Source organism: Bacteroides sp. ET489 (assembly GCF_030518095.1).
GTDB classification, from domain to species: Bacteria; Bacteroidota; Bacteroidia; order Bacteroidales; family Bacteroidaceae; genus Bacteroides; species Bacteroides ndongoniae.
Genome location: NZ_JAULLJ010000008.1, coordinates 115344 through 159393, shown reverse-complemented (window position 1 = coordinate 159393; position 44050 = coordinate 115344). Strand labels below are relative to the sequence as shown.

At 45.6% G+C, this 44050-nt stretch carries 41 protein-coding genes and 2 tRNA genes (1 of these 43 running past the window's edge); 20 read left to right on the top strand and 23 right to left on the bottom strand.

Annotation, left to right across the window (positions count from 1 at the left end; translation table 11 throughout):
• Window positions 1-191: hypothetical protein (locus Q3C19_RS06965; RefSeq protein WP_302728168.1), on the top strand; the 191-nt coding region annotated here is incomplete at its 5' end.
• A gap of 276 nt (window positions 192-467) precedes the next feature.
• Here the strand turns inward: Q3C19_RS06965 and Q3C19_RS06960 are convergent.
• Genes Q3C19_RS06960 through Q3C19_RS06935 form a run of 6 tightly spaced genes read right to left on the bottom strand, consistent with a single transcriptional unit; the run spans window position 468 to window position 6548 of the window.
• Window positions 468-1775, bottom strand: a complete 1308-nt coding sequence (locus tag Q3C19_RS06960; RefSeq protein ID WP_287641242.1) for a DUF58 domain-containing protein — start codon at window positions 1773-1775, stop codon at window positions 468-470.
• A 32-nt stretch (window positions 1776-1807) separates the two neighbouring features.
• Window positions 1808-2773 (bottom strand): MoxR family ATPase, encoded by a 966-nt coding sequence (locus Q3C19_RS06955; RefSeq protein WP_302728165.1) that lies wholly within the window; start codon window positions 2771-2773, stop codon window positions 1808-1810.
• Window positions 2770-4026, bottom strand: coding sequence for a DUF4350 domain-containing protein (locus Q3C19_RS06950; protein WP_302728163.1), 1257 nt, complete (start codon window positions 4024-4026; stop codon window positions 2770-2772). The genes Q3C19_RS06955 and Q3C19_RS06950 overlap by 4 nt, the downstream gene beginning before the upstream one ends.
• Window positions 4023-4640: a DUF4129 domain-containing protein gene (locus Q3C19_RS06945; protein ID WP_302728161.1), complete on the bottom strand. Its 618-nt coding sequence runs from the start codon at window positions 4638-4640 to the stop codon at window positions 4023-4025. The genes Q3C19_RS06950 and Q3C19_RS06945 overlap by 4 nt, the downstream gene beginning before the upstream one ends.
• A 17-nt stretch (window positions 4641-4657) precedes the next feature.
• Complete coding sequence (locus Q3C19_RS06940; RefSeq protein ID WP_302728159.1) at window positions 4658-5605, bottom strand: hypothetical protein; 948 nt, start codon at window positions 5603-5605, stop codon at window positions 4658-4660.
• Window positions 5586-6548, bottom strand: a complete 963-nt coding sequence (locus tag Q3C19_RS06935; protein WP_277122121.1) for a stage II sporulation protein M — start codon at window positions 6546-6548, stop codon at window positions 5586-5588. The genes Q3C19_RS06940 and Q3C19_RS06935 overlap by 20 nt, the downstream gene beginning before the upstream one ends.
• A 103-nt stretch (window positions 6549-6651) precedes the next feature.
• Between Q3C19_RS06935 and Q3C19_RS06930 the strand changes: the two genes are divergently transcribed.
• The gene (locus Q3C19_RS06930) at window positions 6652-7377 is read left to right on the top strand and encodes an RDD family protein (protein WP_302728156.1); all 726 of its coding nucleotides are present in this window, start codon (window positions 6652-6654) and stop codon (window positions 7375-7377) included.
• A 28-nt stretch (window positions 7378-7405) separates the two neighbouring features.
• Here the strand turns inward: Q3C19_RS06930 and queF are convergent, their stop codons facing one another.
• From queF to Q3C19_RS06910, 4 genes are all read right to left on the bottom strand, one after another.
• Window positions 7406-7861, bottom strand: a complete 456-nt coding sequence (gene queF, locus Q3C19_RS06925; RefSeq protein ID WP_022164277.1) for a preQ(1) synthase — start codon at window positions 7859-7861, stop codon at window positions 7406-7408.
• Window positions 7862-7919: 58 nt separating this feature from the next.
• Complete coding sequence (gene queC, locus Q3C19_RS06920) at window positions 7920-8576, bottom strand: 7-cyano-7-deazaguanine synthase QueC (protein WP_302728154.1); 657 nt, start codon at window positions 8574-8576, stop codon at window positions 7920-7922.
• Between the two features lie 116 nt (window positions 8577-8692).
• Window positions 8693-9373: a queuosine precursor transporter gene (locus Q3C19_RS06915; protein ID WP_071149139.1), complete on the bottom strand. Its 681-nt coding sequence runs from the start codon at window positions 9371-9373 to the stop codon at window positions 8693-8695.
• A 250-nt stretch (window positions 9374-9623) separates the two neighbouring features.
• Complete coding sequence (locus Q3C19_RS06910; protein ID WP_071149138.1) at window positions 9624-11087, bottom strand: OmpP1/FadL family transporter; 1464 nt, start codon at window positions 11085-11087, stop codon at window positions 9624-9626.
• Window positions 11088-11366: 279 nt separating this feature from the next.
• Between Q3C19_RS06910 and Q3C19_RS06905 the strand changes: the two genes are divergently transcribed.
• From Q3C19_RS06905 to Q3C19_RS06890, 4 genes are all read left to right on the top strand, one after another.
• Window positions 11367-12095, top strand: a complete 729-nt coding sequence (locus Q3C19_RS06905; protein ID WP_302728151.1) for an MBL fold metallo-hydrolase — start codon at window positions 11367-11369, stop codon at window positions 12093-12095.
• A gap of 28 nt (window positions 12096-12123) precedes the next feature.
• Window positions 12124-13197, top strand: coding sequence for a DUF4468 domain-containing protein (locus Q3C19_RS06900; protein ID WP_302728149.1), 1074 nt, complete (start codon window positions 12124-12126; stop codon window positions 13195-13197).
• Between the two features lie 216 nt (window positions 13198-13413).
• Entirely contained in the window at window positions 13414-13602 is a 189-nt protein-coding gene (locus Q3C19_RS06895) for a hypothetical protein (RefSeq protein WP_022164271.1), read from the top strand.
• Between the two features lie 7 nt (window positions 13603-13609).
• Window positions 13610-14341 (top strand): bifunctional 2-polyprenyl-6-hydroxyphenol methylase/3-demethylubiquinol 3-O-methyltransferase UbiG, encoded by a 732-nt coding sequence (locus Q3C19_RS06890; RefSeq protein ID WP_302728180.1) that lies wholly within the window; start codon window positions 13610-13612, stop codon window positions 14339-14341.
• 19 nt (window positions 14342-14360) lie between these two features.
• On the opposite strand, the gene Q3C19_RS06885 is transcribed toward Q3C19_RS06890, so the two are convergent.
• The 3 genes from Q3C19_RS06885 to feoB all read right to left on the bottom strand — a co-directional run bounded on the left by Q3C19_RS06885 (window position 14361) and on the right by feoB (window position 17827).
• Window positions 14361-14900 (bottom strand): TlpA disulfide reductase family protein, encoded by a 540-nt coding sequence (locus tag Q3C19_RS06885; RefSeq protein ID WP_302728147.1) that lies wholly within the window; start codon window positions 14898-14900, stop codon window positions 14361-14363.
• A 99-nt stretch (window positions 14901-14999) separates the two neighbouring features.
• Window positions 15000-15071, bottom strand: a tRNA-Cys gene (locus tag Q3C19_RS06880).
• Window positions 15072-15355: 284 nt separating this feature from the next.
• Window positions 15356-17827: a ferrous iron transport protein B gene (gene feoB, locus Q3C19_RS06870; RefSeq protein ID WP_071149133.1), complete on the bottom strand. Its 2472-nt coding sequence runs from the start codon at window positions 17825-17827 to the stop codon at window positions 15356-15358.
• Between the two features lie 421 nt (window positions 17828-18248).
• On the opposite strand from feoB, the gene tilS reads away from it, so the two are divergent.
• On the top strand, window positions 18249-19526 hold the full coding sequence (tilS, locus tag Q3C19_RS06865) for a tRNA lysidine(34) synthetase TilS (protein ID WP_302728144.1): 1278 nt from the start codon (window positions 18249-18251) through the stop codon (window positions 19524-19526).
• Here tilS and Q3C19_RS06860 read toward each other — a convergent pair.
• Window positions 19516-20352 (bottom strand): 4Fe-4S binding protein, encoded by an 837-nt coding sequence (locus tag Q3C19_RS06860; RefSeq protein ID WP_277122140.1) that lies wholly within the window; start codon window positions 20350-20352, stop codon window positions 19516-19518. The two genes, tilS and Q3C19_RS06860, sit on opposite strands and share 11 nt — an antisense overlap.
• Before the next feature lie 292 nt (window positions 20353-20644).
• On the opposite strand from Q3C19_RS06860, the gene rho reads away from it, so the two are divergent.
• The 6 genes from rho (at window position 20645) to Q3C19_RS06830 (ending at window position 28146) form a co-directional block, all read left to right on the top strand.
• The gene (gene rho / locus Q3C19_RS06855; protein WP_071149130.1) at window positions 20645-22672 is read left to right on the top strand and encodes a transcription termination factor Rho; all 2028 of its coding nucleotides are present in this window, start codon (window positions 20645-20647) and stop codon (window positions 22670-22672) included.
• Between the two features lie 63 nt (window positions 22673-22735).
• Window positions 22736-24061, top strand: a complete 1326-nt coding sequence (gene ffh / locus Q3C19_RS06850; protein WP_022164264.1) for a signal recognition particle protein — start codon at window positions 22736-22738, stop codon at window positions 24059-24061.
• Window positions 24062-24214: 153 nt separating this feature from the next.
• Window positions 24215-25096 carry a bifunctional methylenetetrahydrofolate dehydrogenase/methenyltetrahydrofolate cyclohydrolase FolD gene (folD, locus tag Q3C19_RS06845; protein WP_071149128.1) on the top strand — a complete coding sequence of 294 codons (882 nt, stop codon included), beginning with the start codon at window positions 24215-24217 and terminating at the stop codon, window positions 25094-25096.
• 10 nt (window positions 25097-25106) lie between these two features.
• Window positions 25107-26252: a CapA family protein gene (locus tag Q3C19_RS06840; protein ID WP_302728141.1), complete on the top strand. Its 1146-nt coding sequence runs from the start codon at window positions 25107-25109 to the stop codon at window positions 26250-26252.
• Window positions 26253-26342: 90 nt separating this feature from the next.
• Window positions 26343-26416, top strand: a tRNA-His gene (locus Q3C19_RS06835).
• A gap of 92 nt (window positions 26417-26508) precedes the next feature.
• Window positions 26509-28146, top strand: a complete 1638-nt coding sequence (locus Q3C19_RS06830; protein ID WP_302728139.1) for a B12-binding domain-containing radical SAM protein — start codon at window positions 26509-26511, stop codon at window positions 28144-28146.
• A gap of 4 nt (window positions 28147-28150) precedes the next feature.
• Here the strand turns inward: Q3C19_RS06830 and Q3C19_RS06825 are convergent, their stop codons facing one another.
• Window positions 28151-29035, bottom strand: coding sequence for a LysR substrate-binding domain-containing protein (locus Q3C19_RS06825; protein WP_277122151.1), 885 nt, complete (start codon window positions 29033-29035; stop codon window positions 28151-28153).
• 1 nt (window position 29036) lies between these two features.
• Complete coding sequence (locus Q3C19_RS06820) at window positions 29037-29642, bottom strand: DUF6621 family protein (RefSeq protein ID WP_277122152.1); 606 nt, start codon at window positions 29640-29642, stop codon at window positions 29037-29039.
• A gap of 306 nt (window positions 29643-29948) precedes the next feature.
• Between Q3C19_RS06820 and clpB the strand changes: the two genes are divergently transcribed.
• Both clpB and Q3C19_RS06810 read left to right on the top strand, forming a co-directional pair.
• Window positions 29949-32543 carry an ATP-dependent chaperone ClpB gene (gene clpB, locus Q3C19_RS06815; RefSeq protein WP_277122154.1) on the top strand — a complete coding sequence of 865 codons (2595 nt, stop codon included), beginning with the start codon at window positions 29949-29951 and terminating at the stop codon, window positions 32541-32543.
• A 232-nt stretch (window positions 32544-32775) separates the two neighbouring features.
• Window positions 32776-33243, top strand: coding sequence for a nucleoside deaminase (locus tag Q3C19_RS06810; protein ID WP_022164256.1), 468 nt, complete (start codon window positions 32776-32778; stop codon window positions 33241-33243).
• A 113-nt stretch (window positions 33244-33356) separates the two neighbouring features.
• Here the strand turns inward: Q3C19_RS06810 and Q3C19_RS06805 are convergent, their stop codons facing one another.
• The 5 genes from Q3C19_RS06805 to nusB all read right to left on the bottom strand — a co-directional run bounded on the left by Q3C19_RS06805 (window position 33357) and on the right by nusB (window position 36847).
• Window positions 33357-33785: a DUF5606 domain-containing protein gene (locus Q3C19_RS06805; RefSeq protein WP_022164255.1), complete on the bottom strand. Its 429-nt coding sequence runs from the start codon at window positions 33783-33785 to the stop codon at window positions 33357-33359.
• 148 nt (window positions 33786-33933) lie between these two features.
• Window positions 33934-34512: a dephospho-CoA kinase gene (gene coaE, locus Q3C19_RS06800; RefSeq protein ID WP_277122839.1), complete on the bottom strand. Its 579-nt coding sequence runs from the start codon at window positions 34510-34512 to the stop codon at window positions 33934-33936.
• On the bottom strand, window positions 34502-35524 hold the full coding sequence (locus Q3C19_RS06795; RefSeq protein ID WP_071149123.1) for a CdaR family protein: 1023 nt from the start codon (window positions 35522-35524) through the stop codon (window positions 34502-34504). The genes coaE and Q3C19_RS06795 overlap by 11 nt, the downstream gene beginning before the upstream one ends.
• A gap of 18 nt (window positions 35525-35542) precedes the next feature.
• The gene (gene yajC, locus Q3C19_RS06790) at window positions 35543-35878 is read right to left on the bottom strand and encodes a preprotein translocase subunit YajC (RefSeq protein WP_022164252.1); all 336 of its coding nucleotides are present in this window, start codon (window positions 35876-35878) and stop codon (window positions 35543-35545) included.
• A 42-nt stretch (window positions 35879-35920) separates the two neighbouring features.
• A complete protein-coding gene (gene nusB, locus Q3C19_RS06785; RefSeq protein ID WP_022164251.1) occupies window positions 35921-36847 on the bottom strand; it encodes a transcription antitermination factor NusB in 927 nt (308 codons plus the stop codon).
• Between the two features lie 172 nt (window positions 36848-37019).
• Between nusB and Q3C19_RS06780 the strand changes: the two genes are divergently transcribed.
• The 5 genes from Q3C19_RS06780 (at window position 37020) to Q3C19_RS06760 (ending at window position 40382) form a co-directional block, all read left to right on the top strand.
• Window positions 37020-37433, top strand: a complete 414-nt coding sequence (locus tag Q3C19_RS06780; RefSeq protein ID WP_071149411.1) for a PUR family DNA/RNA-binding protein — start codon at window positions 37020-37022, stop codon at window positions 37431-37433.
• 140 nt (window positions 37434-37573) lie between these two features.
• On the top strand, window positions 37574-38161 hold the full coding sequence (locus Q3C19_RS06775; protein ID WP_022164249.1) for a 50S ribosomal protein L25/general stress protein Ctc: 588 nt from the start codon (window positions 37574-37576) through the stop codon (window positions 38159-38161).
• 160 nt (window positions 38162-38321) lie between these two features.
• Window positions 38322-38885, top strand: coding sequence for an aminoacyl-tRNA hydrolase (gene pth, locus Q3C19_RS06770; RefSeq protein WP_022164248.1), 564 nt, complete (start codon window positions 38322-38324; stop codon window positions 38883-38885).
• Window positions 38886-39308, top strand: coding sequence for an RNA-binding S4 domain-containing protein (locus Q3C19_RS06765; RefSeq protein WP_022164247.1), 423 nt, complete (start codon window positions 38886-38888; stop codon window positions 39306-39308). It abuts the gene before it with no gap.
• An 87-nt stretch (window positions 39309-39395) separates the two neighbouring features.
• Complete coding sequence (locus Q3C19_RS06760; protein ID WP_022164246.1) at window positions 39396-40382, top strand: Gfo/Idh/MocA family protein; 987 nt, start codon at window positions 39396-39398, stop codon at window positions 40380-40382.
• Window positions 40383-40392: 10 nt separating this feature from the next.
• Here Q3C19_RS06760 and Q3C19_RS06755 read toward each other — a convergent pair whose 3' ends face one another.
• The gene (locus Q3C19_RS06755) at window positions 40393-42663 is read right to left on the bottom strand and encodes a cation:proton antiporter (RefSeq protein WP_022164245.1); all 2271 of its coding nucleotides are present in this window, start codon (window positions 42661-42663) and stop codon (window positions 40393-40395) included.
• A gap of 391 nt (window positions 42664-43054) precedes the next feature.
• Window positions 43055-44050, bottom strand: the 3' end of a protein-coding gene (locus tag Q3C19_RS06750) for a hypothetical protein (RefSeq protein ID WP_302728129.1). Its footprint extends 1506 nt past the window's final position; only the last 996 of its 2502 coding nucleotides appear in the window; the start codon falls outside the window, past its right edge — the gene reads right to left on this strand; its stop codon occupies window positions 43055-43057.

Sequence of the window (44050 nt, the reverse complement as noted above, 5' to 3'; positions counted from 1 at the left end):
TTCATTTTTCTTTTTCAGGGGTTCTTTGCGAAGCGTTGCTTGACAAAGATCACCTTTCCTGCTTACTTTTCTTACAGAATGTAAGCAGAAAAAGATCTAAAACTGCGAATCGTTTGTTCCGCATATCTCAGAATGTCATTTCGTCGCTGCTCTCGTTCTCGAAAGCGGGTGCAAAAGTAGTGGTTTTTTAATTATGCTCCAAATATATCCAGCACTTTTTTTCAACTTTTTGATGAAGTTTTTGCTAAATAGCTGATTTATAGATATATTGTAGAACATGTTTTTATAGAAGGTATCGTAGGGAAAGAGAAAGGGGACACATTATATATTCACATGTGCGCGCGAGAAGGAAAAAGAAGCAGAAAAGGGGATAAAAAGAGAAAGAGGGGGAAAGATAGGGACGAAAAAGCGCAAAGGAAAGGGCAAAGAAGGGAAAAGAGAAAAGTAAAAGGTATATGAGAATAGTCCTAAAACAAGTTTGTTTTTATCTCCAGATACTTATTAATCACATCCACTGAAAGGTTCTCTGGAGTAGTCAACAATGAAAATATACCATGCTGTTTTAATGAAGATACGATTAACCGCTTCTCAAAAGCAAATTTTTCTGCTATCACATGCCGGTAATAATCTTCTGTAGAATGTGAAGAACTTGCTATATATTCATTCAACTCTACATCTTCAAAAAACACGACCAACAAACGATGCCGATGACTAAGCTGCTGCAAATAAGGCAATTGACGTTGCAAACTATCTAACCCAGAGAAGTTTGTATACAGCACCAACAAACTACGTCTGTAAAGATGCTTATCAAGATGAACGCATAAAGAGGAAAAATCACTTTCACCAAAATCTGTCTGCTGATTATACAGGGCTTCTAACAAGACCTGCATTTGTCCCTGTCGTTTAGAAGCTGGGATAAAAGTATCGAAACGTTCATTGAATGTGGCAATGCCTGACATATCCTCCTTACGCATAGCAATATATGCAAGTACTAAAGCTGCATTGATGGCATAATCCAGAAGTGTCATTCCCCGAAAAGCCTGCTGCATCATTCGTCCTTTATCGATAATAGCATAGACAGACTGAGCACGTTCATCCTGATACACATTCACCATCAAGCGATTGCGCCTTGCAGTAGCTTTCCAATTAATCATACGAAATTCATCACCTCTTACATAATCCTTAATCTGATCAAATTCAGTATGATGCCCTACCCTACGTATACGCTTGATGCCTTGATCGGTCAGCCGATTATCAATTGCAAGCAACTCATAATGATGTAACATCAGAAAAGAGGGATACACCTTTACCTGACAAGAAGAGCCGCAAGTATAACGTCGCGCCAAAATACCAATCGGGCTTGAAGCAAAAACACGAATGAAACCGAAATCATAAACACCCCGACAGACAGGATGCAAACTATAATCAATATTCTTACCCTCATGAGGCTGAAGGTACAAATGAAAGTTTACATCACGTTTCTGAAAGGCAAAAGGTATTTCGTCAATAACTTCTACTGATACCGTATAAGAATAAGAATTTTCAACACGAATAGAGATAGCATTGTCGTCACCATTGGAGAAACGGACAGGGCACTTCCTAAAAGCCTTTATACCACGAACATGATAAAGCATCCACCCGTCAACGAGCAAGATTATTGCAAATAACAACAATGCCCACTGCCCAATTACAAACAATGGTGCAAAAACATATCCACCGCCCAACAACAAGACGATTAATACCAAAACTATATAAAAACGAGAAGTTAAAAACAAAACCTGAAGCTATAAAAATTACAAACAAAACATTACTGAGGTACTTCTATCTGATCAATCAACCTTTGGGTTATTTTCAAAGGCGTATAGCCCTCCATTTCTGCTTCAGCTGTCAGAATCAAACGATGCTGAAGAACAGAAGGTGCCACAAACTTAATATCTTCCGGAGTTACAAAATCGCGTCCCTGCAACAAAGCATACGCTTTAGATGCCTGAAGCATGCAAACCGATGCACGCGGCGATGCACCAAGATAAATGGTTTTGACTGTTCGAGTTCGTTGAACTATCTGTACAATATACTGCAACAAAGTACGGTCGACAAACACTTGTCCAAGCAAACTCCTTAACTCCAATAGTTCACTTTTAGATAGTACTGGCATCACCTCATCCAACTTCACTAATGAAGCATTAGCCTGATAACGTTCAAGCACTTCGAGTTCTTCTTCAGCAGACGGATATCCCATCGTTATTTTCATAAGGAAACGATCGAGTTGTGCCTCCGGAAGCTTATAAGTACCTTCTTGCTCAACTGGATTTTGAGTTGCGAGAATAGTATACAATTCTCCCATATGATAAGTAACACCATCAATACTGGCCTGCCGTTCTTCCATTACCTCGAATAAAGCAGCCTGCGTTTTGGCTGGAGCACGATTGATTTCATCAACAAGCACAATATCGGCAAACGCAGGTCCACGATGAAAATCAAAACCTCCTGTCTGCATATTGAATACAGTGGTTCCCAATACATCGCTTGGCATCAAATCGGGAGTAAACTGAATACGGCTAAAGTCTGCATCAATCAACTTAGAGATCAAACGAGCCAACAAAGTCTTCGCCACTCCCGGTACCCCTTCTATCAACACATGTCCATTACCTAAAATAGCAGTCAGGACAAGATCGACAATCTGCTCCTGCCCCACCAGCACAGAAGCTATTTGCTTTTTCAATTCTGCGATTTTTGCAGAAAAGAATGTAAGGTCAAGCCTATTTTCACTCATAACAAATTCCTGGTTATATCATTCATGTTATCAATCAATCGTTTCATTTGCTGCTCACTCATCTTTGCATTCTTACTATACACTACACTACGTACTGTACGGACAAGGGTAGCTATTGATTCCTTATCTATACCCGTCCGCTTTGCTATTCGATCGAAAGATCGGATGTCTTCTTCCACTGCTTCCAAATCGACCTGCAACGAACGGCGCAGCATTTCAGCAAAATAAATATATTTTTTACGCACTAAATCCGCATGGTCTTTCTTCTGAAAATACAGAGTTCCTATTAACTTAACGAACTCCAATGACTTGTTCAATGGAGGCCGTACAACCGGAATAGCACGCTGCCGACGACGAGTCGTAAAAAACATAAAAAGTACAATTCCTGTCAACGTCAGATACAACGCCCAGCGCAAAGGGCGATGAGCTAAAAGATATCTGAACGGCGATTGTTGTGCTTGTGAAGTTTCATCCACATAAGCTTCGGTCCGAACCAATGGCAAACCTTTCATCTGCGAAAGAATTCGGAAAATATAAGCTGCATTATTTCCATCTACCACACCATAATTGGTAAAAAGCAAAGGAGTGGAAACTAAAATAATTTCTCCTTTCCCCACAGGAACAGATAATGCAACAGGGCTATACTGCAAGGTATCAGTCATCAAACCATCCACATTTTTACCTACCACTTCATGTTTTATTGCAAGTACGTCTGCATCTGCTGAATCGGCAGACAAAGTCGATGCACACAATTGAGGATAGAAATAATATGCCAAAGAGTCGCCTGGCGATGCTATCCAGATAAGACTGTCGCGAGCAAACAAAGAGACTGCTTGTTTTTTCAATGCATTAAAATAGAAATAAGAATAATTCCCATGCACCCTCAACGTGTCTTCCAGACGAGCCGGAAGCAAATTACTCACCAACAGAACTTTATCTCCACGACTTGCCATAGAAAGTAAAGCTTCCACATCAACATCGGACAATGCAAGGTGCTCAGAAATAGCCAAAAAGCCTCTACGTTTTAATGTATCTTCAGAAGCCAACTGATAAAACGTCTTACGGGACAAAGTATACGTTTCAGAAGCCGAAACAGACACTAAGCTATCGAAAAGTGCACACCCAAAAGGCTGCTCATCATAATGGCCAAAAGTCGGACGCCAAACAAAACGTTTAGGCAAACGATACTCTATAGCGAACATCAACAACAGAAAAGCAACAATTCCTACAACAAACCAGTGCCTGCCTTTCATGTATCACCCCCTTTCTTCACCTCACTCTGTAAAGCACACATAGAACGGAAAAGCATTTCGGTTGCTTCAAAATTACCATAACGTACACGCAAAAAATGATCGGTCAAACGACTGAAAGCTCCCATACGCACCTCGTATATATATTGCGTAGGAGTTTTGTAAGGCTGCCAAACAATGCGCTCCTCATCATTCAGCAACTTCAACGTCTGTAAATAAAGCAAACGTACGGCTTCCCGATAATTTTCTGAAGTTACCGCATGCGATATAGCCTTTTCAAAATCAATGCCATATATTGTATCTTCCGAAACCTCATACGAAATATCTGTCTGAGAATATGAACGAAGAAATAATGAAGGACGTTTTTTATATATAAACCAAACTAAAAAAAGCAATAATAAAACAACCAGTACAATCAAAATGACTTCGCCATATTCACTCATTACCCGACTACCGAAAAGCTCTTGCAATAACTTCCCTATCTGACGACTCAGCCATTCCATAATATTTATATCAGGAGTAAGCAACTCCCGATTATAATAATATGAAGGATCTGCCTGCCAGGTATTCACCAAATCAATATTATAAGCCAAAGTATCGGTAGCCGAAGTATTCATCTATGCTTCAAGGCAAATTAAAGTTGGTCAAAATGATTAATGTCTTCCTCTATTCTTACACTATCCATTTTTTCTGCAGCATGACCATATTGATAAGCAAGGCCTACCAAATAGAATATCATAGCAAGATAAGCACCGAAAGCCTGAAGAACACCAAACAGATAAAGCATAAAGTTATAGCCGGCAGAAGTACCTATTCCATTACCCGCATCGCTTGCTATAAAAAATGTCTTTACCAATATAGATATGTACCAAGGCATTGTCGTTACTCCCTGCAATATACTTGCTAAAAAGCCCATCACAATAGCCATCAACACAACGCCACCCCATGTGGCAAAACCCAGACGAAAAGCTTTGCTAAATGCTTTCATCAGAGATATATCTTCAAACAAATAAATACTTCCCCACAACAACAATGGTGCTAATAGCAACAAACATACAAACAGCAGCAGAAAAACAAACAAAACCGAAAAGGACGATACCAAGGAAGCCAGTACGCCAATCACAAGTCCTATCAGAACTATCATAAATATCGCAAACAGAGTAAGCGAAAACAATCGCTTGAAATTACGATAAAGCAATGGTTTTAATTCTCCAAATTCGATTCCTGACAAACGCTGTTCACGTTCATTATAAAGCCTCATCAAGGTATATACCAAAGCCCCCAACAGATTGGTACCGATTAAGCTGATCAATAAAAGCAATCCATAATAAGAAACAAATGTGACCACTTGCCCCGAATCGGTAAACATTGCTTCAACCACAGCCGGATCAGCTGTTCCAAGCATCATCCCCATCAGTCCATTCATGCTTAAAGCCTGTATCAGACTGACAGGCAACAGCAAGTATGTGACATACTTTAACAGCACTTTCCAATTCTCTTTGATAAAATCAAATGTTGCATTCAGTTTATCGCCAAACGTACGCTGGACATACATTGCGATTTTAGGTTTCTGTGTTTCCATATCGTCTTCTGTTCGGTAAATAAATATAATAATAAAGTATAAATATCAGCGACAGTACTATAATACCCAGCCGCAAAGCATCAGGCAGATTAGTATGACGCGTTATAAATCCCTCAATAAAACCAGCCATCACAAAAACTGGAACAGTACCGACTACAATCTTTACTCCTCGCCGTGCTCCTCGACGAAAAGATTCAGTACGTGAATAAGTTCCGGGAAACAACCATCCTTTTCCCAAAGTCAATCCGGCAGCACCGGCAACAATAATAGCCCATATTTCCAGTGTCCCGTGCAACCAGACTGCCAACGCAGACTCCCATAACAATCCATGCTGATAAAAGAAAGTCTGGAAAGCGCCCAACATTACACCGTTATTGAAAAGCATATATGCCGTGCCGAAACTGGTCAACAATCCCATAGCAAAACAATTGAAAGCAACCATCACATTGTTCAACGTAATCCCCAGGAACATTGGTACCTCTGACGCACTGCCATATACTCCCATAGGATTACCTTCTGCGATGTTACTGAGCGTCATATCCACATAAGCATTTCCTAAAATAAGCCGAACAAAATCCGGATCGTTCGCTGCCGAAAGCACACCAACGCCTACACTGACCATAAAAATCAATAAAGAAAGCCATAACTCCCGACGTGAATCATACATCACACAAGGTATTTCGTGATTCCAGAACGTAAACAGACGCGACCATTTTTCACGTTTGTTCCGATAGATTCGGTTATGCAAAGCCGAGGACAAATTATTCAGATAAATTGTAATTCTTGAAGTAGGGAAATGAGTCTGAGAGAAAGCCAAATCTGCCGTCAGTCCAACATATACGTCAGCAAGCTGGTCAGGCGACACACGATCCGCCTGTTCTACCACCTTTTCGGCCTGCTTCCACCTTTCGATGTTCTGACGAATGAACGTTACTTCTTTCATGATTAACCAAGGACTTCTGCTGTGTGTTTTAACTCAAATCGGTAACAAAAATAAGAGAATAATGATATATTTGCAACGAGATACCTAAAATGTTTTATCGAAAATGGCAGAATCTACTATTATTACCGGACAATTCGTCCGAATCAGTCAAACGCCAGCCAGCATTGGCGAACGATTGGTAGCGCTGATTATCGACTACATCATCATTGGTGTTTATCTGTTAGGTGTCAGTAAACTGTATCTCAAAGTTCACCCTACCGACGAAATCTCGTATATCGTCCTCACTGTTACAATTTACTTACCTGTATTGTGCTATGCTTTTCTTTGGGAAGTATTCAATCAAGGACAAAGTCCTGGCAAGCGGTTAATGAACATACGTGTGGTCAAATCGGATGGATCAACGCCCAGTATCAGTTCGTACCTGTTACGCTGGCTACTGTTTCCTATAGATGCGTTCCTGACCGGAGGATTCGGACTTTTGTCCATACTACTGACGCATAACAAACAGCGCATAGGCGATCTTGCTGCAGGTACTATGGTCATAAGAGAAAAAAACTATCGTAAAATTCATGTAAGCCTTGACGAGTTTGATTACCTGCGTCAAGGCTATCGCCCTACATATCCTCAAGCTGCCAACCTTTCGTTAGAACAGATCAATGTCATCAGCCGTACATTGCAGTCAAACCAGAAAAACAGAACACAACGGATGGAACAGCTGGCAATAAAAGTAAAGGAGTTGCTATCAGCAACTCCCCATGAAAACAACGCAGAAAAATTTCTGCAAACAATTCTTCGCGATTATCAATATTACGCCCTAGAAGAAATATAATTGATACCCGAAAAATGCGTATGGCAAATTATTCTCTACTTGCCAAACGCTGCTCGGCCAAATGCTCATATTTTGTGCCGGGACGTCCGTAATTGGCATACGGATAAATAGATATTCCTCCACGAGGAGTGAAGAAACCCGTTACTTCAATGTATTTAGGATCCATCAAACGTATCAAATCCTTCATAATGATATTCACACAATCTTCATGAAAAGCACCATGATTCCGAAAACTAAAAAGATAAAGTTTCAGACTTTTGCTTTCTACCATTTTTATATCGGGAATATAAGAAATACGTATTTCTGCAAAATCGGGTTGTCCCGTAATAGGACATAAGCTGGTAAACTCCGGGCAATTGAAGCGAACCCAGTAATCATTATCTGGATGTTTATTGTCAAAAGCCTCCAGCACTTCAGGAGCATAATCCTGCTTATATTCAGTCTTCCGTCCCAAAAGAGACAATTGGTCTTTCAATTCGGTCATAACAACAGATTTTTATAATAATATGATAAACTATAAAACAGTAATAAAAGATAATGGCTTATTTACGGGAATTCAAGTATTTCTCCAGTCCCTCACGACGTAATTTACAAGCCGGACAATGACCACATCCGTCTCCAGGAATACCATTGTAACACGTAAGAGTATCGTGACGAACCAAGTCAAGTACCCCTAATTCATCGGCCAAAGCCCATGTTTCTGCCTTATCAATCCACATCAAAGGTGTATGAATGACAAACTGCTCATCCATTGCCAGATTCAACGTCACATTCAACGATTTAATGAAAGCGTCGCGACAATCAGGATAACCACTGAAATCTGTTTGCGATACACCTGTTACAAGATGATTAATGCCACGTTCACGAGCATAAACAGCTGCAATGCTTAAGAAAAACAAATTACGTCCTGGTACAAAAGTATTCGGGAAAGTATCGGCCGGTTTTTCACTATCCATCGTCATGGAAAGATCAGTCAGTGAATTATGCCCCAACCGACCGATAAACGATACATCCATTACATCAAATTCTACCTCAGCCTTACGAGCTATTTCACGCGCCAGCTCCACTTCTTTCTGGTGCTTCTGTCCGTACAGGAAACTTAGCGCATACACTTTCTTAAATTCACGTTTTGCCCAGAACAGACAAGTAGTTGAGTCCTGCCCACCACTGAACACGACCAATGCACTTTCTTTATTCATCTTTTTAGTAATAAATATTAGAAATCTTTTATAACAATACAGACAAGAGGACTTTGTGTACCAAAGCTTTAAACAACTTTGTTTTGAAAAAGATTATCCTCTCTTTTTAAGAATAGTCAAATATCTGAGATCTTCCAGACTTTATACGAAATCCCCTCATCGTACACATCACTTCCATCGATCCTCTTTATGAGCCCGACAACACGAATAGTAACCGGCAATATTACCACTTCATACATCGACTTCAGAATAATCTGTATACACATCATCAGCAACAATTCCTGCCACGCAATGATACCACCGAAAGCTACGGGAAAGAAAATCAGTGAATCGGCCGTCTCACCTACCACAGTGGACAAGATGGCCCGTAACGAAAAATGACGCCCTCCACTGGCCAGTTTCATTTTACTCATCACATAAGCATTAAGAAAAGAACCGACCAAAAATGCAGCCAAACTGGCTACAACGATACGTGGCGCCATGCCAAAAACGAAATTAAAATGCTCCTCACCTTCCCAAAAAGGCGCCGCCGGCAAAGCTACAGCAGCCAAGCCCAACATCACTACAAAAAAATTCATGGCAAAACCACTCCAGATGATCAATCGCGCCTTACGGAATCCCCACACCTCAGCGATGCAGTCGTTAATGATATAAGAAACGGGAAACACAAGCAATCCGGCTGTCACCGTAATGCCACACACCTGAATGACTTTAGTTTCAAGAAGATTGGCTGCAATAAGGCAAACATTGAAAAGAATGCCAAGCAGCATAAAAGGAACAGATACTTTTTGCTTCATAACTCCTGTTTTTTACGTGGTTGTCCTAGAATACACGACCGCTATTCACGGCATCATACTTATTTGTTTTCGGCCTGCAAAGGTAGAAGTTATTTTTGGGATTACCAAGAGACGAACTGTTAATCCCTACAATATACACTTTGAGCACTTTGCAGTGCCAATACGTTCCAACCGACATAAAACTGTCTTCGGGACCAGCACTACAAAATGCTCAAATGCACATTATATAACAAAGAAAAGGAATATGCTATCAAAAGCAATAGTTCAGACTTACTCCAAACACCTTATTCGTACGGCTATATACATCCTTATCTCCATCTACAGGCAACCCCAATGCCTCTAACGAACTTCTGCGAGGAGCTTCCTTCGTATAGTCACTATAAGTTGTCCAGAAATAAGCTACATCCAGACTTAATGCCTGGCTCAGATAGATACGCCCTCCAAAGCCTATTGAGTAAGAATCACAAGAAAAACTGGTATCCGACTGAAAATCATCACTCAATCCATAATTCGTATTCTGATATCCACCACTAAGTGTCAGATACTTGGTTGCATCCCATTCTATTCCTGCCAAATACTCATGAGTTCCATGCTTCAATGTCTTCTCCTTGCCTCCAGCCATACCGGCATGTTTATCATCGAAGAAATGATATTCGAGCGAAGCACGTAAAGAAGGCAGAATCTCGTATCCGGCTGCTACCGACAACATGGACGGTACATCACTCGGTGTGTTTACTCCATCCTTAAAAGGTGCCATATAAGATTCCGCAGCAGAAGGATATTCCAGACGATTGGTCTTATTCTCTATATTCATATTAGCCTTAAACTCATATTTGGCAGCTACATTCAACTTCCCGTATTTAACGTCAACTCCGACAATCGGTGTCAACCCCCAACCCGACTGATCACAATCGAGCTCTATACCCGACTCCGAAAGTTTCTCCATCATTGGAGCCGAAATTTCAGCAGCCTGTGCCATTGCCTGCTCCAACGTAAGGCCAGCTCCCATCAGCTTGCTCACAATAGCAGCTCCAACTTCTTCGGCTACCCCATCGTTCAGACCAACTTTCAGGAAACCACTATAACCACCTGAGAAATAATTCATACGAGCACCTGCAAAGACCGATATATGTTCGTTTACCTTATAACTAAGTCCTAACTGGGCGCCATAAATATACTGGCGGCCTTCCATAGCCGAATTAATAAAATATTTGTCCGGACTCATCCGATATCCAAAGTTCTGCTGTAAGGCCTGCGTTTCTTTTGTCACCATCCCGATGGCTGCGGCATCAAACATCGGCAATCCATGATCAAAAGACGCCTTTCCACCACCACCAACAATGGCAAAACCTCCTGAAAAGGCCCAATCGCCTTTTTTATAAACAGCATGTATGGAAGGGATGACCGGAGCCGAAGCTTTTCCCTCATAATAACGCGACGTATTATTTCCATCCATTGTCCAAAATGGGCTGACAGCCATAATGTCACGCGTCTGATACGCACTTTGTATGGTAAGCGATACCCGAAAACCATCTTCAGGCAGAAAAGCCAGTCCGGCTGGATTGCTATACACACCATCAACATCGATCGAAGCACCACGGGCTATCATACGAAGAAACGCGGCATTCTGATTTGTATTAGTCAGATAATCTCCCGCGAAAGTTGAATTAGAAACGATCAGCATCGCAATGCCAATCAAGATTTTTTTCACCATCTAAATTATTTTTAATCATTTCAGGTCGCAAAGGTATAACAAAAATGCACACCAACAAACACAGTGTGCAAAAATATACAGGAAAGCACATATCAGAAGAGCATATATTTGCAAAAAACAATTGTTTCTTATGAAACGAAACAAAGAAAAAATTCATCCCGATCCCAGCATTGTTAACCTGCCTGCCGCATAGTCGGATTCTATTTGACATAAAATAACAACACAATCTTCAAAGTTATCCGACGTTTTTCGTAATATTGCTGCTAAATTCATTTATCCATGAAACTTGATTATATCTATCATAGTGGATTCGCCATCGAAGCAGACGATGTCACAGTCATTATAGACTATTACCAAGACTCATCTGAAGACAACTTCGAAAAGGGGATTGTACATGACTACCTGCTTCATAAAACAGGGAGAATGTATGTGTTGGCTTCCCATTTTCATCCAGACCATTTCAACCGTGACATATTGTCCTGGAAGAAACTGCGTCCAGACATCCGATACATATTCTCAAAGGATATACTGAAGCACAAACGTGCTACGGCCGACGAAGCAACTTATCTCCTCAAAGGCAGTATTTACGAAGACGATCATATCCGTATCGAAGCCTGTGGATCAACCGATTCGGGCGTTTCCTTTCTGATAGACTTGCAAGACAGACGTATTTTCCATGCCGGCGACCTGAATAACTGGCACCGGGGTGATGAATCTACCCCACAAGACATGCGAAAAGCTGATGGTGATTTCCTAGCCGAAATAAAATACCTACAGCAAAGAATATCTGCCATAGACATCGCCATGTTTCCCGTGGACAGCCGCATCGGTACCGACTACATGCGTGGAGCCAGACAGTTCATTGAGCGGATAAAGACCGCGGCTTTTGCTCCCATGCATTTCGGCGAAGACTACAGAGGCGGCAACGCCTTCCAACCTTTTGCCGAAGCCCAAGGATGCAGATTTCTCGGCATCACGCACCGAGGAGAAAGTTTCGAACTATCATGAATTTTAAAACAAAAAACATATAACACTTATGAAAAAACTAACAAGAATTTTATTTATCGTAGCCTGCCTCTGTCTGCCAATAGCATTGCAGGCACAAAAGAAAGACGACAGCCGTTACCTGACAGGTGCCGTTCCCGAAGAGAATGGAAAAGTAGTGTTCAGCAAAACATTCAGCATCCCCGGCATGTCGCAGGATGCTGTTTTCGACCGTATCCTGCAATGGATGGATGCCCGCCTGAAAAAGAACGAGAATAACAGCCGTGTAGTGTATACTAAAAAAGAAGAAGGACAGATTGTCGGGCTAGGAGAAGAATGGATTGTCTTCAAGTCGAGTGCCTTATCACTGGACCGTACAAAAATAATATATACACTCACAGCCTTGTGCCAGCCCGAAGAATGTACCCTTCGTATAGAAAGAATCCGGTTCGAGTACCGCGAAGGTGAAGACAAAGAAAAATATGATGCGGAAGAATGGATTTCCGACAAATACGCCCTGAACAAATCGAAGACCAAACTAGTACGCGGACTGGCCAAATGGCGTAGAAAAACCGTTGACTTCACCGACACCCTTTTCGAAGAAGCAGCCAACGCACTGAGTGCTACTACAGCACAAAGTAATGCAAAAAGCAACGGAAATACTGAAGGAAATGCAAATACGACCGGCAATACCGTTATCACCCCCAAACAGGAAGTTACCGTCAAAAGCAGTAATGCAACTGCTGTTGCTGCAACACCGGCAACCTCAGCCAGTTCGTATAAAGACGTAACACCCAGTCAGCTGCCAACTGACCTCATCCAAATGGGAGCTGGCAAACTGGTGATTGCTATCGGTACCGACAGTTTCAACATGACTACCATGACCGCCAACGCAGGAGGCTCATTGGGCAAGATGTCCGGAAAGCCTGTTGTATTCACCATGCTATCACCCGACCAGCCTTACGAGCAACTGGAGAAAGCCGAAAACTACACCGTACGTTTCTATCCCAACGGGCAGAACGAACCCAGCGTCATACTGGAGTGCAAGAAACTTCCCTCACAGGAACCCCTCGAAGGACAGCCTCGCACATTTATCGGCGAAATTGTGAAAGCACTGGTCAAATAACCGGTCCGTACCGCTACAGCGTCCATGCGGCATAGCTGCGCTTTGCCGCGGCGCAACCATTCCTCCAACAGCAGTCAGATGCTGACAGATAAGGCTTCGACAGGCAAGAATCGTTTCAACTCCCCTTGCCTGTCGAAGCTTTTTTGTTTCATCATGCAGAAACCAATCCTGCAAATACGTATATTTGCAACCAGAAACAATAATAACATTCCGCATATGAGTATCGAAGAAGCCATGATGGGCGGCATCATTTTCAAAGGAAAGAAAGACAAGCCCAAAGAAGAGAACAAAATCAAAACCAAAGCCAAGAAGAAAACCTACATCACAGGCCTGCACGGTTCCGGAGCTGCCAAGATGAAGGCAGAAATCCGTCGCAAACGTGCCAACAGACATAAAAGCAAATAACTCCATGCTGAACACCTGCTTACTATCACCCGAGAAAGACCCGATGGGGGCAGCAATAGCCGACTACGCCCGCTCGGGCAAAGCCGCCCGCCTGCGTGTGTTTTCATCGCAATTCGATGAAGACGAAATCCCCGTGAAAGAATTGTTTCGCAGCGAGGCCTCCATGCCCCACCTGGAACAGACGGCCCTGAAGCTGGCCACAGGACGGATACTGGACGTAGGCGCCGGAAGCGGTTGCCACAGCCTTGCCCTGCAAAAAGCCGGAAAAGATGTGCACGCCATCGACATCTCTCCCCTGTCCGTCGAAGTAATGAAGCAAAGGGGCGTATGCCAGGCCACACAGACCAACCTCTTCAGCGAACAGTTCTGCGGGGCATACGATACCGTCCTGATGTTGATGAACGGATCGGGTATTGTGGGCAAACTGGAAAACATGCCGCTATTCTTCCGTAAGATGAAGCAGCTGCTTGCACCCGGCGGATGTATCTACATGGATTCGAGCGACCTGAAATACCTGTTCGAAGAAGAAGACGGCAGTTTCCTTATCGACCTGGCCGACAGCTACTACGGCGAAGTAGACTTTCAGATGCAGTACAAAAATGTAAAAGGAGACGTTTTCGACTGGCTGTACATCGACTTCCAGACCCTCTCCTACTATGCCGCGGAAAACGGATTCAAGGCCGAGCTGATAGAAGAAGGAAAACATTACGAATACCTGGCCCGCCTCAGCCAAGTCTGACCCGTGCGGGACGGCAGGTTTATTCGGACAGCATCTCGTCGATTTTACGTACCAAGGCTGCAAACTCTTCCAGATTGTACAAGCGGGTCAACATCACAATACGACCCGTCTTGTCGATCAGCACATTGCGGGTGATACCCGACTGGCGCAGGGCGTAGCGGGCAAAGATATCCGCACCCGGATCCAAACCCAGCGGATAGGTTACCCCCGTAGACTTGGCAAAAGCCTTCACTTTCTCCAGCGGTTCGTCACGGTCGATGCCGAACAGGGCAAAATCATCATCTGCCCGGTGTTTCTGCCAGATATCCTTTTCGATAAAAGGCATCTCCTTGCGGCATACTCCACACCAGCTTGCCGTAAACTGCAGCATGACCACCTTGCCACGAAGTTCGGACAGGGTTACTGTCTTCCCGTCGGTCAACTGCATGCTGAAATCCGGGGCCATATCCCCTACCTTGACAATGTAGCCCGTACTGTCGGCTACTACCTTCTCCTGTGCCATCAATGCGCTGCACACGAGCAATAAAGACGCTATCAGAATATTTACTCTTGTTTTCATGCCTACAAATATAGTAAATAGGAATGTCTTGCACAACTAACAGGGAAAGGAAAAGGCATAAAAAAACAGAAGCACATCGTTGCATGTGCTTCTGTTCTGAGGTACCTGGCAGATTCGAACTGCCGTACACGGTTTTGCAGACCGCTGACTAAGCCACTCATCCAAGGTACCGTTTTGTTTCGGCGAAACTCTCTTGTTTCTCGATTGCGGTTGCAAAGGTAATGCATTTTTTCTAATTACCAACTATCCGCAGCATTTTTTCTTCGATATTTTTTGGTTTTTACCGCAAGCCGAACGCTTCTCATCGTATAATCTCTTTATGTCACAGCCCGTTACACAGTTTGCGCACGGATTGTTTTTTTCATTCATCCGGCGAAAAAACATACGAATCCGTCGGCCTATCCAGTACAGACAGCACAAAAGTAGCAGTGCTACTACCCATTCTTGCCAATGGCTCATAACAACAGTCCTCCCACCTGATGAACAACAAAGGCTACAATCCAGGCAAGCACTGTGGTGTATACTGCCGTAAACAGTCCCCACTTCCAGCTTCCCGACTCTCCCTTAATGGCCGCCAGTGTGGCTATACAGGGGAAGTATATCAGGACGAAGACCATATAACAGAAGGCTACCAGCGGGGTGATCGGTATGCGTTCGCCCAGACTGGCGGCGTCGGCCTCGGCATCGTCCGTGTAGAGTATACCCAAGGTACTTACGACCAACTCCTTCGCTCCTACGCCGGAAAGTATACCTACTCCCAACTTCCAGTCGAATCCCAGCGGCTCAATGACCGGTTCTATTGCTTTTCCTATCATGCCGATGTACGAGTTTTCCTGCTGTTCGGCTACCGTGCTGTACGAATCGTGGCTGGGATAATACCCCAATGCCCAGATGACAATCGACGCTACCATGATGATGCCTCCCATCTTGCGCAAATACTGGGCACCTTTCTCCCACGTATGGCGGAAGATGGACTTCGAAGTAGGAAGGCGGTAAGGAGGCAGCTCCATGACGAACGGAGTATCGTCGCCCTTGACCAGGAATCGGCTGAAGAGGCGCGCCATCAGCACGGCCAGCAGGATGCCGATGGCATAGATGGCCAGCATGACCAGACTGGCGTTGTGGGGGAAGAAGGCTCCTACCAGTACCAGATAGATAGGCAGACGGGCACTGCACGACATCAGCGGAGTGATGAGCATGGTGATAAGACGGCTCTTGCGGTTCTCAATGGTGCGCGATGCCATGATGGCCGGCACGTTACAGCCAAAGCCCATGATGAGCGGTATGAACGACTTCCCGTGCAACCCCATCTTGTGCATGATCTTGTCCATGATGAATGCCGCACGCGCCATGTAGCCCGAGTCTTCCATCAGCGAAATGAAAAAATACAGTATCAGGATGTTGGGCAGGAAGACAATCACACCGCCCACACCGCCTATTATTCCGTCGACCAGCATGTCCTTCAGTGGTCCTTCGGCCATGTTGTTGCGTATCAGACCACCTAACGCGTCGACCAGCCATTCGATGCCTTGCATCGGATATTCACCCAGTACGAACGTTGCCTGAAACATGATGTAAAGGAACAGGAAGAAAATTGGATATCCCCAGATGCGGTGGGTGACGATGGAGTCGATAACGCGGGTGGTGCGTTCGCGGTCCATGTGGTTATCGACGTACGTCTCCTTCAGGGCACCCGATATGAATCCGTACTTCGCATCCGTGATAGCCTGCTCACTGTCTTCACCGATGGAGTTGCGCAGGCGTTGCTCTTCTTTGTCGCGCACATTCAGTATGTCCTGTCCGTTGGGCAGGTCGGCCACCATCTTCTCCAGTTCCTTGTCGTTCTCCAGCAGCTTGATGGCCAGAAAACGGGTCGAATACTTGTGGCGGATATTTTCGTTGACGCTGATGATGCGCTTCACCTCGTCGATGCTGCGCTCCAGTTCGGGACCGTGGTTGATGTGGATGTGGCGGAAGAAGCCGTTGGGATGTTCGTGTTCTTCCTTGTGGCTGCCATAGTCATGGTCGGGCACGTATTCCTTGTGCCAGTTTCGCAGGTCGTTCAGGATGTCGGGCCGTATTTTTCCGTCTTTGCCCAGAAAGTCTCCTCCTTCGTACATGCCGATGATGACATGGAACAAGGTGTCGACCCCCTTGCTGGTACGGCATACGGTGGGCACCATCGGCACACCGATCAGTTCGCTCAGCTTCAGGTAGTCGAGGGTATTTCCGCTGGCTTCCAGCTCGTCGAACATGTTGAGCGCAATGACCATGCGCACGTTCATGTCTATCAGCTGGGTGGTAAGATAGAGGTTACGCTCCAGATTCGAAGCATCGACCACATTGATGATGATGTCGGGCGTTTCGTCGATGATGTGGCGGCGTACGTATATCTCTTCGGGAGAGTAAGCCGAGAGGGAGTACGTGCCCGGCAGGTCGACGATGCGGAAGTGGTAACCCTGGAAGTCGAAATAGCCTTCCTTGGCATCGACCGTAACGCCGCTATAGTTGCCCACATGTTCGTGCGAGCCGGATGCGATGTTGAACAAGGAGGTCTTGCCGCAGTTCGGATTGCCGACCAAGGCCACGTTGATGGTGCGGCGTTTACCCAGCGCGATGCGCTTCATCTCTTCGTCACTCAGGTGGATGTCTTCGCTGACACCCTTATGATAGTCCAGCCCGACGGACTGTTCCCTGGCTTCCTGTTCGCTGACTACCTCAATCATTTCGGCTTCCTGCCGGCGCAACGAGATTTCGTATCCCAGCACCCGGTATTTGATAGGGTCTCTCAGCGGAGCATTCAGAACTACCTCCACGGTCTTGCCTTTGATGAAGCCCATTTCCACAATCCGCTTGCGGAAACCACCGTGGCCTAACACTTTCACTATCACACCTTTCTCACCGGTCTTCAGTTCGGATAAACGCATAACTTCTATATTTCGTCTTAATTATACCACATTTTCCGCCCACAAAGATAGTTCATTCAGCGGTAGCCTACAAATAATTTAGAATGTTTTTAAATAACCGCCACTTTTCGGCCAGCAGTTACCATCGTGACAGTTGCATCCGGCAAGCATATATCTTTACAAGCAATATGGAGAAAAGTACCTTTGTATGCCGAGTGTACCTAAGTATACGACTGAGATACCCTAAGTATACGACAGAGATAGCCTAAGTATACGACCGAGGCACCCTAAGTATACGACTGTGACAGACCAGTGCTGAAGGATTAGCAGAGACCAGATACACGACTGATACACAGCATTTTGCACACCGACCACCATAAAAGTAATAAATATAAACTAACAGAGCGATACGAAAAGCAAAATTCTATCGTATATTTGCTGCATGATAACAGGAAAAGTAAAGCAATACATTGAGAAGGAACAGCTTTTCGCCCCACACGAGAAGTTGCTTGTAGCCTTGAGTGGCGGTGCCGACTCCGTGGCGCTGCTAAGAGTGCTGCTGCAACTGGGCTATTCGTGCGAGGCCGCACACTGCAACTTCCACTTGCGCGGAGCCGAATCGGACCGCGACGAGAACTTTGTACGCCAGTTGTGCCTCCGGCTGCAAGTGCCGCTGCACGTCACCCACTTCGACACCACGCAGGTTGCCGCCCAGCGGCATATCTCCATCGAAATGGCTGCCCGCGAACTGCGCTACGAATGGTTCGAACAGACACGCCTTGCCTGCGGAGCCGACCTCATCGCCGTGGCCCATCATGGCGACGACAGCGTAGAAACCTTTCTGCTGAACCTGATACGTGGCACCGGCATCAACGGACTGCGAGGCATACGCGCCCGGAACGGCCGCATCGTACGTCCTCTGCTCTGCCTGTCGCGGACGGACATCACCGACTACCTGCACGGCATCGGCCAGGACTACGCCACCGACAGCACCAACCTGCACGACGAATATACGCGCAACAAAATACGCCTGAACATCCTGCCACTGCTACAGCAAATCAATCCCTCGGTGAAAGAAAGTATCCTGCAAACCGCCCGCCACCTGGACGACACCTATTATATATATAAGAAAGGTATAGACGAAGGACGGCAGCGCGTATACGACGGCAGCCAAATCAGCATCCCTCTGCTGCTACAGGAACCTTCGCCCGCCACACTGCTGTTCGAGCTGCTGGCTCCGCTGGGCTTTAACCACGCACAAATCGACGACATCTTTGCTTCGCTCACAGGACAGTCGGGAAAAGTATTCATCGCTCCCGAATGGAAAGTCGTGAAGGACCGCGAATACCTGCTCATCGAGAACCGGCAACACACGGCCCGTCCACCCCAGTTGCAAACCGAAGAACAGGATTACTACCCCGGTTTCCCCATCCCCCGCGACAAGAATACCGCTTGCTTCGATGCCGGGAAGATACAACATCCGCTTGACCTGCGCCTTTGGAGGCAGGGAGACACGTTTGTCCCCTTCGGCATGAAAGGGAAAAAGAAGGTAAGCGATTATCTGACCGACCGCAAGTTCTCCCTCGTGCAGAAAGAACAGCAGTGGGTGCTGTGCTGTGGCAACGACATCATCTGGCTGGTAGGCGAACGGACAGACAACCGCTACCGGGTAGACGAACATACCCGGAAAATACTGATCGTAAAACTGCTTACAAGATAATCCGGTTTTCCTTTTCGCGCTGGAAACAGGTGGAAAGCATCTCGGCAAACGGCGTATCGTAACTGCGGGCCTTTTGCGGACATCCTTTCACGCAGGCACAACAGCGGATGCACTTATCGGCCAGCGTATGACACTCGTCACCCTTCACTATGGCACCGGCGGGGCAATGCTTCGCGCAGTAGCCACAGTGGTTGCAACGCTCCGCATCCACCTCGGGCGTACGCGGCATGGGCATCCCGCTCTTGCGCAGCTTCACAACCTTACGCACAAAGCGCAACAGGGGGAAGAACGGCTGGCGCGGCCGCAAAATCTTCGTCACGTCCACCGGATACAAATGTTCCATATCGGCTGCCGAAGCAATCTTTGTCTGCAACTTCATGCCGAACTGTTCGGCATACTCTACATCAGCCGCGTCCGGACGCCCCGCCGCAATGGGGTATTGCTCATTGCTGTACGAATGTTCACCAATAAACGTGCCGCCCGCAATCACCTTGAATCCGCGCGCCGACACAAAAGCGTCAAGTTCTTGCAAAGCCTTTTCGTATGCACGGTTTCCGTACACAACCACAACCACTGCCGGAGCCCCTTCGTCCGAACGTATGTCCTTCATACGCTCCAGTGCCAGCGGAGCCACATGGCCTCCGTACACCGGCACCGCAAACACGGCAAGCGCCTGACGCGGAACCGTCAACGATTTCTCCGTCTCCAGCGTCACGTCTGCCACAGTCACACGCTCGATACCCGTTCCTCTGACAATCGCTTCGGCCACCCGTCTGGATGTGCCTGTAGGCGAAAAAGTTATCTGATAAACGTCCTTTATATCCATTTGCAAAATAATTTATAGGTTGAAAAACAGTAAGGCAAAGGTAAAGTTTTAAAATTAAAAAAACACAATCCGCTTACAAAACCAAAAATAATTATTATCTTTGTGCCGTTGAAAGATGCGGAAATATCCTGTTGCGGCAGGAAATGCCTGTCTGATTTCCGATTCAATATAACATATCCCAATTAAATCATAAAAATATAAGGTACATTGCCGACGTTGCCCCAACAAACAGAGCAGCTTGGCGACTGTAATCTTTCAAAACTAGAATTTTAACCAATCACACATATACTATATGTATAACATTATTCAATTAAACGACAAAAGTCTGTCGGAACTACAAGCTATTGCCAAAGAATTAGGTATTAAAAAAACAGATTCGCTCAAGAAAGAAGATCTGGTTTACAAAATACTTGATGAGCAAGCCATTGCCGGTGCTACCAAAAAAGTAGCAGCAGACAAGCTGAAAGAAGAGCGTAAAGTAGAAAAACAAAAACGCCCACGCTCCAACAAGAAGGAAAATAGCGAGAAAGCGCCCGCAACCAATAAAAACGAAGAAACAGCCAATAAAGAAAACACTAAAAAGGCCAACAAAGCTGAAAAAGCCCCAAGCGAAGTAAGCATCCAAGTTGCCACCACCACAACAGCCCCGAAAGCTGACGAAGAAACAACCGAACCGGCAGCAAGCACTGAAAACGCAGAAACATCCACCGCTGCCAAACGACGCGGACGGCCACGCAAAGCCAAATCGGAAACCACTGCCGACAAAGAGACAACAGTCGCACCGGCTGACGAACTGGAAATGAAGCCTGAAACGCAGCAACCTGAAGCAGAAAGCATCAAAGAAAAAAATGCCGTACAGGACGAAAGCCCCATCATAGCCGAAGCCAACGACGACTTTATCCCCATAGAAGACCTTCCTACAGATAAATTCGAGCTCCCGTCCGAGTTGATCGGAAAGTTCGAGGCTACCAAAGCCGAACCTCCTGTACCTGCTGCCGAACCGGTGCAGACGCCTCAGCCTCAGCAACAGCGTCCCCGCATCCGTCAGCGCGACAACAACCGTAACAACAATAATAACAACAACAATAATAACAACAATCAGCGTCAGGCACAACAACGTCCTGCACAACAGCAAAATACAAACGAAAACGCTGCTGCACAGGAACGCAAACAGCCCGAACGCGAGAAAGCATACGAATTCGACGACATCCTGACCGGTACCGGCGTACTGGAAATTATGCAAGACGGATACGGATTCCTGCGCTCGTCCGATTACAACTACCTGTCATCGCCCGACGACATCTACGTATCACAATCCCAAATCAAACTCTTCGGTCTGAAGACTGGTGATGTGGTCGACGGTGTTATCCGTCCTCCCAAGGAAGGTGAAAAATATTTCCCGCTGGTTAAGGTCTCTAAGATCAACGGACGCGACCCGGCATTCATACGCGACCGCGTGCCGTTCGAACACCTTACCCCACTCTTCCCCGATGAAAAGTTCAAGTTGTGCAAAGGCGGTTACTCCGACTCTTTATCAGCCCGTGTAGTCGACCTCTTTGCTCCCATCGGAAAGGGACAGCGTGCTCTTATCGTAGCACAGCCCAAGACGGGTAAGACCATCCTGATGAAAGACATTGCCAACGCCATCGCCGCCAACCATCCGGAAGTATACATGATCATGCTGCTCATCGACGAGCGCCCGGAAGAAGTAACCGACATGGCACGTACGGTCAATGCCGAGGTCATCGCTTCTACCTTCGACGAACCGGCCGAACGCCACGTCAAGATTGCCGGCATCGTATTGGAGAAAGCCAAACGACTGGTAGAATGCGGACACGATGTTGTCATCTTCCTCGATTCTATCACCCGACTGGCCCGCGCCTACAACACCGTATCACCGGCTTCTGGTAAAGTGCTTTCGGGAGGTGTCGACGCCAATGCATTGCACAAGCCTAAACGCTTCTTCGGTGCCGCACGTAACATCGAAGGCGGTGGTTCGCTTACTATCCTGGCCACAGCACTTATCGACACGGGATCGAAGATGGACGAGGTAATCTTTGAAGAATTCAAAGGTACAGGTAACATGGAGTTGCAACTCGATCGCAACCTGTCCAACAAGCGTATCTTCCCGGCTGTCAACATCGTTGCATCGAGCACTCGTCGCGACGACCTGCTTCAGGACAAGCAGACACTCGACCGCATGTGGATTCTACGCAAGTACTTGGCCGACATGACTCCGATAGAAGCCATGGACTTCGTAAAAGACCGTCTGGAGAAAACCAAAGACAACGACGAGTTCCTGATGAGTATGAACAGCTGATACAAAGACAGCCTATCGTCGAAATATTAACGAATACGTATAATCTGAAATTACACTGATATTATGTTCGATAATCTAAGTGAAAGACTCGAAAGATCATTCAAGATTCTGAAAGGTGAAGGCAAAATCACCGAAATCAACGTAGCCGAAACGCTGAAAGACGTCCGTAAAGCCTTGCTCGATGCCGACGTCAACTACAAAGTAGCCAAAAGTTTCACAGATACAGTCAAAGAGAAAGCACTGGGACAAAACGTACTGACAGCCGTAAAGCCCAGCCAGTTGATGGTAAAGATCGTGCATGACGAGCTGACCCGTCTGATGGGTGGCGAGACGTCTGAAATCAACCTCGACGGAAAGCCCGCTGTCATCCTGATGTCCGGTCTGCAAGGTTCCGGTAAGACTACCTTCTCCGGCAAACTGGCACGCATGCTGAAAAGCAAGAAAAACCGCAAGCCGCTGTTGGTAGCCTGTGACGTATACCGTCCGGCAGCTATCGAGCAGTTGCGCGTACTGGCCGAGCAGATTGGTGTACCTATGTACTCGGAACCCGACAGCAAGAATCCGGTAGCCATCGCACAAAACGCCATTCAGGAGGCTAAGGCTAAAGGTTACGACCTCGTCATTGTCGATACTGCCGGTCGTCTGGCTATCGACGAAGAGATGATGAACGAGATTGCAGCCATCAAGAAAGCCATTAACCCCAACGAAATCCTCTTCGTGGTTGATGCCATGACCGGTCAGGATGCTGTCAATACCGCCAAGGAATTCAACGAACGCCTCGACTTCAACGGTGTTGTTCTGACGAAACTCGATGGTGACACACGCGGTGGTGCCGCACTGTCTATCCGTTCGGTAGTCAACAAGCCTATCAAATTCATCGGTACGGGCGAGAAGCTCGAAGCTATCGACCAGTTCCACCCCGCCCGTATGGCCGACCGTATCCTCGGCATGGGTGATATCGTTTCACTGGTAGAACGTGCACAGGAACAGTACGATGAAGAAGAAGCCAAACGCCTGCAAAAGAAGATTCAGAAAAACCAGTTCGACTTCAACGATTTCATGAGTCAGATTCAGCAAATCAAGAAGATGGGTAATCTGAAGGACTTGGCTTCCATGATCCCGGGTGTAGGCAAAGCCATCAAAGACATCGACATCGACGATAACGCCTTCAAGAGCATCGAAGCCATCATCAACTCCATGACTCCGAAGGAACGTACCAACCCCGAAATCCTGAACGGTTCACGCCGCCAGCGCATTGCCAAAGGTAGCGGTACCAACATCCAGGAAGTAAATCGTCTGCTGAAGCAGTTCGACCAGACCCGTAAGATGATGAAGATGGTGACCGGCAGCAAGATGGGTAAAATGATGATGCCGAAACTGAAGAAATAAAATACAGGAATCATTCCATAGAAATTCGGAAGAGGGAGGAAATTCAATGATTTTCTCCCTCTTTTATTATGGCATCTGAAGATTTAGCGTTACCTTTGAGCGGAAAACTTAGCTGCATAGGCAAAATCAGACAATAATAAAATAAAAAACACTATGACATTAATCGACGGAAAAGCAATTTCAGAACAGGTAAAACAAGAGATTGCCGCCGAAGTGGCGGAAATTGTGGCTCGCGGAGGCAAGCGTCCTCATTTGGCAGCCATCCTTGTCGGACACGACGGAGGTAGCGAAACCTACGTTGCCAACAAAGTAAAAGCATGCGAAGTATGTGGATTCAAATCGACGTTGATCCGCTACGAAGCCGATGTGACCGAAGAAGAGTTACTGGCCAAGGTACGCGAACTGAACGAAGATGACGATGTAGACGGATTCATCGTACAGCTCCCTTTGCCCAAACACATCTCCGAGCAAAAAGTAATCGAAACCATCGACTACCGTAAGGATGTAGACGGCTTCCACCCCATCAATGTGGGACGTATGTCCATCGGATTACCTTGCTACGTATCGGCTACCCCCAACGGCATTCTCGAACTGCTGAAAAGATACAATATCGAAACCTCCGGTAAGAAATGTGTTATCCTGGGCCGCAGCAACATTGTAGGAAAACCGATGGCTTCGCTTATGATGCAAAAGGCATATCCGGGCGATGCAACAGTTACCGTTTGTCATAGCCGCAGCAAGGATCTGGTGAAAGAATGCCAGGAAGCAGACATCATTATTGCTGCCATGGGACAACCCAACTTCGTGAAAGCCGAAATGGTAAAGGAAGGAGCTGTCATCATCGATGTAGGTACAACACGCGTACCCGATGCCAGCAGAAAATCCGGCTTCAAACTGACAGGCGATGTCAAGTTCGATGAAGTAGCTCCCAAATGTTCATTCATCACTCCCGTTCCCGGTGGTGTGGGCCCGATGACAATCGTCTCACTGATGAAGAATACACTGCTGGCCGGTAAAAAAGCCATTTACCAATAAAAACAAGGTTATGAAAACCTTGCTTGCAGTAGTTGCAATATTATGCAGCGTAATTCTTTCCGCACAGGAAAGGATTACGCTGTTGTTTGTTGGTGACCTGATGCAACATCAGGCACAGATCGATGCCGCCCGTACTCCGCAAGGCACGTATGACTATTCCCCCTGCTTCTCACTGGTCAAAGAACAGATAGCCCAAGCCGACATAGCCATCGGTAACCTGGAAGTCACGTTAGGCGGACGGCCCTATAAAGGCTATCCGGCATTCAGTGCCCCCGATGAATATTTAAAAGCCATCAAAGACGCAGGATTCGACATATTGCTGACAGCAAACAATCATTGTCTGGACCGTGGAAAGAAAGGACTGGAACGTACATTGCTCATGCTCGACTCTCTGGACATCCCGCATGCCGGAACTTACCGCGACAGTGCAGATCGCAGGTCAAGCTATCCCCTGATTATCGAGAAAAAAGGATTCCGCATCGCCCTGCTTAATTATACCTACGGAACAAACGGTATTCCGACCACGACACCCAACATCGTCAACCGCATCGACAAAACCGTCATGCAGAACGATATCCGGCGGGCAAAAACATATCGTCCGGACGCCATCATCGCCTGCATGCACTGGGGCGAGGAATATCAACGTCTTCCCAACGACGAGCAACGCTCCCTCGCCGACTGGTTGCTACAGCAAGGAGTAACCCACATCATTGGCTCGCATCCACACGTCGTACAGCCTATGGAACTACGTACTAACGGAACGCAGCAACACGTCATCGCATATTCACTGGGAAATTTTATCTCAAATATGAGTGCCCCCAACACCGACGGAGGACTCATTTTCACATTAGAACTGGAAAAATACCCTTTGCGCTGCCACCCGATACCTCCGTCTTCATTTGAACTCTCTTCCAGGAAGCCGCACCCATCGCAGCTAACTCCCTACCCCTACTGTAAAGTGAAGAAATGTAGCTATAATCTGGTATGGACCATTCCGCCCAGATACAGCCACACAAAAAACTTTGTTCTACATCCTGTAGGGCTTCCGGCAGACTTATTGCCAGAAGAAGCGCGTAAACGACTGAAAATCTTTGTAGATAACACCCGCAGCTTGCTTCAGAAACACAACATCGGAATCGGTGAAAACAAAAAATAATAGTAAAATACTAATTTTTTTCATCCATTTCTTTGCAGATTCAAAGATAATCCATATCTTTGCACCGCATTTAAGAAATGCACTAACATGGTGGCTGTAGTTCAGTTGGTTAGAGCGTCAGATTGTGGTTCTGAATGTCGTGGGTTCGAGTCCCATCTGCCACCCCGCTAAAGAGGAAATTCAGCAATGATTTTCCTCTTTTTTTATGTTATAGTCACCCACTGTCGGTCCGACACCGACTAATGCTGCAATGGATATGAAAATACTCTGGATAGACTTGAACAGCTCGTATGCCCATTCTTCGTTGGCACTCCCGGCGCTCCACGCACAAATCGCCTCCAATCAGAACATCGAATGGATAAAAGTATCGGCTACCATCAACGAGAATATCGGCATGATTGTCGACAACATCTATCGCTACCATCCAGATATTTTAGCCGCAACTGCGTGGCTTTTCAATCATGAGCAACTTTTGCACATCTGCACCCGCCTGAAAGCACTTCTCCCGCAAAGCTGCCTGATATTGGGTGGTCCGGAATTTCTGGGCGATAACGAAGCTTACCTCCGTAATCATCCATTTGTCAATTGCGTTTTTAGGGGAGAAGGTGAAGAAGCCTTTCCACAATGGCTATCATGCTGGAACCAGCCAGAACAGTGGACACACATTCCCGGCCTTTGCTACATTGATCCGCAACAACAATACAAAGACAACGGAATAGCCCGTGTACAAAACTTCCAGGCACTTGTGCCTCCTGAAGAAAGTTATTTCTTCAACTGGGACAAACCGTTTGTGCAGCTCGAAACGACCCGCGGATGTTTTAATACCTGTGCCTTTTGCGTCAGCGGTGGAGAAAAGCCTGTGCGCACGCTCCCTATCGAACAAATCAGAGAGCGCTTGCGACTCATTCATCAACATGGCATCCGTAATGTCCGTGTTCTCGACCGCACCTTCAACTACAATACACGCCGGGCCAAAGAACTGCTACAACTCTTCCTGGAATTCTCACCCGACATTCGTTTTCATCTCGAAATACACCCTGCCCTGCTTTCCGAGGAACTGAAAGAAGAACTTAAGCAGCTTCCCCAAGGGCTGCTGCATCTTGAAGCCGGCATTCAAAGCCTGCATGCCCCCGTCCTGGAACGCAGCAAAAGAATGGGTAAACTGGAAGATGCCCTTGAAGGATTGAAATTTCTATGTTCATTACCCAACATGGAAACCCATGCCGACCTCATTGCCGGCCTGCCGCTGTATCATCTGACTGAAATATTCGAAGATATCCGTACGCTGGCAGAATATCAGGCCGGAGAAATTCAGCTGGAGTCACTAAAGTTGCTGCCAGGAACAGAGATGAGAAGACGCGCTTCCGAACTGGGGATATGCTACTCTCCATATCCTCCCTACGAAGTGCTACAAACCAATGAAATAAGCTGCAACGAATTGCAAACAGCACGCCGCCTCTCCCGGTTGCTGGACGGTTTCTACAATGTGCCTGCCTGGCAAGCACTAACCAGAACCTTTATCCTGACTGACCGGTATTTTCTGAACAACTTCCTGACGTACCTCACAGAGAAGAATTTCATCGACCAGCCTATGAGTTTAGAAAAAAGAGGCCTGATACTCTACGAATATTGCAAGCTCAACTACCCGCAATATCTGACGGATGCCAGCATTGCATGGATTGAAGCCGGCATGTCGCTGAAAAAACTTCCTGCGGAAAGAGTTCGTACCAAAAGACAAATACCCCCCACGGACTGGAAAGTAATCTATGGACAATACAAGCCCACCCTACGCCTCTGCTTCCTTCCTGTCGACGAGACACTGGAACACGGACACTGGTTCGGCTTTGAGTCGGAAATACAAATGAGCAAACCGGTCTTCAGGGCATATAGCTAAAAGGTCAGAAGTGTTCGGCAAACTGCATGAACACTTGTGCCAGCCCTCCTTCTTGTCCCTGCAGCCCCACAAAGTTGAGTGCACGCATCATTGGCATATCTTTAATCTCTATCACACGAAATATGCCGGCTGCCAGCTCTTTGCTTATGGAACGGACAGAAACAATTCCCATACAATCGGAATTTTCAAGAAAAAGCTTAATGCTTTCCGTACTGCCCAAATACATCAGCACTTGCAAGGATGAAAGCTTGATATCATGTTGCAGCAAAGCCCTTTCTATGACGTCCAGTGTTCCCGATCCCCGTTCACGAAGCACCAACGGAATGTTTATCAAATCCTTGGGAGTTATTTCATCGGGCAACGACAAACGGCTACGGGTATGAACTACTGCCACAAGTTCGTCTTCCAGAAAAGAGGTATATTTCAGGTTAGGCAAACGAAACACGCCTTCCACTAATCCCAAATCGATACGATGCTCCTGCAATGCCGTTTCCACCTCACGCGAATTACCACTCAGAAGCGAAAGACTGATGTGAGGAAACTTGGCAATAAAACTGGCCAGTAACGGTGGAAGTACATACTGTGCAATGGTACTGCTGGCACCCAGACGAAGCTCTCCCCGATACTCATTATGCAATAAATGCATTTCATATTCCAGGCGTTTGTATTCATCCAGAATCCGTTCGCAATGCTTCAACAGCAACCGTCCCGACTGAGTCAGCGAAATCTTACTGCCCTGACGGTCGAACAGACGTGTCTGATAAGCCGTCTCAAGCTCCTGAATATGCTTGGTAATGGCAGGCTGACTGATAAACAGTTCCTGAGAAGCCTTGGTAAAGCTAAGATTATTAGCTACCGACTGGAAGACCTTTAACCGGAAATCACTCATTTCACAGTTCCTCCGGTTTGATTCCCAACGCTCCTGCCAAAGAGAAAGAAACAAAATCCCACTTATAATTCACAGGACTGACAGGTTGCTCCATAGTGAAAAGTATCGGTTTAGAGCAAGCCTCTTCATCTTTCTCATTAAAATATTTATGAAGCAGTTCATCCACCCGGCCACCATAAGCACGCAAATAAGGCACTAAGACCAGGCGTTTCACCTCGGCTGAATCAAGCGCCAACGACATCAGGTCAACAAACAAGCTTCCACAGTCCGTAATACCTTCCGGATTGACACACGAAAACGATAGTTCGCCCAAAGGAATCCGGCAAGCCATTCCCTCCAAAGCAGACAAGCCAGAAGGTTCACAACATTTCAGATTCTTATTCGGTTCATCATACACCAGAATCACCTGAATATCATTCCCCTCTGTACGAATCCCGGCATCCAGTGCAAGCAGGTTCAGCCAACCGGGCAAATCGAGAAGTGGCAATGTCCTATCCAATTCTCCCTCCATCCAAGTTCTAATTCCTGCCACTACCTCGTTCAAGAAGGCTGCATCCAGCAGAATCACATTCTCTGCAAATTTCACCTTATTATTGTTTTCCATCATTTCGTATGTTTACATCAATACCTAAAATATGCTACAAATATAAATAATATACTTGACTCATACAGCATTCTTCCTGCCGAATATCCGATGCCAGCTCGCCATTTGCACGCTCAGCTTCAATACCTCGCCCATCAACAGAATTGCTCTATATCAAGCAAAACACGACGACAATGCAGCAAATATGCCAAGTTGACATTGAGTTTAATAATAAATAATGACATTTTGTCCGAAACAAGACATTGGCAAAACTTTTGCCTCATATGGGGTGTAAAACAACTGATGAAAAAAAAGAAAGGAGATTAAAATATGAACTTTAACAACTTTACCATCAAAGCGCAAGAAGCCGTGCAAGAGGCCGTAAACCTGGTACAACGCCGGGGGCAACAGGCCATCGAACCGGTACACCTGCTGCAGGGAGTGATGAAGGTAGGCGAAAACGTTACCAACTTCATCTTCCAGAAGTTGGGCATGAACGCACAACAGCTGGCAATCGTGCTCGACAAACAGATAGAGTCATTGCCTAAAGTATCGGGTGGCGAACCTTATCTGAGCCGTGAAGCCAACGAAGTATTGCAAAAGGCTATGGACTACTCCAAGGAAATGAATGACGAATTTGTTTCGCTTGAACCCATCCTGTTGGCTTTGCTTACAGTGAAGAGTACAGCCTCCAGCATCCTGAAGGATGCCGGTATGACTGAAAAAGAACTGCGTACCGCCATCAACGAATTGCGACAAGGTTCAAAGGTCACTTCACAATCGAGCGAAGACACTTATCAATCGCTGGAGAAATACGCCATCAACCTGAATGAGGCTGCACGAAGCGGAAAGCTCGACCCTGTCATCGGGCGTGACGAAGAAATTCGTCGTGTACTTCAGATTCTGAGCCGACGTACCAAAAACAACCCTATCCTGATAGGTGAACCGGGTACCGGTAAGACTGCTATCGTGGAAGGACTTGCCCACCGTATCCTGCGTGGCGATGTGCCCGAAAACCTGAAGAACAAGCAGGTATATTCGCTGGATATGGGTGCCTTGGTAGCCGGTGCCAAATACAAAGGTGAGTTTGAGGAACGTTTAAAAGCCGTTATCAACGAAGTGAAAAAGTCGGAAGGTAACATCATCCTTTTCATCGACGAAATCCACACACTGGTAGGTGCTGGCAAAGGCGAAGGGGCTATGGATGCTGCCAACATACTGAAGCCTGCACTGGCCCGTGGCGAATTGCGAAGCATCGGTGCTACAACCCTCGACGAATATCAGAAATATTTCGAGAAGGACAAGGCACTGGAACGTCGATTCCAAACCGTCATGGTCAACGAACCGGATACGCTGAGCACCATCTCTATTCTGCGTGGACTGAAAGAACGTTACGAAAACCATCACCACGTACGTATCAAAGACGATGCTATCATTGCCGCAGTCGAGTTGAGTAACCGATACATTACCGACCGTTTCCTGCCCGATAAGGCCATCGACCTGATGGATGAAGCAGCAGCCAAATTGCGTATGGAAGTAGACTCCGTACCTGAAGAGCTGGACGAAATTTCGCGTAAAATAAAGCAATTGGAAATCGAGCGCGAAGCCATCAAGCGCGAGGACGACAAAGCCAAACTGGAACAAATCGGTAAGGAACTGGCCGAACTCAAAGAACAGGAAAGCTCGTACAAAGCCAAATGGCAAAGCGAAAAGACGCTGGTAAACAAGATTCAGCAAAACAAAGTCGAAATCGAAAACCTGAAATTCGAAGCCGAAAAAGCTGAACGCGAGGGCGATTACGGCAAAGTAGCCGAAATCCGTTACGGCAAGCTTCAGGCATTGAACAAGGAAATAGAAGAGACCCAGCAGAAACTGCATGCCATGCAAGGCGATAAGGCCATGATCAAAGAAGAGGTAGATGCCGAAGACATAGCCGACGTTGTATCGCGCTGGACAGGAATACCTGTCAGCAAGATGCTGCAAAGCGAAAAGGAAAAACTCCTCCATCTGGAAGAAGAACTCCACAAGCGTGTCATCGGTCAGGATGAAGCCATCGAAGCCGTTGCCGACGCTGTTCGCCGTAGTCGTGCCGGGTTGCAAGATCCCAAACGGCCTATTGGTTCGTTCCTCTTCCTGGGTACGACTGGTGTAGGTAAAACCGAATTGGCAAAGGCACTGGCAGAATTTCTGTTCGACGACGAAACGATGATGACCCGTATCGACATGAGCGAGTATCAGGAGAAACACAGCGTCTCCCGTCTGGTCGGAGCGCCTCCCGGATACGTCGGATACGATGAAGGTGGTCAGCTGACTGAAGCCGTAAGGCGTAAACCTTATTCGGTAGTATTGTTCGATGAAATCGAGAAAGCACATCCGGATGTATTCAACATCTTGCTGCAAGTACTCGACGACGGACGTCTGACCGATAACAAAGGACGTACGGTGAACTTCAAGAACACCATCATCATCATGACGTCCAACATGGGAAGTTCGTACATTCAAAGCCAGATGGAAAAGCTGAATGGTAGCAACAAGGAACAGATTGTAGAAGAAACCAAGCGCGAAGTGATGAACATGCTGAAGAAATCGATACGGCCGGAATTCCTTAACCGTATAGACGAAACCATCATGTTCCTGCCGCTGACCGAGCCTCAGATCAAGCAAATCGTAACACTGCAAATCAACAGTGTACGTAGAATGCTCGAAGGCAACGGAGTGGAATTACAGCTCACCGACACCGCCATCAACTTCCTGGCAAATGCCGGATATGATCCTGAATTTGGTGCCCGTCCTGTAAAACGTGCTATCCAGCACTACCTGCTCAACGACTTGTCTAAGAAGTTGCTGGCACAAGAAGTAGACCGCAGCCGTCCTATCATAGTAGACGTAAACGCTACAGACGATGGTCTTCTGTTCCGGAACTGAAGCATACAAAAAAAAGACTTAGCTGAACATGCAGTCGGCTAAGTTCTCACATAAAAAGCAGATCTTCACAACTTATTTGTGCAGACCTGCTTTTTTTATGCTGATACGGAAGCTCATTTTTTGTCCAGTTAGGAAAAAATTTTTTCCCAGTTAGAGAGAAATATTTTCCTAACTGGGAAAAATATGGCACATAAGTATTATCTTTACCTCGTGTAACGAAAAGCCAAAAACTATGACGAAAGAAGAATTAATGAGAAAAGCCATAGAGCTATCTGTTGAAAACGTAGAAAATGGTGGAGGTCCTTTTGGCGCAGTCATCGCCAAAGACGGACAGATTGTAGCTACCGGAGTTAATCGTGTGACTTCCAACTGCGACCCTACAGCCCACGCCGAGGTAAGCGCCATACGTGCCGCTTGCGAGAAACTCGGAACATTCGACCTGAGCGGATACGAAATCTATACCTCCTGCGAACCCTGCCCCATGTGCCTGGGTGCCATCTACTGGGCACATTTGGATAAAATGTATTACGGAAACAACAAGACAGATGCCAAGAATATCGGTTTCGACGACTCCTTCATCTACGATGAACTGGAATTACCTAAAGACCGACGCAAATTGCCATCTGAAATAGTATTGCCCGAAGAAGCCATCAAAGCCTTCGATATGTGGATGAAAAAAGAAGATAAGGTGGAATATTAAGGAAATAAACACTATTGATAACAAAAAAAAATGAGTGTATCAGAAACTCACGAACTGAACGTTCCACTTTCTGATACACTCATTTTTGTATCTAATCCCAAAGTAGTGTCTTTTTATTTTTCTTCAGCGGCTTCTTCCTGCTCTTCTGCAACCTCTTCGAAATCTGTCAAACCGGCTGCTACCAGCAGATTGTACCAGGAAATCAGCTTTTTAATATCGGAAGAATGTACACGGTCGCGGTCGAAGTTTGGCAATACTTCTGCCAGATAAGTACGAAGTTCCTCTGATGTAGCCTTCTTCAGATCCATAACTACAGCAGCACCATTCTCTTTCTTCTTCATAGAAACCAGTACATCTCTCAATGGAATATCTTCTGCATCCGTATACATGGCAATATCACCCAACGAAATAATCTTTTCGTTACCGTAAGCCGGGAAGCGTTTTTTATCCACAATCGATTCTACAATCAGCATATTCTTTCCTTGAGAAACAAGTTTATACAATCCTGGTTTTCCAGAGATAGACAAAATAGTCTTCAACATAACTCTATTCTTATTTTATTTAGTTAATAGTAATTTTAATCGGATGGCAAAGATAATGCAAGCTAAAGAGAATACAAAATAAGGTTACTTATTTTTGCTTACACCCGTCCTTTGACCCAAGACAGGAAGCAAGGCATATCTTCTTTTTCTACAACGATGCAAGCAATTCCCGGACTTGTGGTATCAAAGTTTTCTCACCGTCGTTCACTATCACAAAATCGGCCTGACGGCGTTTCACCTCGTCATCCATCTGACTACGGATGCGCTGTTCAATCAATTCGCGCGACGAACTGTCACGTTCTATCGCACGCGCTATACGTACCTCACGAGGCGCATATACCATCAGTACTTTGTCCACTTCGGCTGTAAAACCAGCCTCTATCAGAATGGCCGATTCGATGCCTACCAAAGGAAACTTTTCGTGTTCCTGCACCCATCGGCGGAAATCCTTCTTCACCTGCGGATGGACAATTGCATTGACCTCACGTGCATGTTGCTCCGAAGCAAAAAGATACGAAGCCAGCATCGGCTTGTTCAAAACACCACCTGCATACACTTCGTCGCCCAGCAAACCTACCAGCTTCCGACGTATTTCTCCGTCCGTCAGCATCAGTTTCTTTGTTTCAACATCAGAGATATAAACAGGCACTCCCATCACTTCGAGTAAACGGGACACAACACTTTTTCCACTGCCTATTCCCCCCGTTATTCCTATCTTAATTGCCATAATCCGATGGTATTTGCTCTATCAAAAAGTCTACCTGCTCCGGATGGATACGTACTTGCGTGACTCCTTCCGGCACATGTCCCAACTTCACTTTATACTTGTCCGAACCCAACAGCAGCAGTTCTTCATACGATACACGAATATGAAAATCATCAGCTGTAATCTTCCTGAAGCGGCTTAGTCCTACCTGAAAAGTGACTTGTACTTTCGAAGGAAAAGCCCGCAGCACCTTGTCGGCCGGGAAGTTAACACCCCGTAAAGGTACTTCTACCGTTTTCTCCGTATAAATATCAACAGGTAACATCATGTCAACCGAAGATGGAACATATTTTATTCCTTTGCGTGCCATCAGACCAACCTGTTGCTTCAACGTATCAGTAATCTCATCCTGTCTGACCCATTTCGTATAGGCCGCAGTTATAGTGTCTAAAGCCTCTTTCGAAGCATACACCAATACCGAATCAGGCGTAAAAACAGTATCCGACAAATAATATTGCCTGCCGGCATTCACCTCACCCAACAACTTCACTGGTACCAGTTTCGAATCACCAGTAGAATAATAATACTCTAACGTGTCCGGCTTCATAGCGAGCAAACGTGTTGACACATTTAGCTGACTAAGAATTTTTTTCTCGAATTCAGACGAAACGATACGCACATGATTGCTGTTGTCACTCGTCTTGTATTCATCGAAATTAATAGCAAGAGGATAGAAACTCTTCCCTAACATATAGTTCAACAATACAGTGCCTTTGTCCTTCACTTTGATATGCAGCTCTGTAGCCGGTTCCGAAGTGATAACAACATTATCAGGCACCCCTTTCAACCGCACAGGGACGGAGAACTCCGTTTCATAGTCGTTGTTCAACGTCTGCAACAACCAGAAACCACTGGCTATAAAAAAGAAAAACAAAAAAATGAAGAACTCTCTGCTCTTGGCACTGAGCAGAAAGTTCTTCACTTGTGCAGCAATCTTAGAGTATTTGCTCTTTATATTACTACGATCGAGCATAGGCTCATATTCCTTCCTTTATTTTGCAGCCTGGCTACCATTAGCATCGGCAGCAGCGGCAAAAATAGAATTCTTATCAATACGGATCTTTACATTAGAAGCAATCTCAAGAATCACGTCATTATCATTGATTTCTTTGACCACACCATGAATACCTCCGGCAGTAATCACTTTCTGATTAACCTGAAGCGATTTACGGAAATTGGCAATTTCTTTTTGCTTCTTGTTCTGCGGACGAATCATAAAGAAATACATGATCACAAACATGGCTATCAGCATAATCCACATCATGCTACCGCCACCCGCAGGACCTGCGGGAGTAGCTTGCAGGAAGAATACAGTCATCAAATTCATAAATATTCAGTTTTAGTTTTTTAAATGTGAGCAACAAAGGTATCAGTTTTTCGTTAACTTCCCTTCTTTTTTTAATACCTTAACAATTCCGTCTAAAGTACCATTGACAAAACTGCCGCTCTTCAATGTACTATATACTTTTGCGATGTCGACATATTCGTTCAGGGAAACGCTGATTGGGATATTGGGGAAACTCAAGATCTCTGCCAACGCACACTGCATAATGATGACGTCCATGAAAGCTACACGCTCCAAATCCCAGTTGCGCGTATTCTCGCTGATCAGATGACGATAGTAGTCGCTGTTCAGAATAGCACGGCGGAACAACCGGCGGGCAAACTCGCGATCCTCATCATCCTTGAACTCGGGAAGCAGTTCCTGATTGGCTCCATTCTTTTCGTCAAAGCGTTTGATGGTTTTCAGTACAAAGGTGTCAACAATATCCTTGTCATCATTCCAATACAGACTTTGGTCTTCAAGCAGACTGTCCAGATCCTCGTTGTGGAAAATAAAGGTTTTATAAAGTTTCCGCCACAATTCGCGGTCAGCTTCGTACGAAGTTTCTGACGAAGCCATATATTCCTTATATATATCCGAAGCCTGAATCTTCTCATAAAGCCCCTTCACGAAATCTTCATCATTGCTCCAACTGCGTTTCTGGTTGGCGGCATAATCCATCAGCTGCTTGTTTCCCTCCAACTGGGCAACAAACTTGTTTTCCACAAATTTCATGTTCGGATACAATTCTTCAGGAGTAGGAGCCAATTTGGCCTTTGCAGTGTCAATACGCTTACGCGCATAGTTCGTCAAAGCAACCATCAGCATCAGCAGGTAATTGTAAAGGTCGTACGCCTTAGAAAGGCTAAAGAACAATTCTTTCTCCGCTGAGTCTAAATTTTTACTGCCGTTCTGATAATAAGCATATACAATCTGTATAATCTTAAGACGAATAAGAACTCTGTTAATCATAATGCTAAATAAATACTATTGTTTTAACAGTGCAAAAGTAGACATTTTTAGTGAGTTGAGCACAAACAAATCACATTTTTTTATGCGGAAAGTCATTATCCGGCATTTTTCTTTTGACAGTTTAAAAAAAATCATCAATTTTGAAGCCGATTACAACAAGAATTTAGGCAATATGGAAGAGTTAAAGAAAAAAAACGGTGTTGATATGAGCGACAAAGAGATTGTATTCTCCCAGTCCATCAAAGCTGGTAAGCGCATTTACTATCTGGATGTAAAAAAGAACAGAAAAGACGAAATGTTTTTAGCCATCACCGAAAGCAAGAAAATTGTAACCGGCGAAGGCGACGATTCACAAGTAAGTTTCGAAAAGCATAAAATATTCCTTTATAAAGAAGACTTCGAAAAATTCATGGCCGGCTTGCAGCAGGCTATCCAGTTCATCCAACAGGAACAAGGCGAAAGCACTTTTTCTGATACAACTCCAGAAAACAGTTCCTCGGAAGCAAACAGCGCAGAAACTAAGCAAACAGCCAAGCCTGATTCATCGACATTGGAAGGAGAAATCAAAATAGACATTGATTTTTAAAAAGTATTTTTGTGTAATTCAAAAAGAAAATGTAATTTTGCACCGCTTTTTTGCAGCATCGTATGGATAGACCATATCGTGTGATGGTGAATTAAGCAACAAACAAACTTAATTTAGAGTAACACAAAAACTTTTAAAAGATGAAATCAATCGAAATTAAAGGAACTGCAAGAACTATTGCAGAACGTTCTTCGGAACAAGCCAGAGCTTTGAAAGCTATTCGTAAAAACAACGGTGTACCTTGCGTATTGTACGGCGGTGGCGAAAACATCCACTTCACTGTACCCGCAGAAGGCTTGCGCAACTTGGTATATACTCCGCACATCTACGTGGTTGACCTGATCATCGATGGCAAAAAAGTAAATGCTATCATGAAGGACATCCAGTTCCACCCTGTAAAAGATACTATTCTGCACGTTGACTTCTATCAGATCGACGAAGCTAAACCTATCGTAATGGAAGTTCCCGTACAGTTGGAAGGTCTGGCTGAAGGTGTGAAAGCCGGTGGTAAGTTGGCATTGCAAATCCGCAAGCTGAAAGTGAAAGCTTTATATAATGTAATCCCTGAAAGACTGATCGTAAACGTTTCTCACCTGGGTCTTGGTAAGACTATCAAAGTGGGTGAGTTGAATTTCGAAGGTCTGGAACTGCTGAATGCTAAAGAAGCAGTTGTATGTGCTGTGAAGCTGACTCGTGCCGCAAGAGGTGCCGCAGCTGCAGCCAACTAATCAGCATCTCCTTTATTTAAAATATCCTTTGACGCGGATTACGCAACCACTCGCAGATTCACTTATACAATCCGCGAGTAGTTGTGATAATCCGCGTCGTTTTTTTATGAATAATGCCGCATACTTGCGCATTTAAAACAAGTTATCTAGACAGACACTCATGAAATATCTGATTGTAGGATTAGGAAACATCGGCCCTGAATACCATGAAACCCGCCATAACATAGGATTCATGGTAGTAGACGCACTGGCCAAAGCCGCAGGAGCTACGTTCGAAGACCGCCGTTACGGATTCATCACCACGCTGTCGGTTAAGGGCCGCCAGTTACTGCTGCTGAAACCCTCCACATACATGAATCTTAGTGGAAACGCAGTCCGTTACTGGATGCAGAAAGAAAACATTCCTCTCGAAAATGTATTGATCGTGGTAGACGACCTTGCCCTTCCATTCGGCACTTTGCGACTGAAAGGAAAAGGTAGTGATGCCGGACACAACGGCCTGAAACACATAGCCGCTACTTTGGGTACACAAAATTACGCCCGACTGAGATTTGGCATCGGAAACGACTTTCCACGCGGAGGACAAATAGACTATGTGTTAGGCCACTTCACCGACGAAGACTGGAAAACCATGCCCGAACGGCTGGAAACTGCCGGAGAAATCGTAAAAAGTTTCTGCCTGGCAGGAATCGACATTACAATGAATCAATATAATAAGAAATAAATGAGCGAAGCCAGAATAGATAAATGGATGTGGGCAGTACGCATCTTTAAGACGCGTACCATCGCCGCCGAAGCCTGCAAGAAAGGACGTGTCAGCATTAACGGAGCACAGGCGAAAGCAGCACGTATGGTAAAACCAGGCGACGTCATACAGGTACGAAAACCGCCTATCACCTATTCTTTTAAAGTATTACAGACCATCGAGAAACGGGTCGGAGCCAAAGTCGTTCCTGAAATGATGGAAAACGTTACGACTCCCGACCAATATGAATTGCTGGAAATGAGCCGTGTCAGCGGATTCGTGAATCGAGCTAAAGGAACAGGTCGTCCTACCAAAAAGGACAGACGCGAACTCGAAGAATTTACTGCACCCGAATTTATGGACGACTTTGATTTCGACTTCGACTTTGAAGACGAAGACTAAAAACAAACCTCTTCCATCCATCATACAAGCAAACTTTACAAAACTACAGATAAGTAAAACCGGATTTTAACGTCAATGCATAATGATATGAAGGAAAAAATAATTAAATGGGGATTCATAGGCTGTGGCGAAGTAACCAAATACAAAAGTGGTCCGGCCTTTCAGAAAATAGAAAATTCCGAAGTTGTAGCCGTTATGAGCCGCGACGGTGCCAAAGCCAAAGCGTATGCACAGGAAAGAGGAATCCCCAAATGGTACGATGATGCACAAGAACTGATTGACGACGACGAAATAAACGCTATCTACATAGCCACTCCTCCTTCCTCGCACGCTACATACGCCGTCATGTCAATGAAAGCGGGAAAGCCTGTTTACATTGAAAAGCCGATGGCTGTCACTTACGAGGAGTGCTGCCGCATCAACCGCGTTTCGCACGAGACGGGAGTTCCTTGCTTCGTTGCCTATTATCGGCGTTACCTTCCCTATTTCCAGAAAGTAAAATCGCTGGTCGAAGAAGGTGCTATCGGAAATGTCATCAACATCCAAATTCGTTTCGCACAACCTCCACGCGATCTGGACTACAACAAGCAGAAATTACCTTGGCGCGTACAGCCCGATATTGCAGGCGGAGGCTACTTCTACGATTTGGCTCCTCATCAGATTGACTTATTACAGGAAATATTCGGCTGCATACTACAAGCCAGCGGCTACAAAAGCAACCGGGGCGGACTCTACCCTGCCGAGGACACACTGAGCGCTTGCTTCCAGTTCGACAGCGGCCTGGTAGGCAGTGGTTCTTGGTGCTTCGTTGCACACGACTCGGCACGTGAAGACCGTATCGAAATTATCGGAGACAAGGGCATGATCTGTTTCTCGGTTTTCACCTACGACCCAATAGCGCTTCACACCGAAAGAGGACGCGAAGAAATTATTGTCGAGAATCCCATATACGTACAGCAGCCGCTCATTCAGGCAGTAGTAGACCACCTGCTGGGCAAATCAGTATGTACATGCGATGGCGAAAGCGCTACTCTTACCAACTGGGTAATGGACAAGATATTAGGGAAGTTATAAACAGACTTCCCTACTCCATTTCCTCATCTTCATTCTTCTCCCCAACCAGCTTATACACATCTGCTTTTTCTCCCACAATCCACACAACATCGCCTTCGGCAAAGGGTTCATGCGGATCGGGAGCGTGAAGTTCGTCACTGCCACGCTCTACACCGGCTATCAGGCAATGATACTTCTCACGAATACCGGCTTCTTTCAGTGTCTTGCCCAGGAAGGGAGAACCAGCATCGATGCGGAACTGACGAAGAATCGTTTCGCTTTTTTCCACCACGTCAGTATCCAGTTCTGAGACTTTTGCCATCTCTTCGCCAAAACGGTTCAGTTCTTCATCCGTAGCTATCACCTGCAATTTATCTTGTGGAAACAAGCGGTCCATAGCACCGGGAATATTGATACGTTTCTTTCCACGCAAAATGGAGACAACATGCACACCATATTCTTTACCGAAATTCAGTTCGGCAAGCGTTTTGCCAACCCATCCCGACTCGCCCGGCACCACATAATCGGCCAGATGCAAGTCGCGCGAAAGCAGACGACCCGCATATTCAGGCTTCTTCTCGCCCATATATTCCGCCCGAATGTCACGCGAACGTAAGTTTTGGAAGAACTTACGTTCTATCAGTATGGACTGTCTTTTCAGCTGACGAGACAGAATCATCACAATCACCAGCAACAATGCAACACCAAACACCAGTCCGACCGACATCTTGAACAGTCCTGCAATGACGAACATCACAAAAGATACGGCCAGCAATATGCGCAACACAATGGTAGCTACTAGCGGCGCACGGTTTCCACGGTTGTCATTCCACAGTGTAACAAATTCCATGGAATGGTTTTTCTTGATCATGATGGCCCGCAGGAAAGGAGCCAGGAACAGAATCGTTACAAACGCTGCAACCAACGCTCCCCAAACGCCCGGTAATCCTTCCTTGCAAAGAGGTACCAGGAAACGGAATGAAACCGCTACTATAGCTACACACACAATGGAGTAAACGACCGTAATACGCACAAGCGATACGATCAAGCGCTTCCATAAGCTATCATGATTGACCGCACGCGAGCCCGATGTATAGCGGTCGAGAAAGCCTTTCCACCTTTTCGGCATGTGAGCATCCACAAAATTGGAAGCCGGTTCGGCCAGACGTATCATATAAGGAGTAAGGAAAGTCGTAATCACCGATACAGCCACCACAATAGGATAGAGGAAATGACTGGTCACATTCAGAGAAACACCCAACGAGGCAATAATAAAAGCAAACTCACCAATCTGTGTCAAACTGAATCCGCACTGCATGGCTGTCTTCAACGGTTGTCCCGACAGCAGAACACCCAATGTACCAAACAAAGACTGTCCGACAATCACCGCCAATGTAATGACCAAAATAGGAATGGCATATTCAACAATCATACCCGGATCGACCATCATACCTACCGACACGAAAAAGATAGCTCCGAACAAGTCCTTTACCGGTTTTACCAGCTGCTCGATGTGCTCTGCCTCTAATGTCTCTGCCAGAATAGAACCCATAATGAAAGCTCCAAAGGCCGCAGAAAAACCCGTATGGGCAGCTATCACCACCATACCGAAACACAGTCCTAACGAAACGATGAGCATCGTCTCATCGCTCATCAGCTTGCGGCAGCGCTTCAGCAGTTCAGGAATCAGATAGATGCCTACCACAAACCAGAGTATCAGGAAGAAGAGCAGTTTGGCGACGCTTTCCAGCATTTCCGTCCCTTCGAAATTGTTGCTGACTGCCATGGTAGACAGCATCACCATCAGGACAATGGCCAGAATATCTTCCAAAATAAGCACACTTAACACCAGTCCTGTAAACTGCTTTTTCAGTATGCCCAAATCATCGAAAGCTTTATAGATAATGGTAGTAGACGACATGGCTATCATTCCTCCCAGGAAGATGCAGTCCATCCGCTTCCATCCGAATGATGTTCCCACTGCTACACCGACCAGTATCATACAGAAAATAATGGTACAGGCTGCAATAATAGCCGGACCTCCTACCTTTACAATCTTCTTGAAACTGAACTCTAATCCCAATGCAAACAGCAAGAAGATGACACCTATATCGGCCCAAGTCTGTATGTTGGCCGTGTCCATCACCGAAGGGGTAAAAGACAGATGAGGGCTTGCCAGAAAACCGGCTACCACATATCCTAACACAAGAGGCTGTTTCAGCTTCTTGAAAAGCAGTGTCATCAAACTTGCAGAAATCAATATAAGTGCCAAATCGGCAATCAGAGGAGCTAAATGCGACATAATATTATCCTTTTTGTCATTATTAGTGCAAAGTTACAACAAAGAAACGAAAACTCATATCTTTTTGTCTAATGTTTAATGACCCTTTTCTCGCCAGAAAAGGCAAAAACAGGAAAAACTTATTTTTCCCTCTAACAACAGTTGTCGATGAAAGGAGGATTACATAATTTATAAAGGGAGGCTTGCATAGTTCGCAAGCACTCTTATTTCATACTCATAATATCCGCAATGCAAGTTTCCTATTTTCAGAACTACTCTACTGGGTAGTGGAAAAGTTCCACGAAGTGTGGAACTTTGCAGAAGAAAACTAAAAGGATTTATGACTGCATCAATTTATTAATCGCTAATAATCAAACTTATATATTATTTCATATCGAATTCACGTTAAATATTACAGTGTTATTGCAAGCGTAAATAATAGTTCACGCCCACGCAGTTTGTAATCATAGCTGTAGGTATTGATAGAATCGTATATCGTATAGCTATATGCATCTTGGTTTAACGCGTTTTGCAAACTCAGATTAAACCTGAAAGCCTTGAATAGCCAGGTTATGCCAAAATCAAGCAAGCCCGTTGTTTTACTCTGATTTTCTGTTAAGTCCTTTTTCACGATGTCTGATGAAGCGGATAAGATGAGGGACTGTACCGGTGTGATTTTTAATGAAACTTTATGTACCTGCGACCAATAACTTCTCTTGATGTCCTCATAGCTCAAAAAAGTTTTGCTTATTTCACCGGAATAATCCAATTCAACATACTTGCATGGCTGCGAGGTCAATGTAGAGGAAATGCCGACACTTTGCCAGGAATAGGTTGTGAGCAAGCTGTTCTGCTCTGCCTGCTGTTGTCTCCATATATACAGTCCATTTAATGAAATTTTTGTCTTTATGGATTCAATTTGCTTGGTAATGCCCAGTTGGGCCGTTATGTTATGGGTATTGTTGGGCATGTACAGGTAAGTTGACTGAATCAAGTCCGATGCTACCGTTTGGGATGCCAGCAGATTGTTATGCTCACGTTGGTACATAATGTCAGCATTGACAAACCACATATCCAATGGTATCTTATAGTCATAGTGCAGGTTTGCCATCAACGATTGATTGTCCTGTAGAATGCCCGAACTGATTTTTTGGGTTGTGTTGTCCGTCTGCACCGGGAACGTCAGGAGGTCCAGGATGTCCCCAAAGTTTCGTGTATAGGCTACTTGCGTCCTGAATGTAGAACGGCTGCTGAATTTATAGTTAAAATAAACTCCGGGACATACGGAAAAGAAGCTGAATTTATCTTTTTCATTCTGTATGTGATTCCTGTTGTGTATGTAATCTATCCGCATCGGTACGTCGGCCCGAAAGACATATATGCGTTTCGGATGGGTATATTCATAGCG

Coding starts and splice junctions, on each gene's coding strand:
- Q3C19_RS06955 (WP_302728165.1), bottom strand. CDS start 2,773: ATGAGTGAAAATAGGCTTGACCTTACATTCTTTTCTGCAAAAATCGCA.
- Q3C19_RS06950 (WP_302728163.1), bottom strand. CDS start 4,026: ATGAAAGGCAGGCACTGGTTTGTTGTAGGAATTGTTGCTTTTCTGTTG.
- Q3C19_RS06945 (WP_302728161.1), bottom strand. CDS start 4,640: ATGAATACTTCGGCTACCGATACTTTGGCTTATAATATTGATTTGGTG.
- Q3C19_RS06940 (WP_302728159.1), bottom strand. CDS start 5,605: ATGGAAACACAGAAACCTAAAATCGCAATGTATGTCCAGCGTACGTTT.
- Q3C19_RS06935 (WP_277122121.1), bottom strand. CDS start 6,548: ATGAAAGAAGTAACGTTCATTCGTCAGAACATCGAAAGGTGGAAGCAG.
- Q3C19_RS06930 (WP_302728156.1), top strand. CDS start 6,652: ATGGCAGAATCTACTATTATTACCGGACAATTCGTCCGAATCAGTCAA.
- queF (WP_022164277.1), bottom strand. CDS start 7,861: ATGACCGAATTGAAAGACCAATTGTCTCTTTTGGGACGGAAGACTGAA.
- queC (WP_302728154.1), bottom strand. CDS start 8,576: ATGAATAAAGAAAGTGCATTGGTCGTGTTCAGTGGTGGGCAGGACTCA.
- Q3C19_RS06915 (WP_071149139.1), bottom strand. CDS start 9,373: ATGAAGCAAAAAGTATCTGTTCCTTTTATGCTGCTTGGCATTCTTTTC.
- Q3C19_RS06910 (WP_071149138.1), bottom strand. CDS start 11,087: ATGGTGAAAAAAATCTTGATTGGCATTGCGATGCTGATCGTTTCTAAT.
- Q3C19_RS06905 (WP_302728151.1), top strand. CDS start 11,367: ATGAAACTTGATTATATCTATCATAGTGGATTCGCCATCGAAGCAGAC.
- Q3C19_RS06900 (WP_302728149.1), top strand. CDS start 12,124: ATGAAAAAACTAACAAGAATTTTATTTATCGTAGCCTGCCTCTGTCTG.
- Q3C19_RS06895 (WP_022164271.1), top strand. CDS start 13,414: ATGAGTATCGAAGAAGCCATGATGGGCGGCATCATTTTCAAAGGAAAG.
- Q3C19_RS06885 (WP_302728147.1), bottom strand. CDS start 14,900: ATGAAAACAAGAGTAAATATTCTGATAGCGTCTTTATTGCTCGTGTGC.
- feoB (WP_071149133.1), bottom strand. CDS start 17,827: ATGCGTTTATCCGAACTGAAGACCGGTGAGAAAGGTGTGATAGTGAAA.
- tilS (WP_302728144.1), top strand. CDS start 18,249: ATGATAACAGGAAAAGTAAAGCAATACATTGAGAAGGAACAGCTTTTC.
- Q3C19_RS06860 (WP_277122140.1), bottom strand. CDS start 20,352: ATGGATATAAAGGACGTTTATCAGATAACTTTTTCGCCTACAGGCACA.
- rho (WP_071149130.1), top strand. CDS start 20,645: ATGTATAACATTATTCAATTAAACGACAAAAGTCTGTCGGAACTACAA.
- ffh (WP_022164264.1), top strand. CDS start 22,736: ATGTTCGATAATCTAAGTGAAAGACTCGAAAGATCATTCAAGATTCTG.
- folD (WP_071149128.1), top strand. CDS start 24,215: ATGACATTAATCGACGGAAAAGCAATTTCAGAACAGGTAAAACAAGAG.
- Q3C19_RS06840 (WP_302728141.1), top strand. CDS start 25,107: ATGAAAACCTTGCTTGCAGTAGTTGCAATATTATGCAGCGTAATTCTT.
- Q3C19_RS06830 (WP_302728139.1), top strand. CDS start 26,509: ATGAAAATACTCTGGATAGACTTGAACAGCTCGTATGCCCATTCTTCG.
- Q3C19_RS06825 (WP_277122151.1), bottom strand. CDS start 29,035: ATGAGTGATTTCCGGTTAAAGGTCTTCCAGTCGGTAGCTAATAATCTT.
- Q3C19_RS06820 (WP_277122152.1), bottom strand. CDS start 29,642: ATGATGGAAAACAATAATAAGGTGAAATTTGCAGAGAATGTGATTCTG.
- clpB (WP_277122154.1), top strand. CDS start 29,949: ATGAACTTTAACAACTTTACCATCAAAGCGCAAGAAGCCGTGCAAGAG.
- Q3C19_RS06810 (WP_022164256.1), top strand. CDS start 32,776: ATGACGAAAGAAGAATTAATGAGAAAAGCCATAGAGCTATCTGTTGAA.
- Q3C19_RS06805 (WP_022164255.1), bottom strand. CDS start 33,785: ATGTTGAAGACTATTTTGTCTATCTCTGGAAAACCAGGATTGTATAAA.
- coaE (WP_277122839.1), bottom strand. CDS start 34,512: ATGGCAATTAAGATAGGAATAACGGGGGGAATAGGCAGTGGAAAAAGT.
- Q3C19_RS06795 (WP_071149123.1), bottom strand. CDS start 35,524: ATGCTCGATCGTAGTAATATAAAGAGCAAATACTCTAAGATTGCTGCA.
- yajC (WP_022164252.1), bottom strand. CDS start 35,878: ATGAATTTGATGACTGTATTCTTCCTGCAAGCTACTCCCGCAGGTCCT.
- nusB (WP_022164251.1), bottom strand. CDS start 36,847: ATGATTAACAGAGTTCTTATTCGTCTTAAGATTATACAGATTGTATAT.
- Q3C19_RS06780 (WP_071149411.1), top strand. CDS start 37,020: ATGGAAGAGTTAAAGAAAAAAAACGGTGTTGATATGAGCGACAAAGAG.
- Q3C19_RS06775 (WP_022164249.1), top strand. CDS start 37,574: ATGAAATCAATCGAAATTAAAGGAACTGCAAGAACTATTGCAGAACGT.
- pth (WP_022164248.1), top strand. CDS start 38,322: ATGAAATATCTGATTGTAGGATTAGGAAACATCGGCCCTGAATACCAT.
- Q3C19_RS06765 (WP_022164247.1), top strand. CDS start 38,886: ATGAGCGAAGCCAGAATAGATAAATGGATGTGGGCAGTACGCATCTTT.
- Q3C19_RS06760 (WP_022164246.1), top strand. CDS start 39,396: ATGAAGGAAAAAATAATTAAATGGGGATTCATAGGCTGTGGCGAAGTA.
- Q3C19_RS06755 (WP_022164245.1), bottom strand. CDS start 42,663: ATGTCGCATTTAGCTCCTCTGATTGCCGATTTGGCACTTATATTGATT.